We start from the raw sequence: 57671 nt of genomic DNA, 5'->3' as shown, positions 1-57671 counted from the left end.
CAATCATCACGATACTTGTAATGATCTGCGTTAAGTTTTGACTGAGCGTAGTTGCCACGTTATCGACGTCATTCGTCGTTCGGCTCATAAGTTCACCGTGAGAAGTCTTGTCAAAATAACTGATCGGCAGCTTGTGCAGGTGGCGAAACAGATCCTGTCTCATTTCCCAAACCGTCCGCTGAGATACCCCTGCCATGACATAGGATTGAATCCACGTAGCGGCTCCACTGAACAAATAACAGCCAAGCAAAAGGAGGCAGAGTCCAAGCAGTCCGCTGCGGTCCCGCGGTACGATATAGTCATCGATGGCGACGCCTATCAAATAAGGCCCGAGCAGCGCAAGACCGCTGCCGAGAACCGTAAGGATAATAACCGTGATCAGCCCGATGCGCTGCTGCTGAAGGTAACCCCACATGCGAAGTAGGGTTGCACCGATGTGCTTGGCACGCGGCTTCTGAGGCGGTGTCTGCTTTTTAGCCATGAAGGGCGGTCTCCTTTCCTTGCTGCGAGCGGTAAATGTCTTGGTAGATGGCGCTTGTCGCCAGCAGCTCTTCGTGAGTTCCCCGTGCGGCGATGCGTCCCTCATCCAGGACAAGAATTTGATCGGCGTGCAGCACCGATGTGACGCGCTGCGCGATAATGATGCGCGTGCTGCCGGCCATCAACTGCTGCAGGGATCGCTGGATGCGTTTCTCCGTGCCAAGATCGATGGCGCTGGTGCTATCATCCAGTACAAGCAGCGGTGATCGCAGGAGCAGAGCTCGGGCAATCGCTATGCGCTGTTTCTGGCCGCCGGACAGATTCACCCCGCGTTGTCCCAGCTTCGCCTCGTACCCTTCGGGTAACTGGCGAATGAAGCTATCCGCTTCCGCAGCCTTGGCGGCTTCCTCAATCTCGGCCGCAGTAGCCCCCGGCCTGCCGAAAAGAAGGTTCTCGCGAATGGTCCCGCTAAACAAGATGGACTGCTGCAGCACAATGCCGATTTGACTGCGAAGCTGTTCAACGGGCATTTCCTTAATATCAACGCCGCCTATAAGAATGCGGCCCTTCGTTGCGTCATAAAGCCGTGGAATTAAGCTGACGAGCGTAGATTTACCGGAGCCGGTCGCCCCGAGAATCCCGATCGTCTGACCTGGCAGCGCCTTGAAAGAGATGTTCTCAAGGACAGGCTGATCGGGAGCCGAATCATACACGAAGGATACCTGATCGAACTCCAACTCACAGCCGGCCACAAGTGAATTCCGCTCTGTATGTACTTCGCTGCGTTCCTGCACAGGTTCGTTCATATCCGGTTCTGTATCCAAAACTTCACGGATTCGCTCGGCGGAGACTTGAGCACGAGAAATATTCATCAGCGTATTGCTGATTGAAACCAGCGAGAAGAGCACTTGAGTGATATAAATGATAAAAGCAGCCAAATCGCCAATCGCCATAGAACCGCTCCAGGTCTGCCCGCCGCCGAACCATAGAACCGCAACAATGCTGATGTTCAAAATCAATGTCATCAGCGGTCCGCTAGTCGCCAGAGCGCGGGCGGAGCTGAGGCTTGCGTCCAGCAGGGCGGTGTTCGCTTTGCCGAAGCGGGTTCGCTCGAAGGCGGCGCGAACGAAAGCTTTGATCACCCGAATGCCTGAGGTGCTTTCCTGCATAACGGTGTTAACGCGATCGAGCCTCGCCTGCATCAGCCGAAAAAGTGGCGTAGAGCGTCTCATCAACACAAATAAAATAAGAAATTGAATCGGAACGACAGCCAGCAAAATCAAAGAAAGCCTTGGCGAAATAACAATCGCCATGATAATGCTGCCAATAAGCAGCGAAGCCTCACGTGTAAACTGGCGCAGCAGAATTTGCAGGATGTTCAGCATTTGCATCACATCTCCGGTCAAGCGAGTAATCAGCGATCCGGTTGAAAAAGTATCCAACTGCCGGAACGAAAACGATTGCACCTTTTCAAAAACGCTGAGCCTTAGGTCGGCCCCAAAGTTTTGTGCGGCTTTCACCGTGAAAAACGTACAGCCCACCCCACCGATAAGGCCGAGAAAAGCAACGCCCAACATGTGCAAGCCTGTTGACCAAACCAGCGCGAGATTACCCTCGGCTACGCCGTGGTTCACAATAGCCGCCATGAGGCGAGGTTGAGTCAGGTCCATGCAGACCTCCATCACCATGAGCAAGGGGGCAAGCAGGGTGATCAGCCAGTAAGGTTTAACAAATGATCGTAGTTTCCACATCGCAAGAAGTCCTTTCTTTGTTTGGTGGCTAACTAATTTTCTTCCTCTTTCGGACGCAGATTCGCCTGCATTTGAAGCAAAAGACGGCGAAATAGGAGGATTTCCTCAGGCAGAAAATGCGAAAAGGTCAGCTCATCCGTCGCCTTAATGGCTTCCTTGACATGGACGGTGACTTCCTTGCCTTTATCGGTTAAATAAACGCGGGTAACCCGCTGATCCGTCGGGTCTGGCCGGCGTTCGACAAGGCCTGTTTTCTCCATGCGGTCAACCATAACCGTCAATGTTGCCGGCTTATTGTGGATGCGCGCAGCAAGCTCGCGCTGACTGAGTCCGTCTTCGGCGGACAGGGCAAGGAGCAGCGGCGGTTGTCCGGGATAAACGTCATACGGATGAATGATTTGATCGATCGTACGGCGGTGCATTTTCAACAAATGAGACATCATATGTGTGAGCGAATCGGGATTCGTGTGACGCGACAACGGATATCCTCCTTTTTGTTAGGTGACTAATTAATATCTTAGATACGCTTTTCGATCCTGTCAATACATGATTCCACTTCCTCCCTACTTGTAAAATGCTCTTTGCACCGCTCCACGTATTTCAGGTATTGTATAGATAAGGCATAAAAGGAGAGTGGAAGGAAATGACCGGCGCTATTATTTTGGGCGTAATTGCCCTTGTTATCATACTTGGAGCGACGTTCTGGGTAACTCGGAAGGCGTACTCCCGTAGATGGGATGAAGAGGATCGCGATTGAGGAGAGCAGCTCGCAGGCGTAACCTCCCCCTAGTCAGGTATGCGCTTTCTTGCTATGATTGAAGGAGCAAACATAAAGGTGGCTGGCCGATGAACCGAATGGAGGCCGAATTCAGTAACCTGGTCAAGGCCTATCGCAAAAGGCATATGGGCAAAGGGCCAGAGCGCGTGACGACGACATTTTGCAAGTGCTGGGCAATCTGCGAAATGGCAGGCAACCTATCACCGGTGGAGAAGTTTATGGCGAAAACGGGCGATGGCAGACAAATGCTCCGCACGGCTCGCACGGAAATGGTCAAAGAGATGTATCGCGACCACCCCCCTGTAGAGATGGAAGAACTGCTTGGCGCGAAATTCGTCCAACTGTTCGTTGACATCGACATTGAGCAGGACTTGGGGATGTCCGTATTCGTTTTTGATCAGGATTTGGAGAAGAAGTTTGGTGGGAAGTAGGCTGTTACTTCGTGGTGCTGAACACACGGAAATGGTGAGACGTGATACAGTGGAACATGGTTGCGCCGAAATGCGGGAATTGTGGAACATTGGAACCGTGTGGGATTGAGATGCGGAAGACCGCATGCCGTGCTGATAATGAACCTTCGAGGCTCTCGCAGAATGTAACGGACTTACGGATACCTTATTGTCGACTTTTCGGCGAAATAGGAGAGGCTAACGGACTGAGGAGCCGTTATTTGCATCATTAGTGGTGGATTTAGGTCATTTCATGGTAAATAGCGTCGCTGGTGTCCGTTAGATTTTATTTTCACCTTAAAAGACGCGAATAGAGGTATCTCGGTCCGTTAGACTCGGTAGGAGCTAGAGCAACAGTAGCAGCATCAACACGCGCACCTATCACCAGCCCTGCTAAAGGGTTCTGAACCCGAAGACTACGTAAAGAAAATAATGCCAGCTAGATTACACGAGTGCGGCATATACATCATAGAAGTGCTTGGCACTTGGTAGCGAACCTGCCGGAGACTAACCACTGTAGAACATCGCTTGTAACTTTCGAAAAAGGAAGTTTGCAGGGCGTGTTTTGCGGTGGTTTTTTGCATCATACCAATTCAATCCAGCTATAAAGGAGCTGCTCATAATGGGAAAAACAAAGCACACAGGACCGATCAAGCTGCCGTCCAAACCGGATCCGAAGCTGTGGGTCAGCAAGGTGCCGTTCGGGTTAGGCAAAGTAAAGCCGCAGCATATTCGGGAAACGGCCAAGATTGCTTGGCAGAATCGGGATAATCTTCCTTATGCCTACCGAATATTGACGCAAGGGGTCTGCGATGGCTGTGCATTAGGCGTGTCGGGGCTTTACGACCAGACGCTGGCAGGGCCGCACCTCTGCACGACACGGCTGAACGTGCTTCGGCTGAATACGATGCCGGCGATCCGCGAGGAGCTGCTCCATGCGGATATCGACGAGCTGAGCCGCATGAGCAGCACGGAGCTAAGGCAGCTCGGGCGTATTCCCTATCCGCTCATACGGCGGCACGGGGAGCGGAAATTCAGCCGCGCCACATGGGATGAGGCGATGGACACGATCGCGGCGAAGGCGCGGGCGATTGACCCGAAGGGGATGGCTTTTTATCTGACGGCCAGAGGGATCACGAACGAGTCTTATTATGCGGCGGCGAAGGTGGCGAGGCTGCTGGGTACGAACAATATCGACAACGCCTCGCGCATCTGTCACTCGCCGTCAAAAACGGCCTTGAAGCGCTCCGTCGGTGTCGGCGCTTCAACATGTAATTACAAGGACTGGATCGGAACGGACGTCCTTGTGTTCTGGGGCAGTGTGGCCGCGAACAATCAGCCGGTCTCGACGAAGTATATGTATGCGGCCAAGCGCAAAGGGACGAAGATCATTGTCATTAACCCGTACTATGAGCCCTCTATGGAGCAGTACTGGATCCCTTCGATTCCCGAATCGGCATTATTCGGGACCAAGCTTGCCGACGATGTGTACCAAGTGAACATCGGCGGAGACATTGCCTTCATGAACGGTGTCATGAAGGTCTGGTTCGAGATGGAGGAGGCCGCGCCCGGCTCCGCCGTCGACCACGCGTTCGTGCAAGCGCACACGAACGGCTACGAGCAGCTGCGCGCCCACGTGGCGCAGCAGGACTGGACGACGCTCGAGCAGTCGTCCGGGCTCACCCGCGAACGCATGCGCGAGTTCGCTCAGCTGCTGGCGCGTGCCGCGTCCGCGGTTTTCGTGTGGAGCATGGGGCTCACACAGCACCGCTTCGGCACGGACAACATCTCGCAGGTGGCGAATCTCGCCCTCCTGCGCGGCTTCCTCGGCCGCGAACACTGCGGGCTGATGCCCATCCGCGGCCACAGCGGCGTGCAGGGCTCCGGCGAAATGGGCGCGGACCCCTTCTCTTTGCCCGGCGGCGACATCAGCAATGCCGCCGACCGCAGCCGCATCGAGCAGCTCTGGGGCTTCGCGCTGCCGAGCTGGCAAGGTGACATTGTTGGTGTCACCCTGGAGAACGCGCTCCTGCCTGAGGAGCAGGAGCGGAAGCTCCGGCTGTTCTACACATCCGGAGGCAACTTCCTGGAGACGATGCCTGACCCGGCATTCGTCCGCGAAGCGCTAACCGCTGTCGATGTCCGTGTTCACCAGGACATCATCCTGAATACCTCCACGCTGCTGGACGCGCGGGAGGCCGTGGTAGTGCTGCCGGCGATGACGCGCTACGAGCAGCCCGGGGGAGGCACGTCCACCTCGACGGAGCGCATGGTGTACTTCTCGCCGGAGATCGCCGGCCCGCGGATTGGCGAAGCCCGCGCGGAGTGGGCGATCTACGCCGATCTGGCCCGCCGCGTGAAGCCCGAAGCGGCCGCCCGGCATCTCGGCTGCGGCAGCGCCGCGGCCATTCGCGAGGAGATTGCGCTGGCCGCGCCAAGCTACAACGGCATTCAGCACCTGCGTGAGCGCGGTGATGTGTTTCAATACGGCGGCGCTTGGCTGTGCGAGGACGGCGTCTGTCCGACGCCGGATGGCCGCGGCGCGCTGCTGCCGATCGAGCTCCCGCAGCTGCGGAAGCCGGAAGGGCACTTTGCCGTGACGACACGGCGCGGCAAACAGTTCAACTCGATGATCTACAGCGACATCGATCCGTTCAACGAAGCGGATCGTTACGATGTGCTGATCCACCCCGGGGATGCGGCGCCTCTTGCTCTAAGCGAAGGGGAGGCGGTTGTGGTCTACAACCGGTTCGGCAGCATGCACGGCAGGGTCAAATTTGCCGAGATCAGAACCGGCAACATTGAAGTTCACTGGCCGGAAGGGAACAGCTTGATCCCGAAAGGCGTTTACGAGCCGCATGCCGGCATCCCGGAATATAATACAGCGGTTATTGTGGAGAAGGCAGAAACGTACCATGCCCACAAAGACACGCGTTACGTCGAAAAGCGGATTGAAGAGCTGGAGATCGAGGCGGGGTGAGGACGATGGAAAACGAACAAGATCAGGTTGAGCCGGGACGTTCTTCAACGACAACATGGAACATTTACCGCTACAATGGCACAGAGATTCTCCCTCAAGAGGACACGATCGCGACGGAGACGCCATTAACGATCAAGGTAGATGGCGAGGAATTTGCAACGCTGGTGCACACGCCAACGGATACGGTTGATCTGGTTACCGGCTTTCTCGCTTCTGAAGGGCTGATTCGATTCGTCGATCAGATCGAGTCTCTCACCTTGGAGGAGGAGCGCGGCTTCGCCCACGTGAAGCTGCGTCACTTGCACCAGCTAAGTAAGCAAATGGTGTCCAAACGGTTCATAGGCTCCTGCTGCGGCAAAAGCCGTCAGTTTTATTTTCACAATGACGCTCGCACGGCCAAAACCGTTTCTACGAAACTCCAGATTACGATTCAGCAGTGTTTTCACCTTATGAACCTCATGCAGGAACAGTCGGCGGATTTTCGGGCTACGGGGGGACTGCATAATGCGGCCTTGTGCACGGCGAATGAGCTGCTTTTGAGCAGGTCGGATATCGGACGGCATAATGCTTTGGATAAAATATACGGTCATGCCCTGAGGCAGCGAATATCCGTTCGTGATAAAGTGATTGCCTTCAGCGGGAGGGTGTCTTCCGAGGTGGTGCTCAAGGTTGCCAAAATCGGAGTCGGTATTTTGCTGTCGAAATCTGCCCCAACGGACTTGGCGCTTAGATTGGCGCAGGACCTAGGAATTACGGTCGTCGGCTTCATCCGTAGGGACCAATTAACGGTCTACACCCACCCGCAGCGTATAACGGAATGTCGATAAACCCCTTTTTATGTGGGAAAATTTGTATTGTCTCTCTATCACAAATATGCTAGATTCTAGTCACTGTCATATTTTGTTAAGAGAGGAAGACCGTCATGGGGAATTGGAATACCGTTGCTAAAAAAGGGGCAACAGCGCTACTGGCCGCCTTCTTGCTTGTATCCCTGCAGGGGCCGTCACCTTCTTATGCAGCCGAAATAAATGCCGAGGTTCCTAAAGTGATTGAAAAAGCCTCGCCGTCGGTTGTTGCGATTATCGGCAAGCCATCCTACGATTCAGATAAAACGCTAGAGAAAAATCGTTTTAATCTTGCGCACGGCACTGGTGTAATCGTCGAGTCCAATGGCGTCATCGTGACGAATGCACATGTAGTCAAAGATATGAAAAATATCGTCGTTGTTACATCGGACGGCACTACTTATAACGGGCATGCCACGAATATCGATGAGGAGAGCGACTTGGCTTTGGTCAAAATCGACGCCACCGGCTTAACGCCCGCGACCTTTGCTTCTTCCTCGGATATTAAAGTGGGGGAAACCGTCGCGGCAATCGGGACGCCGATTTCTTTCGCTTTGCGAAATTCCGTTACCGTAGGGATTGTCAGCGGACTTGACCGCTCGGTTAGCTCGCAATATCAGCTCATTCAAACGGATGCGGCGATCAATCCTGGCAACAGCGGGGGCGCGTTGATTAACATGAACGGTGAGGTTATCGGTATTAATACGATGAAATATGCCGATTTCGGGGTTGAAAATCTCGGCTTTGCCATTCCGGTAGACACCGTCAAGTATGTGTTGAAGCATTTTCAATTGTATGGGAAAGTGAAACGCCCTTATTTGGGGCTGGAGCTGGAAGAAAGCTGGGAGGCCGTCGTTGGTTTACCTAGCTCAACAGGACTTCGGGTTGCTTACGTCGACCCTGACTCACCGGCTGCGGCAGCTGGCATTGAGCAGGACGATCTGGTCGTTTCCATCGGGGCGAACAAGGTGAAGACGCTGGTCGACTACAATGAGGCGATTAAGAAGTATTTGCCGGATGAAAAAGTGGATATCACCATTCAGTCAGAGGGTGCGTCCGTGACGAAGTCTGTTACGCTCGGCGAAGTGCTGCATCCCGAAACGAAGTGGAAAGAAGACGCGGAGGGGTCTGACTTGGACGCGGACCGCGGTAAAACCAAGATCGGCGACAGCCATTTTGGCTGGTCAATGAAATACCCGGCAGGTTTGGTGAAAGGGCACCAATCCGAGGAGGGTGACTCGGTTAGCTTCGTGGATGCCAAAGGGGAGTTCTCCTTGTCCATCCAAGTGGATAACGAGAGCGATGAGCTGTCTCCGTCGGCGCTTTTGAACAAATTGACCGGTAGCGAAGACGATGACTATAGTGGTATCGCGGCATCCACGATTCTGGAGCGCCAGTATGTCAAGCGCGAAGGCGGTCCGTTTGCCAAAATTGTTGGCCGCTCCGGAGATGACGGCTACATTCAAACGCGTGGTTATCTTCACCAAGGGCGCCTATATAAAGTGCAATTATTTGTAACAAAAGATCACTATAATAACGATTTTAAACAAAATAGCTATAATGATTTACTTGATTCATTTAAGCTTTCCTTTAATGCGCAAGATGAATCGCTCAAAGATATTTCGGTCTATTCTAATGGCAATACGACTTACACGAATGAGTATGGTTTGTCATTTGCCCTGCCTTCCAGCTGGCAGAAAAGCAGTTATACCGGAAACTCCTCCTTCTTTAATTCTGATTATTCGCAATCCCTGCAGGTTGAGGTGACTTCGGCTTCATCCGGCGACACGTTGGCCGCGTGGGCTGATCGTGAGCGCAAACAGCTTGAAGCGCAGTATGTGCAGAAATATCGTAAGATCAGCGCCCCTGAGGAGCTTACTTTGGCCGGCGTTCCGGCTTTAAAGACAGCTCATGCCGAAACGCTCGGCAACAAATGGACCGCCGGGTACTCCCTCTTTTTCATTAAGGATAAGTATAAGTATGAAGTTGAAGTCAGCTATCCGCAGGAGGAGGAGGGGGCTGAGATCAATGATCTCTTGCACACCTTAACCACCACGATCGAAGTAGATAAAGACAACATGGACCAAGAGCTTGGTTTCATTCAAGATCTGGACGAATTAATGGATCCGAATCGTACCATTACCTACAAAAATGAGAAATATAAATACACGCTGCAAATTCCTGAAAAGTGGACAAGCAGCAAGTCCTACGACAACAAAGACCAAGCGAGCAAGTCCTTCCTTTTCACTGGAGGTTACTTGACGATCAACGCAGATGCAGTCACATCTTATGAAGATGCGGTAAAAGAAGAGGACGCTTCGCAGAAGAAGAGTCACGATAGCGATAGCGAATATGCCTATACCGACGAAGAATCGACAGTGCTTGGCGGCGTGAAGGCGAAGAAATACGAAGTTAATTATGTGAGCGCCAAAGTGCCTTACAAAGAAACGACGTACATTTTCAGCCAAAATCAAATGACCTATACCGTTACGCTGCGCATGGACGAAGCGGTTCGAACAGAGGCTAATGAAGCTCGTTTGAAAAAAGCTTTTGACTCTCTCAAATTTTTGGATGCCGTGAACAAATAGCCTGCGGAACCAGCAGGGAATTAATGACCCTCTCCTCAGTCGTGACTGAAGGGAGGGTTCTTTATTGGCAGAGCAGAGCGGGGAGCGCAAAAAGAGCAGGGGAGGGCGACCATCATGAGGAAGAGGCTTATCCGGGGGCTCGTGTGGCTGCTTTTTATCGGTTATACGGGCTGTTTGCTGTATTGGATGTTTTGGGGATTCGGGCGTGAGAGTCTGCGAAGCGGGGGGCATTTGGAGTATAACTACAACATAGTTCCTTTCAGGACCATTGGGATGTATATTCTACATGCTCATTTATTTTCGATGCGGACATGGGTGATCAATTTATTTGGTAATGTAGGCGTCTTCATGCCATATGGGTTTATCCTGCCGTATTTGTTTAGGGTGGCGAGGCGGAACTGGGTGTTTCTACTGCTTTTTGGTTGCCCGTTGGTAGGCTTGGAAGTGCTGCAAATGCTGCTCAGAGTGGGGAGTTTGGATGTGGATGATTTGATTTTGAACATATTTGGGGCGAGTCTGGCCTATTGGATTTTTGCGGCTTTCCTCCGATGGAACGCTTCAAATCAGATTGAAATGAAATACAGGGTATAAAATGTGACCAATTGTCTCAATATAGCCGATGTAATGATTTTAATTTGAGGAGGCTCATTGAAACGATGACCAAGACCGATTCAAGTCTACAGTCCCAGAATCCGATTTCTTCCGCGCAAAATTCAGCCGATAATGTCCATCAAGCGGTGAATCATGCGATGTCCCATCCAACGCCTCAAACGCTGCAGGAGGCCCGGAACGCTATCGGTAAAGCCGAGAACGCGTTGGAGCAGGCTGCGGACCAATCTGACGCGCCGGCCGTGCAGCAAGCTGCTGAATCGCTCAGCGAGGACGAAGCTAGGCTTCAATCGTTGGAATAGCATCAAAGGGGAGCTATCCTGTAAGTAGTTTATCTACTTGGGGGTAGCTCTTTTGATTTTTCTGCGGTAGTTTGTGCGTGGGAGGCTTTGGCTTTGCTGTTATTTGGTAGCGTGAGGGAACTACAGGGTGCTATTTTGGGTAAATAAGCATTTCTCAGGATTAGACGGAACTACAGGACCTTATTTGCCCCGAAGAGATTACATTTGTCGGCGTAGTGGTGAAATAGAGGCCCGTAGTTCCCCTCCGCTAGCTGATGGGGCGTATGATCACAGAATAAGGGATCGTAGTTCCCATTCGGTTGATTTTGTACAAAGTAGCACCCACCACATACTAGTTACACTCCGCCGACCCAGTCACTCCTCCTATCCAAGCCAATAAAGTAAACTAGCTACTCCATCTATCTAAGCCCCACCAGCGCTCAAGCCACTGCTACCATTCATGCCCCACCAGCTAATCCATCTACTCAAGCCCCTAAGCACTCTCGCTACTCCACCCAAGCCATTCTGACTTCCGATATCTCAGCACTTAAGCCACTCCCCACCACCCAAGCCAAAAAGGCCATCCGCCAGATCATTCCTGATCTGCTCAGATAGCCCCACCGACTGCAACATCGTATTATTTATGGTACAACGCATAGCCTGGATCTACTGGAACTTCAATCGCGATGATACGCAGACCCTGCTCGTCATCCGCCTTCAACAGCAGGAGTTCATCCGCTTGTTTGTCATTTTGGACAACGACGAAATCCTTATGGGAGATGGCCTGTGCACCTTTGCCGTCCGCGGCGGATTCGCTGCTGCCTTGTCCTCGGATAACGAGGAAAGCAACCTGCCGATTCGAATGAAGGGAGTACGTGAACGTTGCACCCGGCTCAAGGTTCCAATCAAACATATTGGCGTCTGTATCCAGCTGAATCGGAGCCTCTCCGCCAATGACGCTTTTCACCGTCACGCCATCTTGTTGGACGACCGGGAATTGCTCATGTTCGTACTGATTGTAGGTAGCGGGCTTTTTCACCGATTGACTAAGGTGAGGCTCGAACCAGATTTGCATGCCTTCAGTGCCAGCGGTGCGGAAGGCTTCCGCATGTGAGACGCCGGATCCGGCTTGAATGACTTGAGCGCCGCCGTCAGAAACAGTCTCTAAAGAACCAAGAGAATCGCGGTGCTCCACGAGGCCTTGAATCACATAAGTGACGATTTCGAACGCTTTATGCGGATGCATGCCGATCTCAGCAACATCGGTTGCGTGGCCCCAAGCCCAATAAAATAAAGGCCCTACACGATCTACAGCCGTTTTCTCACGCGGAAAGCTAATGGCACGCTGCTCGATAAATTTGCCGCCGTCAAACGCCCCGACACCTTGTTGATCAGCCGAAAATATTTGTATATGCATAAGAATCGCTCCTTTGCTTTAAAATAATTAATTACTTACTATATGTAAGTATTATAGATCCCTTTTTACGAAATGTAAAGTGAAATCCCACTCTTTTAACCGCATATCTTGACTTCGCCGCACGACTCCTACTACAATTTGTAGTGTAAGGAGTGTGTCTATCATGAAAATGCAAAATTTTAAATATGAAGGAAGCGGGCTTAACCGTTTTTTCGGTCCCTTAGAGGCCAAGATTATGGAGATTCTTTGGAACAGTATCGAGGAAATGACGATTAAAGATGTTCAACAGAAGCTCGACAACGACAGCAAAGCAAATAATTTCAACACCGTCATGACAGTGATGAACCGCTTGGTGGACAAAGGTATTTTGCAGAAAAAGGCGCTTGCCCGCTCGTACCAGTACAGCCCGGTTGTGACAAGAGAAGCCTTCATGGAAGCTCAGTCCAAAGAGCTCACGCTTGATTTGATTGAAGAGTTCGGCTCCTTAGCGGTGACGCATATGGTAGATGCGCTGGATAAAGTAGATCCCGGTCTGCTCGACCAATTGGAGCAAAAAATCAAAGAAATGAAAAAGGATCGATAACGATGATGGAAAAGCGATTGAAATGGCTGTATGCTGCTTCTTTAGCCTTGTCAGGGCTTGTCTTGGGACAAATGCTGCTTTTTGTGGGACAGTATCTCTTCAAATGGCATGCACGCTATAACATCTTTGATTTGTGCGTCATCTTATTCAAAAATCTTCATATCCCTGCACCCATTGCGCTTAATTTGGTGAATGTTGTGATCCTTTATACGCTTAGCGCGGTCCTTTTGCTAATCACACGGCAAGCCTTTCAAGCGATGAAAGCCAAGAAGCTGGTTGCCAAACACCAGGATGCTGCGCTTACCTTGCAATACCGCGGCATGTACCAGCTTGCTGAGCATCAATTGCGCATTATTTCTTCTAAAGCGCCAACCGCCATGACGATAGGCTTCCGCAAGCCGCAAATCATCCTATCGACGGGGTTGCTCGACATGCTGGACCCTACAGAGCTTCATGCCGTTATCGACCATGAGAAATGCCATATGAAGCATCGCGATCCGCTCGCTATTTTCCTGCTTTCCATCATGTCCAAAGCGCTGTGGTATATCCCGATTTTCGCATGGCTTGCTAAGAAATACCCCATTATGATTGAACTAAGGGCAGATAAGTATGCCATTGGTCAAATGAATCAACCTGCCGATTTGGGCAGCGCTCTCCTCAAACTACTCAAACTACAATCACCGGCACCGAATCTATCCTTATCTCACGCCTCTTTCGCTGAAACATCCATGAATGTTCGCATCAAACATATTCTTGACCCGCAAATGACCTTGTTACTACCGTGGCCACGGCTTCGAATAGCGGTATCCCTGCTCATCGTTATCCTGCTGATGGGGCTCATTTAGAGCCCTGATTGGCATGGCTTGACTTTCCATTTATTTAACACTACACTTTGTAGTGTAAACAAAATAGATGAGTGAGGAGAGAGATTAATGGATTATATCTTGAAAAATCTGCACTTCATAGTGACGCATGTCCCTATCGCACTTCTTATTTTCAGTTTTGTTTTTGATATCATTGCGATGATCATGAAGAAACGGGAGTGGCACTCTGCCGGCATGCTTTGCCTTGTTGTAGGTGCGCTTGGCGCGATTGCGGCTGTCATGACGGGCCCGTCTCCTTGGCGCAATCCCCTGGTTGTCCCTCATGAATTCTATGCGAAATTAACTATGCTTGCAGCGATTGTTCTTGCGGTCGTTCGTGTCGGTTTGCTCATTTGGAAAAAGAAAGACGCCGGCCGGCATCCGATGTATTTGATCGGCTCGCTCGCGGCGGTGATCCTCGTCAGTTATACAGGCCATCTTGGCGGTCAAATGGTACATAGACCCATGAATGCCCCGGCCATGGCGCCAGGAGGCGGAGCACCGGGTGGACAAGCACCTGGCGGGCAAGGTGGGGCAAATGGACAAGGACCTGGAGCTCAAGGAGCTAAGGGGCCTGTGGCGTCACCTGCGGCATCGTCGTCAGTACCTTCAAATAAGTAAATCAAAGGGAACTGGAGTCCGCTATTTAAGCCAAAACGGCTGCATTTTGACAGTGAGAGGAACGACAGGGCCTTATTTGTCCGATATTGCTTGATTCTCCACAAGAATCGGTCAAATAGAGGCCCCTAGTTCCCTTTCATCTGCCAAAGGACCACATTTGCCAAAATAACGGATCATAGTTCCCACTCCATAAACACAAGGCTATCCATCAGGCCGATTCAGACCCGTTGAGATAGCCCTGTTTTTGTCTAATCCTCATACAGGCTCGTCCAACTCTAACTCCTCCAGCGTATACCGATTATTCCACAAAAAAATCATATCGTACTTCGTCGAATCGCGCGAAACGAACCTGGCAATGAGTGCAACAACGCCTCCAATTACGACTCCGAATGCGGCAATCCATCCTAACAAGGCAAACACTTGATCGACCATGCCCATCCACTCCCCTGCGCGATATGAACTCATATGTAATGAATATGCCGCGAGAATTTGAAACATGTGTGACAATCGCACAAGGGGGAAAAGCAAGTATTCTGATCCGAAATTGCTCGGACAGATAGTTCTTTTATAGTCTTTTTCTCCGATTGACAGGGGCTTGAAAAGGGTGTTAAGATCACCTCTGTAAGCGCAGTTATACAACTTTTGGAAAATGATTAAGGACGCAAGCCGGTTTGCGGTAGAGAAGGAGGGTTTCAAGATGATTAAGTTGGTTCTGGATCCAAACGCGCATTTTGAGCACAAAGATAACGACCATACAAATTCATACGGAGTAACCCGCCTGTTAGCTGATACTGATACGCCTTAATGGTGTTTGTTCGGCTGCTGCAACCCCTTCATATACGCTAATGAAGAGAAGCGCGGGTTACGAAGAAGTTCGTAACGAGCGCTTTTCTGTTTTAAGAAGGCATATCGCTGCGTGCGGTGTGCCTTTTTGCGTGGATAAGTAAAGCAAAGGAGTGATGAAAGCAATGTTTATCGTATTGAAAAAATTAGGCTGGTTCTTCCGCATGAATTGGAAGCGATATACGCTGGCGATTGGGCTGCTCATTATCGTCGGCATTATTGATGTGATACCTCCGAAGCTGATCGGCTATGCGATTGATGGTATACACATGGGGACTTTAACAGGCAGCAAGCTGTTCCAGCTGCTCGCCTTCTGGGGGACGCTGATTGTGGCCGGCTATGGCTTGTCGTATGTTTGGCTGTATCAGCTGTTTGGAGGTGCGTTTGTTCTAGAGCGCGTGCTACGCTCCCGCTTGATGAGGCAGCTGCTGCGCATGACGCCAACTTTCTATGAACGCAACCGCACAGGCGATCTCATGGCTAGAGCTACGAACGACCTCCAAGCGGTGTCGACGACAGCGGGCTTCGGGATTTTAACCTTCGTAGACTCCACGTTGTTTATGCTGACGATTCTGAGCATGATGGGCTTCTTCATTAGCTGGAAGCTGACGCTTGCTTCAATCCTTCCGCTGCCTTTCATGGCTGCCGCGATCACCATTTATGGCGGGCGAATTCACGAGAGATTCATTCTCGCTCAGGATGCTTTCGGCCAAATGAATGACCGGGTGCTTGAAACGATCGCCGGCGTGCGCGTCATACGTGCTTTTGTACAGGAAAAGGCTAGTGAACAAAATTTTAAAACGATGACAGACGATGTTTTTCGTAAAAATATTGCGGTTGCACTTATCGATGCTCTGTTCGAACCAACGGTCAAAATCCTTGTCGGCATCTCATATTTAATTGGATTATGTTACGGCGGTTACATGGTGTTTCATAGTGAATTGACACTTGGGGAACTCGTTTCCTTCAATACGTTCCTCGGCATGTTGATATGGCCGATGTTCGCCATCGGGGAGCTCATGAACATCATGCAGCGCGGCAATGCCTCTTTGGATCGGGTGAATGAGACCCTTGGCTACAAACCGGACGTCACGGACGAACCGAATGCAACAACCATGCTGCTGCCTAATTCGATTAGCTTCCAGGCCGTCACCTTCCGCTATCCGTCATCTTCTATCGACAATCTCGTTAATATCTCTTTTGAGCTCAAGCGAGGACAGACGCTAGGCATTGTAGGGCGGACCGGAAGCGGCAAAACGACGCTGCTCAAACAACTGCTGCGCGAATATCCGCCCGGCAAAGGCACAATCGCTATTTCCGATACGCCGATAGAGCAGTTGACGATCGACACCGTACACGGATGGATCGGGTATGTGCCGCAGGAGCCGATTCTTTTCTCCAAAACGGTGAAGGAAAACATTAAGTTCGGCGCCAGCCAAGGCACGGAGGAGCAGCTTATTCAAGCGCTTGAACTGGCCGCTTTCCGTAAGGACGTGGAGTTCCTGCCGGAAGGTTTGGAAACCATGGTTGGCGAGAAAGGCGTGGCTTTATCCGGGGGTCAGAAGCAGCGCGTATCCATCGCGCGGGCGCTTTATGTGGATCCGGAAATTCTCATGCTGGATGACGCGCTTTCTGCCGTGGATGCCAAGACAGAGGCCGAAATCATCCGCGGGATTCGCTCCGAGCGCGCCGGCAAAACAACGCTAATCACAACGCACCGCCTGTCTGCGGTTCAACATGCCGATCGGATTCTCGTGCTCGATGAAGGGTACATCGTGGAAGAAGGTACGCATGAGGAACTTCTGGCGCTCGGTGGCTGGTATAAAGAACAGTATGACCGTCAGCAATTAGAAGAGCAGCAGGTTGGCTGAACGGACAAATCGATGATCTCATGAAAAGAAGGTGAAAATCCTAATGAAACAAACAAGTAAGCGATTATTTCAATATGCGGCATTGTTTAAAAAACCTCTGCTAATTGCGCTGCTATGCTTATCTGTCGCCGTTGCGACGGAGCTGGCAGGTCCCTTCATCGCCAAGAAGATGATCGACACGCACATTCTCGGTATTGAGAAGCCGTGGTTCGAGACTACGTCGGCAACGAAAACCGAGAATGCAGTTCCGATGAACGGAGGCTTCTATAAACGGAGCGATCATTTCGCGGAAGGGGAGCCGAAGGGGCATGAAATTCGGATTCTCCAGGTGGGCACCCAGTTTGTATGGGTGGATCAACCGCTTGTCTTTGACGGCGTCCGCAAGTTGACGGAAGAGGGGAAGTTGACGATTACGCAGGGCGCAGACCAAGCGGAGTATCCGGCTAGAAAGCTCAGCATGCAGGAACTTTACACGTTTTACGAGCCTGAATTTGTCAGTTTGATGAAGCTGGCCGGTGTCTACTTCGTGTTAATTCTCATTGGCGCCGGTTTTACCTACGGTCAGCGATATCTCCTGCAGTCCGCGGCGAATCGGATCATTCAGCGCATGCGGAGCGATGTGTTCGCGCAAATCCAGCGGCTGCCGATCAATTATTTTGACAATCAGCCTGCAGGTAAAATTGTTTCACGAATTACGAACGATACGGAGTCTGTCAAAGACCTGTACGTTCAGGTGTTGGCGAACTTTTTTACAGGGACGATTTATATTGTTGGTATTATTGTAGCGTTGTTCATATTAGACTATCGTTTGGCTTTATTCACGCTGCCGGTGCTTCCTCTGCTTTATGTGTGGATTATCGTTTACCGTAAATATGCCTCTCACTACAATCATGAGATTCGTGAACGGATCGGTTCCATCAACGGGATGATCAATGAGGCGATTCAAGGCATGACGATCATTCAAGCTTTCCGCAGACAAAAGGAAACGACAGAAGAATTCGAGCAATTGAACGAGGAATACACGCATTATCAAAATAAATTGCTCAGCCTGAACTCGCTGACCTCCCATAACCTGATGAACGTTGTGCGGAATTTGTTCTTTTTCGGTCTCATCTGGTACGTCGGGGGAAGCTCCTTACATTCGTTAATTACGGTTGGTGTGCTATACGCATTCGTTGATTACTTGAACCGGATGTTCCACCCCATGGTGGGGATCGTGAATCAGCTTCCCAACCTGGAACGAGCCATTGTATCGGCCGATCGAGTATTTGAACTTCTGGATGAGCAGGGCATTCCTGTGGCGACTGAGAAATCGGAGCGTTATCTGGGCAACGTGAAGTTCGAGCATGTTCGTTTTGCTTACAAAGAAGGCGAAGACGTGTTGAAGGACATCACGTTCGAGGCCAAACAAGGGCAGACCGTTGCGCTTGTCGGGCACACCGGCTCAGGCAAAAGCTCGATCTTGAATTTGCTGTTCCGCTTCTACGATGTGAACAAGGGCCGTATCACGGTTGACGGCCGCGATGTACGCGAGATGCCCAAACAGCTGCTTAGGCAGCATATGGGCATCGTCCTGCAGGATCCGTTCCTGTTCACAGGGACGATCGCATCCAACGTTTCGTTGGATGATCCGTCCATCACCCGGGAACGGGTCGAGGCGGCGCTGCGTGAGGTCGGCGCAGCGGCTATGTTTGAAAGCCTGCCGCACGGTATCGACGAGCCCGTGATCGAGAAGGGCAGCACGCTGTCGGCCGGGCAGCGGCAGCTGATCTCTTTCGCTCGGGCGCTGGCGTTCGACCCGGCGATCCTGATCCTCGATGAGGCGACGGCCTCCATCGACACGGAGACCGAGGCCGTCATTCAGGCGGCGCTCGAGGTGCTGTCGAAGGGGCGGACCACCTTCATCATCGCCCACAGGCTGTCGACGATCAAAAACGCCGACCAAATTCTGGTGCTCGACCATGGCGAAATCGTCGAGCGCGGCAACCACGAGGAGCTGATGGCGCACCTCGGGCGGTACTACCAGATGTACCAGCTGCAGCAGGGACATCCGGAGACGGCAGCCGCCGACGAGGACGAAGTGCGGAGCGGTTTGTAGGCGGCTTTTCAGGCGCAATCGAGAAAAAACCGTCAGGCCATGCTGCCTAGGCGGTTTTTTTGTGCCGCCTATGCTACAATAACAGCAATAAATCATTTCCTCACTGAAATGGAGGGGTTGTATGCGTCCAGATACACTTCGATTACTGAATTTGCTTCAGCTGCTGTCTGAAATCGCGATCGCTGTGGGTTATTTGCTAGGCTTGATCCCATTTGTTTACCTGTGGTCGTACACTTGGGTAATTCCGCTCGTGTTTGTGAACTTGGTCTTTGCGATCCTCACCCATAATGGAACGACGACCAAGACAGTCATTAACATCATTATGGCGTTTTTGAGCTTTATCCCGGTTGCGGGGTACGTGTTCCGCGTTGTCGGTATCGTGATCTCATGGCTGAATATTGCTGCTTTGGCCAAAGAAAGAAGATAACGTTATTAAAAGGCAAAAAGAGGCTCTCCCTTGGTCATTGGATGACTTTGGGAAAGCCTCTTTTCCATTAGTAGGCCAATCCTACGCGGCAGCCAACATACTCTTGCGAACACGCAACGCTGTAGGTAAAAGCCGCCGTATCGCCCACGGAGATCGACTTGCCATCCTCCGGCAGGAAATCGCGCGCGACACGGTAGGTGCCGAGCGCCTCGCCGTCTGGCAGGTAGGTTGGACAGACGACCGTCCAAGAGAGGCTGGAGGCTTGCAGCAGCTCCCAGGCCTTGCGATGCTCCTCGGCGGCTCGCGTAGAGGAGCGCCTGGTGTCCGGCGTCTCGTAGCGCAGCAGGCCGGGGTGCTCTTGACTTTGCAGGATGCCGGCTGTGCCGATGGTGACGACCCGGCTTACGCCTTGCGCCTTCATGGCTTCGATGAGAAGAGGCGTAGACTCCGTCAGTACCGTACCGCCATCGGTATTGAGGCAGCTGATGACAACGTCTACGCTCTCCAAGGAGCGACGAATGTCATAGGGATGGCAGGCGTCACCTTGCAGCAAGGTAAGCTGTTCAGAGCGCTGGTTGATCTTTTGCGGATTGCGTACCAATGCAGTTACTTTATGATTATCTGCCAAAGCTCGCTCCAAAACGCGAGTTCCGACCCTTCCTGTAGCGCCTAATAGTAGAAAATGCATAACAAGCCCCCATGTTTCAAACGTTGTGAATTCTATTATACGCTTCTTGTTTAGGTTAGAGAAATGCTCTTGGTACAAGCGTCTCAGAGTGATTCATCTATTTATTTAAAGATAGGTTAGTAGAGGAGACTAACTCACACAGGCTAGCATAAGTTGAATGCATCCCCTTACAAAGGAGAATGCACATGGCGACTTTTTATGAGGCTTTAAGGCAAAATGACAGGCTTTTCGCAACACTGCAAATGCCGGGTGTTTTGGGTACCGGTGTGGGATATGCCGACCCCGATAAACCTGGAAGCGGTGCGGCGATCATCGTGTACACGCGCAAAGGCGCGGTTACGACAGCCATCGGTAAAAACATCGCAAAGGTTGTCGGCACTAGCATCCCCGTCCGCTATATTGCCGGAGCTCCCTTCAGACCCAATTCTGTAGCGGCACCGAAAAAGATGTCACGGTCTGTGAAACCTCCGGTGAAACGTTTCAGAGCCACGCAATTCCGCGGCAAACATCGTCCCGTTCCGGGCGGCGTTAGCATTGGCCGAGAGAATCGGGGAACAGGGACTTGCGGTCTAATCGTAATCCAGAATGGCCAACTGTTGATGTTGAGCAACAACCATGTGCTTATTGAAGCGAACAGATTCGGCGCGAATATTGTTCAACCGGGGAACCTGGACGGTGGCGTCAATGTAACAGATCGTGTCGGTACGGCATTCCGGTTTGTTCCTTTTAATCTAACAGGACCGAACTTCATGGATGCTGCAACGGCCATACCTTTTAACAACAGCTTGCTCACCCCGAGATATTTGGTCAGTAATACAGGGCAATTCGTGAATCCGCAAGGTCATTTGCTCAGCTACCGTGTGGGAGACCGTTTCTTTAAATCAGGACGTACCACAGGGTTTGTTATCGGCACGGTGGAGAGTATCGGCGTACAAATTAATATCGGACCTTATCCTGAGTTGGGGGGCGCTACGCTGCAGTTCCGCAATCAGACGATCCTCACGGCTCCTACGAACATCTCTTTGCCTGGCGACTCCGGGTCTGTATGGATGAGAGGACAATTTGCAGCGGCTTTGAACTTCGCAGGTAGCGGTCCTCGTTCTATCTCGACACCGATTGCTAGCGTAATGAATACATTCAATATTCGGGTAGCCGTTCTTGCGGGAACAGGCACTTTCAAAAGCGGTGCGGCCATTAACCCTGCGCCGAAAGGCAACTATGCTTATACGCGGCCATTGACGGTGGCACAACGCAAATTGGTACGTAGCGTTCGCGCTATGCCGAAAAAATAGATCACTGGTAGATCGTTCCCGTTCACAGGATGGAGGGCGATTTTCTTTTTCTTTTTCTTTTTGCCATATGACACCTGACTTGAACGAACTTGGGGAATCCATCATAATAGGGGATATCAGAAAAATAGGATTACGGCATAGAAGGGATTTCCCAAGCATGAGAATCAATAAATTTATTAGCGAGACAGGGGTTTGCTCCAGGCGGGAAGCGGACAAGTGGGTAGAAGCGAAGCGTGTTACGATCAACGGCGAGGTTGCCGGGCTTGGAAGCGTTGTAGGTCCAGGCGATGAAGTTCGAATCGATGGCAAACCGATTGGCGAGAAGAAGGAGCATGTCTATATTGCGCTCAATAAACCAGTAGGAATCACCAGTACGACGGAAGCTCATATAAGAGGCAACATTGTTGATTTTGTTGGGCATTCGGAACGTATTTTCCCGATCGGCAGACTGGATAAGGACTCGGAAGGTCTCATTCTTTTAACGAATAACGGAGACATTGTGAACCAGATTTTGCGCGCAGAAAATAATCATGACAAAGAGTACATCGTGACGGTGAACAAGTCAATTACGCCGATGTTTCTTAAGGGGATGGCTAGCGGAGTGCGCATTCTGGGCACGGTAACGAAGCCATGTGAAATTTATCCGGTGGGCGATCGTGTTTTTCGCATCATCCTGACTCAGGGGCTTAATCGGCAAATTCGTCGTATGTGCGAAGCGTTCGGTTATCGGGTGGTGCGCCTGCAGCGCGTTCGGATTATGCATATTCATCTGGGGAGCTTAAAGGTAGGCAAATGGCGCGATTTGACGCAAGGTGAAATGAAAGATCTCATGCACACCCTTAGCCAAGAAAACGCCAAAACGAGCAAGATGCCTAACGGCAATTAAAACAGCAGCACATGTTCATGCCTCTTTGAAGGGGGCTTGGAGATGTGTTTTTTATTTTTAAACTTTTGTATGTTTAAAGCAACTTTTTCCTCCTCTTCAGCGTCAAGGATTATTATGGCAATTTTTATTTCCCAAAGGAGGAAGAGGACTTTGAAATTAGTCAAACAAGCAGGAACGTTGGTGCTAGCTTCAAGTTTGCTGCTCACGGCTGCTCCAGCCGTTTGGGCCAGTGAAGTAAGTGTAGACAGCAAGACCATTGCAGTGCCTGCCTATCCCGGCGTCATCGACAGCAAGATGTTAGATGCCAAAATTACGAAAGAACAGGCGATAGAGCGGGCCAAAGCGTATATAACGCTGCCTGAAGGCTTCACCTTCCAATCGATTAGCTTAAATGCTTACTATGGCATGAATGGCAGAAATATCCCTACGTGGAACATTAATTATGTGAAAAAAGTAAAAGATCAGACCTACGGTTATTTGAACGTATCGATTAATGGCCTGGATGGAACGCTGACGGCTTATTCAATGAATGACAGTGATCCGGATCATAAACCAGCGTATCCGCCGAAGGTTGACTTCGCTGCAGCCAAAGATGTCGCTTCCGCCTTTATTGCTAAAGTGAATCCAGACAAGCAGAAAGAGCTGCTTTACGACGATTCGGAAGAGAAAGCGTTCCGCACACCGTTGAACGGGAATTATCAGTACAACATCCGCTTCGATCGTTCGGTTGACGGTGTACCTTTTACTGCGAATGGTATCTCGGTCAGTGTGAATGGCGACGGTCAAGTAACGAATTATAATTACAATTGGTCTGATGACGTTACTTTTCAAGCGAATACCGGGCCTGTTACGAAAGAAAAAGCTGCTCAATTGTTCCGCGATAAAGCAGATCTCTCGCTGCTCTATCAGATTCCATATGGTACTAAAGGCAAGAAACTACCGATTATTTCTTACATGATGGGAGCGTTTTCGCTGAATGCGCTAACCGGAGAAGTGTGGAACCCGGTTCCGCATACGGAGGATTCCAAGCCTTTAACGGACAAACCGCTGGCTGAACGTCCATCGGCTGCTTTGAACCTGACGAAGGAGGAAGCCGTGAAGAAAGTTATTACGGTGTTCAATCTTTCCTCGGACTACAAGCTCCAAGAGGCTACCTACAATGAAGGGACGAACCCTGAAACCGGGGAAACCAACTCGAATTGGAATTTAAGCTGGAACACCGTTTCTGAGAAGGACCCGACTGGCAAGATAGCCGGAAGCGGAGTCTGGGCCAATGTAAACAGCAAAACCGGAGAAATCACCAATTTTAACAGCTATGTGCCTTACAGCCCTGATAACAATAAGGACATTGAAGGTAAGGTTTCCTTAGAGAATGCTGTAGCCAAAAGCGTAGATTTCGTGAAAACGCAGATTCCTTCCTACACGGACCAGTTGGTGCTCAGCCAGCCATCCGCCAAGGATTACTCGGAAGAGCAGCTGAAGCATATGCGGAATTGGGATATTCGCTTTAATCGCGTCATTGATGGTGTTAGCGCAGGTGGTGAGGGTGTAACAATCAGCATCGATCGCGTGACGGGCCAAATTATGAACTATCAATTTGGGCTCAGCGACATGCCTTATCCGAAGCAAAAACCGGAGATTCTGGCGCTCGATAAGGCGAAGGAGCTGTGGCTTTCCCAGTTCGACATTAAACTGAACTATGTGCTCGAATATGGCGGATCCAATGGCGTTATGCCTATCGAGAAATACAACCTGATGATCGCTGCGGGAGAAATTCCTCCAACTGCAGCAGTCACCAACGCAAATGAGAAATTAGAAGCTAAGCTTGTCTACACGCTTATTCCAAAGTTCAACCGAGAATCCTTCCTGCTTGACGCGCAAACTGGAAAATGGAGAAACAGCCAAACAGGTGAGGTTATGTCCCTGGATAAAGTGGTCGTTAGCGACATCGACAATCACTGGGCTAAGAACGAGCTTCAGCTGATGCTGGACTATCAAGCACTTGATGTGCAGGATGGCAAGGTTAATCCTGATCAATTGATTAAGCGGGGCGAGCTGGTCAAAATGCTGGTTATCGCGATGAATGGCGGGAACGGCGGCATCTATTACGGAGCGGAACGCAAAGCCTCCTTTGCGGATGTGAGCAACGCTTCCCCTTATTTTGCCTATGTCGAAAATGCGGTTGACCGCGGTTTGTTGGACGTTGGCGCTGATTTCAACCCAGAGGCTACACTAAGTCGCGAAGAGATGGCTCAATTGATCGTTAAGGCACTTGGGTACAAAAACCTGGCGAAATTCGACGGCGTGTTCAACAGCCAATTCGCGGATGCCGCTGAAGTTAAGCAAGTAGGTACCGCTGCGATTGTGGTAGGGCTTAACATTATGTCCCTTAACGATGGCAAGTTTGCGCCGCAGCAAGAAGTGTCAAAGGCCCAAGCAGCAAGCGCATTTTACCGGTTCTTGCAGAAACGGGCGGAGCTGCAGGACCAGCCACGTTACTATTACTAGGAAGCGGGCAAGAAGTCGGCGTGAGCAGTGCGAAGCCGGGGTGAAAGGCATAGTGTCACCTCAGTGTGAAGAGGGGGCGGCTGCTGCCATGTGCCGGCTAAGCACGCCTACCCAGGATTCGCGCACGTTGGGAGGGAACTACAGGGCACTATTTGAGCGGAATGTGCTGATTTCAAGGTCTGAGGGGAACTACAGGGTTTTATTTGTTCCCAAACGCTCAATTTTAACGTGATATGGGCTAAATAAAGGACCGTAGTTCCCCATGACCAGAGAAAGCAGCGTTTTGTCGAAAATAGAGGACCCCAGTTCCCCAATGGTGCGAGATTAGCGCAATCATTACCTGGTACACTGAAAAAAAGGCTATCTTACAGGTCATAGACCCGCAAGATAGCCCTTTCTTCACGTGCTTATTCATGTTCTAAAACTTTGGAAATACATAGTGAACTAAGAAATATAGAACACCGAAGATGATAATAATGTAAGCAGCATACTTGATGAAGGTGGAGGCTACTAAGCTGGAATCCGATTTTTTCTCCACATGGCGTTCTTCAATCTCAATATTACGTGGCTGTGTCGACATAGCAATCACTCCCTTATAAAGTATCTTGCTAGTTAATACCCGCCAGATTTTGGAGTGAAACATCAGCATTCATAAAATGTTCCAATAATATTTTCTTACAGGCGCTCCTCAGTATGCTACAATAATCTTTAAAATTTATTACGCATATTGGAGAGAAAGGAAGTAAGAGAAAATGGTTGTTTCCGGAAAAGTAGGTTTGGAAGAAATTATTAGGGCCAATCATGTGCTCAGCAAGGTGATCGAACCATCGCCTCTGCAACGCAATGAGCTGCTCTCTACCTTGTATGAATGTAACGTTTATTTGAAACGTGAAGATATGCAGGTCGTTCGTTCTTTTAAAATTCGCGGAGCGTACAATGTGATCCAAAGCTTGACGCCGGAAGAACGCGAAGCGGGAGTCGTGTGCGCAAGCGCCGGCAATCACGCGCAAGGCGTTGCTTACTCCTGTAAGCAGTTAGGGATTGAAGGGAAAATCTTCATGCCAACGACGACGCCACGGCAAAAGATTTCGCAGGTGAAGTTATTTGGCGGAGCTTTTGTAGAAGTGATTCTGACAGGGGATTCTTTCGATGATTCTTCTAATCAAGCCAAGGCTTACTGCGCCAAAGAAAACAAGGTGTTCATTCACCCTTTTGACGATATTCGCACGATCGCGGGACAAGGGACTGTCGGTCTGGAAATTATGAATCAGATGTCCGATACACCTGACTTTATTTTTGCGACCATCGGAGGCGGCGGTCTTGTCGCTGGTGTGGCGACTTATGTAGACAGCGTTTCTCCACGTACCAAGATTATTGGTGTTGAGCCTGAGGGCGCTGCAAGTATGCAGGAGTCGCTCAAGCAAGGCAAAGTCGTGACCTTGTCTACGATTGAGAAATTTGTAGACGGTGCAGCCGTGAAGCAGGTAGGCGAGCTAACTTTTGATATTTGTAAAGAAAAGCTGGACGATATCGTTGTTATCCCTTCAGGCAAGGAATGTACGACGATTCTGGAGCTTTACAACAATAACGCCATCGTTATTGAGCCTGCAGGGGCTCTGCCTGTTGCGGCGCTGGATGCTTACCGGGATCAAATTCGCGGAAAAAACGTAGTTTGCATCATCAGCGGTGGTAATAATGACATCGACCGGATGCAGCAAATCAAAGAAAGATCGCTTGTGTACGAGGGCTTGAAACACTATTTCATCCTCAATTTCCCTCAGCGTGCAGGCGCTTTGCGTGAATTTCTGGAGGAAGTTTTGGGGCCGACCGACGATATTACCCGATTTGAGTATACGAAAAAGAATAACCGGGATGATGCTCCAGCACTAGTCGGCATTGAGTTGAAAAATAAAGATGATTATGAGGGCCTTATTGAGCGTTTGTCCCGCAAGGACTATGACTACATTGAGATCAATAAAGATCCTAAACTTTTCAATCTGCTAATTTAACTAAAAATAGCCAGAGTAGAAAAAATTATGATATAGTTAAATAGTCCTGCTTTTTCTTTGTTTACCTGAATATTGTAAAAGGCAAACTTGCCGAAAGGTAAGGACGCAAAGCTCCGGGTCTTAGGTTGCCGCCGCAACGATGACGGCTGGGCTGCCGAGAGGAGCAGTTTACCGATACAGGTACGCCTACGGCTATTCCAAATGGAATAGCCTTTTTTGATGACCGGAATGGAGGTTCCCCCCGAATGAGAAGCCTTTTTATAAAGTGGATTCAACAGATGAAAGATCAGGAGGTGCGCTATGTGGGCATCCTTGGTTTCTTTCTGCTGACGGCTAATCTACTTGCTGCTGCTTCTTTTACATTTACCCCGAAGATGATCTTGTTCGTCCTCATTCAAGCACTCATTTGCTTCTTTTATGCCATTCGCATCCGTCACCTGCGGCTTAGCAGTATCGAACAGGAGGAGAAGAGTAAGCAGCTGGCTTACTTGGCCTACCATGATACTTTAACGGGATTGCCCAATCGACGGCTGTTCGAGGACCGCTTAAAGCGTGTGCTTCTTCATGCTCAGCGTTACGACCAGCTTGCGGCAGTTGTATTTCTCGACATGGACAGATTCAAAGAGGTTAATGATTCCTACGGCCATGCCTCTGGCGATCAGCTCATTCGTTTGGCTGCGGAGAGATTGCTAGGCTGTCTGCGTGGTTCGGACACGGTGTATCGGCAGGGCGGCGACGAGTTTATTATTTTGCTTGAATCTTTTACCAAGCCGGAAGACGTCAGAGCAGTGGCTATACGTATTCAAAATGTGCTGGATGAACCTTTTATCCTGGATGGGAAAACCGTTACGATAACCGCTAGTATGGGGATTGCGTTGTATCCGCTCGATGGGACTAAGCCCGAACAGCTTCTTCAGCGTGCGGATGAAGCGATGTACGAGGCCAAAAACCATGAGAACAGCCGCTTCCAATTTTATGCCTCAGATATTGATACGATGGTGAAGAGCAAAGCTCACATGGAGAATGAGCTGCGTTTGGCTCTGGAGCAGGAACAGTTCGAATTACGGTATCAGCCGCAATATGAAATCGCAGGCCGTAAGCTTATCGGCACAGAGGTCAGCCTCCACTGGGAGAAGGGGTCTAAGCAGCTGAGCAAGCTGATGGATTGGCGTAAGGCAGCCGATGAACTGGGATTCATGGTCCCTATTGGCAAGTGGGCGTTTCAGGCCGCATGCCGACAGATGAGGGACTGGCAGAACGCTGGGCAAGAGCCGCTCAGAATGACGTTCACCATTCAATCTTCGCAGTTCAAAGATGATCATTTTATTGCACATATAGCTGATGTGCTGCAAGAAACAGGTATCGATCCCAGGCTGGTCGAGCTGGACCTTACGGAAAGCATCACGTCTTCCAACGTGCAAGAAGCTAGCAAGAAGCTGACGATGCTGAAAAGGCTAGGCGTACGCATTGCCATGGATGACTTGTGTACGGGCCTATTTACGCGAAGCGGGATGGAAGGTATGCCGCTGGATAGTGTGAAACTGGACAGCACGCTGATCAGAGACCTAGTCGATGATGACGAGAATCAACTGCTTGCAGCTGCTATCGTTCGGATGGCGCACCGATTAGGATTGAAGTTAATCGCGAAAGGTGTCGAAACGGAAGAGCAATTCGAATACCTGAAATTTCTGCAATGTACGGAGGTGCAAGGAAAACTGTTCAGCAGTCCACTATCCTCGGGACAATTCCTCACATTGATGACCAAAAAAAATTAAAATTGGTCATCTAGATTTTATTGACCAGCGGTAGTATAATAAATAATTGGGGCTTAAAACCTATATTGTGGGGCTACACAAAAAGACCATGTCAACTTGGTTAACATCACGAATTATGATCATTTGCCGTAGGATTGCTTTTCACTGAAGTACCAAAGTGATACACTCGGTCTATGATCAGACATACATATTTTAACTGATTCTGGTCAACCTAGAATGTGGGATTTAAGGTACAATTTTAAATTTATTTTTGGGGGTAAAGATGATGAAAAAAGTATTCACAACAGCGTTAATGGCTGTCACTGTGTCCGCAGTTGCTTTGACAGGTTGCGGTGCCAAAAAAGAAGAAACCAAACCGGCCGCTTCCGCTTCACCGGCAGCAAGTAGCGCAGCATCCGCAGCGCCAAGCAACAACAGCGGTAAAGATTTCAAAATCGGCATGGTCACAGACATTGGCGGCGTAAATGATAAATCTTTTAACCAAAGCGCATGGGAAGGTTTGCAACAATTGAAAAAATCAACTGGCGCAAACGTTAAGAACCTAGAGAGTAAAAGCGATGCAGACTACACGCCGAACTTGAACCAATTCGTAAAAGACGGCTATAACCTGACTTGGGGTATTGGCTTCTTGATGGGTGACGCGCTTAAAACAGTTGCAACTCAAAACCCGAATGCTAAACTTGCGATTATTGATAACGTTGTAGAAGCTCCAAACGTAGAATCCGTAACATTCTCCGAGCAAGAAGGTTCTTACCTTGTAGGTGTGGTTGCAGGTCTTACGACAAAATCCAACAAAATCGGTTTCGTTGGCGGTATCGACATCCCGGTTATCAAACGTTTTGAGGCTGGTTTCGTAGCCGGCGTGAAAGCAGTTAACCCTAATGCGAAAATTCAAATCAACTACACAGGTGCGTTCGACAAACCTGACCTTGGTAAAGCAGCAGCAGCAACCATCTACAACGATGGCGCGGACATCATTTTCCACGCGGCTGGTTCCACAGGTAACGGAGTATTCAACGAAGCAAAAGACCGCGCGAAAAGCGGTAAAAAAGTTTGGGTTATCGGTGTAGATAAAGACCAATCCCTGGAGTTCGGCGATGAAGTGACACTGACTTCCATGTTGAAACGTGTTGACAACGCGGTTGCTCGTGTTTCCAAAGACGTTATCGACAACAAATTCCAAGGTGGCAAAAACGTTACACTCGGTCTGAAAGATGACGGTGTAGGTCTTCCAGAAACTTCCAAGAAAAACGTAACTGCGGATATTTTGAAAAAAGTTGACGAGTACAAAGCGAAAATCATCAGCGGCGAAATTAAAGTCCCAGAAAAACCATAATACGGGTATAATAGGTACAGCGGTTACGAACGACAGGTTTGCTTTTGTTCAAACAAGGCTAGTTACAATAACTAGCCTTGTTCTTAGTTTTGAGGGTTTTAAAAAAAATTGATCCTTAGGGTGATCTGATGAGTGAAGTAGTCCCAGTTGTTGAACTTAACAACATTACGAAGAGGTTTCCGGGCATCGTGGCGAATGATGCGATCAGCTTGAAGCTGATGAAGGGTGAAATCCATGCCTTGCTGGGCGAAAATGGTGCAGGTAAATCCACATTGATGAATATTTTGTTCGGACTGTATCAACCGGACGAGGGTTTTATAAAAGTGCAAGGCAAAGAGGTTTCCATTGATAGCCCGAATCGGGCGATTGAGTTGGGCATCGGGATGGTGCATCAGCATTTTAAGCTTGTACAGCCGTTTACCGTAACGGAGAATATTATTTTGGGCATGGAGCCGAAAAAAGGGCTGAATGTCGATATTAAATCAGCGCAAGAGAAAGTGCGCAAGCTGTCCGAGCAATATGGGCTTCGCGTTGATCCAAAAGCAAGAATTGAAGATATTTCCGTCGGCATGCAGCAGCGCGTAGAAATATTGAAAACGCTGTATCGCGGCGCCGATATTCTCATTTTTGACGAACCAACAGCTGTACTGACGCCGCAAGAAATTAGCGAATTGATGGTCATTATGCGCAATCTTGTGAAAGAGGGCAAATCCATCATTCTCATTACACATAAGCTGAAAGAAATTATGGAGATTGCTGATACCGTAACCATTATTCGTCGCGGGAAAGTGATCGGTTCCATTGCAAGCAAAGACGCGAATCCGCAAATTTTGGCTGAGAAAATGGTCGGGCGCGATGTCTCCTTTAAAGTGGATAAAAAAGATGTGAAGCTTGGGGAGACCGTCCTCCAAGTTAAGGACCTGGTTGTTCGAAATCAACAAGGGCTGGCTGCATTGAAAGAGCTTAGTTTCGAGGTGAAAGCCGGAGAGATTCTGGGTATCGCCGGTGTAGACGGCAATGGCCAAAGTGAATTGATCGAGGCGCTGACAGGGCTTCGGTCTATTGATAGCGGGCAGGTCCTGCTAACTGGAAGCGACATTACGAACCATACGCCGAGACAAATCTCGGAGGCAGGCTTGTCGCATATCCCGGAGGACAGGCATAAGCATGGACTCGTGCTTGATTTCTCCATGAGCGAGAACATGGTGTTGGAAACTTATTTCCATCCTGCCTATAACAAAGTGGGCTTCCTCAACTACGAGGCGATCGACCGCCATGCGGAAGCGCTGATCAAGCAGTTCGACGTAAGGACGCCAAGCATATACAATAAGGCTCGCTCTTTGTCGGGAGGAAACCAACAGAAAGCAATTATTGCCAGGGAAATACACAAGAATCCGAACCTGCTCATTGCTGCTCAGCCAACGCGCGGATTGGACGTAGGAGCGATTGAATTCGTGCATCGTCAACTGATCGAGCAGCGCAACAAGGGCAAAGCGGTTTTGTTGATTTCTTTTGAGTTGGATGAAATTATGAACGTATCGGACCGTATTGCCGTTATCTACGAAGGACAGATTGTGGGAGAAGTACTGCCGCAAGAGACGAACGATCAAGAGATCGGACTTCTGATGGCTGGCAGTAAGCGCACAGGGAAAGGAGCGGCTCATGAATAAGGTTGCTCGTATTTTTACAAGTGAATCTGCGGTGAATCCCATCGTGGCGATTGTGCTCGGGCTGTTATTCGGAGCGCTCGTCATGCTGGCAGGCGGCTATAATCCGATAGCTGCCTACGGGGCATTATTTGCCCGCATTTTCGGAAATTCGTATGACATCGGGGAATCGATTCGTGCGATTACGCCTTTGATTTTGACGGGGTTATCCGTTGCATTTGCATTCCGGACAGGCCTATTTAACATCGGAGCAGAGGGGCAGTTCGTCATGGGGATGACGGGGGCTACTTTTATCGGTGTGAAAGTGACAGGCCTTCCATGGATTATTCATGCGCCGTTGGCTGTTATCGTTGGAGCGCTTATTGGCGGACTCTGGGGAGCTATCGCGGGTTACTTGAAAGCCAAACGCGGGGTTAACGAGGTTATCACGACGATCATGCTCAATTGGATCGCGTTATTCCTGTCAAACTATATCGTGAATACGTTCCTATTGGAGCCGAAGCAGCAGCGTTCCTATATGATTCAGGACTCGGCTTCCCTTAGCATCACTTGGTTGTCGGAGCTGATGAACCATGCCAGGATTCACTGGGGTACCGTGATTGCGATCCTCGCGGCCATCGTCTTCTATATTATTCTTTGGAAAACAAGACAAGGCTACGAGCTGCGTGCCGTAGGCCATAATATTGATGCTGCGAAGTATGCGGGCATGAACGTGAATCGCAACATTGTTAAAGCGATGTTTATCTCGGGTATTTTTGCCGGTCTAGGCGGCGTATTTGAAATACTCGGTGTGTTTCATTATCAGGTCGTTGCGGCAGCTTCGCCTGGTTACGGCTTTGATGGGATCGCAGTATCCTTGCTGGGCGCTAACAATCCGCTCGGGATTGTCCTAGGGGCCGCGCTGTTCGGCGGATTATCCTACGGATCGGCGGGAATGAGCTTCGGGGCCGACGTGCCGCCGGAAATTATCCGCATCGTTATCGGCTCGGTGATTTTCTTCGTAGCCACACAAGGCATCGTCAAATGGGTGCTCATCCCGTTCTATAGCAAACGCAAGAAAGAGAGGGCGTCGTAACATGGACCTGCTCACAATGCTTAACGCGTTTTTCACGAAATTCAGTGAACTTATTAACACAACGCTCGTATACTCGACAGCGCTGATTTTCGGTGCTCTTGGCGGTATTTTCTCGGAGCGCTCCGGCGTGGTGAATATCGGGATTGAAGGGCTTATGGTTTCCGGAGCCTTCGCATCCGCGGTTGGCGCTTATTATGCGGAAGAGGCAAACATGGGGGTTTGGTCCCCGTGGATCGGCTTGCTGACGGCCATGCTGTTTGCGCTTATCTTCGCGCTCATTCATGCAGTAGCGACTATTACTTTTAAAGCGAATCAAGTTATCAGCGGCGTCGTGATTAACTTCTTGGCTGCCGGCGTCACGCTGTTCCTGGTTAAAGTGTTATTCAATGGCGCTGGTCAAACGGAAACGTTAAATGATGTATTTTCAAAATGGGAGTTTCCGCTTTTGTCGAAAATTCCTTATATCGGATATGCTTTCTTTACTGCTTATCCGACAACCTATATTGCTCTAATTCTCGTTGCTGTTACGTATTATGTGCTGTTCAAAACACCATTCGGTCTGCGCCTTCGCTCCGTCGGTGAGCACCCAAGTGCCGCAGATACCGTTGGGATTAAGGTTAAGCGCGTGCGTTACATCGCTGTTTTGATCAGCGGTCTGCTTGGTGGACTTGGCGGCGCAACCATTACATTGACGACAACAAGTACTTTCTCGCATAGTACGATTTCCGGCCAAGGCTTTATTGCGATGGCTGCGATGATCTTCGGCAAGTGGCATCCGTTTGGCGCACTTGGCGCTGCCGTGTTCTTCGGTATGGCGCAGGCGCTCAACAACTTCATGCGGTTGTTCGATTTCTCCAAGAACATCCCACAGGAGTTCCTCTACATGCTGCCTTATGTGTTAACGATCTTGGTTCTGGCAGGCGCAGTAGGCAGGGCGAAAGCGCCATCGGCTCTTGGTGAGCCTTACGATCCGGGTAAACGATAAACGTTAGAAGTTAGCAAATAGCGATGCACCACTTCGGGAGTTATAGCTCCTGAGGTGGTGTTTTTATTTTGGTCTGGGGGAAGTGGCGCATGTCTGGTATCCAAGGCATATCCTGCTGTGATTCTTGTCATATTGTGTCGAAATAAAGAGGTTTTTTGTCGTGGTATGACGAAATTTCGGAGCGAATGCCATTTTCGGATGAAGAAAATCAGGCTTGAAGGAGAGGGGCTTAATAGATGTCAATTTTACGCAATTTACTGGGAGCTAAGTCGGTTAAGGTGAAAATGCTGCTGCTGTTACTCACCGTCTCGCTGATTCCCTTGTTGGTCTCTTCGTTCATTCTTACAAGACAGTCCGCTTCCTTCATGGAAACGGAGACAAAAGATAAGCAAATTCGTCTCGCGGAGCTAAGTTCGAACGAAATGAACGGTTGGCTGAATGGGAAAATTACGGCCATCCAATCCGTTGTCAAAGCGCATCCGGAGTTCATGAATGCCAAAACGAGCACGATCCTGCCAGTACTCCAGATCATGGCGGAGAGTGATCCTGAGATTTATAAATTGGCGTATGTTGACCCGCAAGGGTTCTCGACAGACACAAGTGGCGGTAAGGCAGACGTGACGAATTTCGACAATTACAAGAAAGCGGCCGCGAATAAAAAGCTGGCGGTCTCCGATATCAGAACTGAGGCAAGCAGTGGGAAAAATATTATAATTATCGATCTCCCGCTCGTCGATGCTAAAGGTGAATTCCGCGGTATCGTGCAGGTGTTTCTCGTTCCTGAACAAATCATGTCCTTTATAAACCATACCAAATTCGGTGAGACAGGTTACGGTTATTTGCTCTCTCCGAGCGGCATGTATCTCGTTCATCCGAATAAAACCGGACAAAGGCTTGAGGAGTCATCGACCCCTGAGAAGCTGGAGCTTTACAAGAACACCGTATTTAAGGATAAAAGCGGATATATTTTATACAAAGAACCGGACGGGACTTTGAAGTCGGCCGCTTATCAAACGATTGAGGCAACGGGTTGGAAGCTAATGCTGACCGCTGAGCAGTCCGAAGTGTATCAGAAGGTTAATCTGCTTCAGAAAAATGCGGTCACTATGCTGGTCATTGCTGCTGTTCTCGTGATTCTGCTGGCTATTGTCGTTTCTAGAGCGATCGTCCGGCCTATCACGGCGATCTCGACGCTGATGCAGCAAGTCGGCATGGGGGACTTATCCGGAAGGTTGCCCGACCGCGGCGAAGACGAGATTGCCTCTATGCGGAAAAACATAAATGGCATGCTCTCTTCCTTCTCGGAGATCATTGGCAACATATCGGAAGCCGTCTCCCATACAGCCGCATCCTCTGAAGAACTGACAGCGATCGCTTACGAGTCGACGAAATCGTCTGAACATATCACACTTGCCGTGAAGCAAGTGGTCGGCGGCTCAGAGGCAAATTATCAAGCCTCTGAACAAATTTCGACAGCTATGAATGAGATGTCGACCGGCGTGCAAAAAATTGCCGAATCGTCAACAGACGTATCGGAAACCGTGCAGAGTGTTGTCGAGCAAGCAGGCAGAGGGAATGTCGAAATCGTGCAGGCGGTTGCTCAAATGAACGAGGTCTGCCACGTCGTAGAGCATACGGCGGGCCTGGTACTCGGCTTAGAGGAGAAATCGGAGCAAATTCGCCAAATTGCCGGATTTATTTCGGGCATTGCCTCGCAAACGAACCTCTTGGCCCTGAATGCGTCGATCGAAGCCGCAAGAGCTGGCGAGCATGGCCGAGGTTTTGCCGTCGTTGCGAGCGAGGTGAAAAAGCTTGCGGAGCAGACCAGCAGAGCAACTGTGGATATAACCGCGATTATCAGCGAAACGATTGCGGCAACCAAAGAGGCATCCGGTTCCATGCGCGGTGGACTGTCGGAAGTGGAGAAAGGTTCGGTGCTTGTTCAGGCAGCCGGCGAAGTTTTCCAATCCATTTTAGCTTCCGTTCAAAGTGTAAATGATCAAATTCAGGAGGTTTCGGCGGCCTCCGAGGAGATATCGGCAGGGACGGAGGAAGTGGCGGCTTCTGCGCAAGAGACGGCTGGCGTGGTGAAACAAGCGTTGCTGGAACTTCAAGACATTGCCAAGCTTTCGAGCGGGCAATTGCAGGCGATGGAGGAGATTTCCGCTTCCTCGGAATCACTTAGCGTCATGGCTGTCAACCTGCAGGAACAGATCAGCCGATTTAAGCTCAAATAAGAAGAAGGGTTGCACAGGATCACTCATGGTCCTGATGCAGCCCTTTTTTATAATAATTTGATTTGATTCCGGTACTCACTCGGAGAAACGCCGTATAAGCGGCGGAATTGTTTGGAAAAATATAACGGGTCATAAAAGCCGACAGAAGCGGCGATCTGCTCAATCGTCAGTTCCAGCCGCTCGCGCAGCAGTTGACGTGCTTTATCCACACGAAGCTTGAGCAGAAATGTCACGGGCGTGACCTTGGTGTGGCGCTTGAAGAGGCGAGACAAATAGGCGCGGTTATAGCCCAGGCTCTCTGCCATCATTTCAATCGTAATCGGCTCGGCATATTGGGTGGACAAGTAGTGAATAGCCTGCTGCACGATCCGGTCGCTCTCTGCGTCAGAGATGACGCCGGCTGTTGTGGATGTAGATAGAGCTTCGCGATACTCGCCTAGTAGAAGGAGCAAATAGCCGATGGATTTCAGCTGGGCACTCACTTTCTTTGCTCGCAAAGCTTGCTGAATATGACGAAACAAGACGGGGATATGCCGGTTGCGTTTGTTGTGCAGAATAGGCTGCAAGGGATTGATGCCTGTTGAAGCTACCAAAGATGGAGCTTGTTCGCCTGTAAAGGCAATCCAGCAGTAATGCCACGGATCGTTGTCATCCGAAACATAGCTGATAAGCTGCTCCGGTTCGATGACGAAGCTGTCTCCCGCGCCTAGCGCATACTCTTCCCCCTGTGTGGAAAATACGCCTCTCCCTGAAATGACATAGTGAATTAAGTAGTAATCATACACTTTAGGGCCTAACCGATGCACGGGCTTAGTCTGGCTTTCTCCAGCAAAGAGCACGGTCAAAGCGCTCTCTGAGGATGGCAGTGGGTTCGAAACGACATAATAGCTTTCCTGCTTGGGCATGGCTTTCTTCAGCTCCGTTGATATGTCCTTATGCTCCTTTTAATTTACCATACTTAGCAGTCAAGTAGAAATAGTGAAATCACATTTTTCCATGTGAAAATAACATGCTTCCATAGCCAACACTGGATTCTTCTCTTATACTGAAGTTACAAACTTGCTCCTACATCCTACTCATAAAAAACTAAAGGCGGTGCCAGAATGGCAGATTTGCAAGCTTTAAAAGACACGTTTATTGAAATTTACGGGGAATCCGCAGCACCAATTTCAGCGTTCCATGCTCCAGGCCGGGTTAACCTGATCGGTGAGCACACGGATTATAATGGCGGTTATGTATTCCCTGCTGCATTAACGTTCGGAACGACACTGCTGATCCGTCCAAGACAAGACCGTGTCATCGGATTTGCATCGACCAATCTGGCCCTTCGCAAACAAATTTCCATAGATGACTTGACCTACCAAGAGGAAGATAACTGGATCAACTATCCGAAAGGGATCTTTGCTCACTTAGCCAAAGAAGGTATGCCGGTTACGAAAGGTTACGATCTTTTGTTCCATGGTGAAATTCCGAACGGCGCTGGACTTTCCTCTTCGGCTTCCATCGAGGTAGTGACGGCTTACGCTCTGGAGACGCTTGAGAAGTATCCGATTGATACGGTGAAAATCGCCCTTCTGGCGCAAAAAACAGAAAATCAATTCGTTGGCGTGAACTGTGGAATCATGGACCAATTTGCAGTAGCCAATGGGAAAAAGGACCACGCGATCCTGCTCATGTGCGATACGCTGGAGTACCGCCATGTGCCGTTCCAAAGCGGCAGCTACAAGCTGGTGATCGGAAACACGAACAAACGCAGAGGTCTCGTCGACTCCGCTTACAACGAAAGAAGAAGCCAATGTGAGCAGGCGGTCACTTACTTGCAAAAGCAATTCCCATCCCTCACATTGCTTGGCCAGTTAAACCTGGATCAGTTCAACGAATTCAAACACTTGATCCCGGAAGAAACTGTTCGCCGCAGAGCGCAGCACGTTGTAGAAGAAATTGATCGTGTGCTCAAGTCGATCGAGGTTCTGGAACAGAATGATCTTGAAGCTTTTGGCCAGCTGATGATTGGTTCCCATAACTCACTGCGTGATCTCTATGAAGTAACAGGCGTTGAGCTGGATGCGATGGTTGAGGCAGCGCTGAAGGTTCCGGGTGTGCTAGGTGCTCGTATGACTGGCGCAGGCTTTGGCGGATGTACAGTTTCCTTGGTTCACGAAGACAGCGTACAAACATTTATCGATCAAGTTGGCAAAGAATATACGGAAAAAACAGGATTGACACCAAGTTTCTATGTATGTGACATCGGGAATGGCGTCGAACAAATCGGGGAGGTATTGTAAATGGCGATTCTAGTAACGGGTGGAGCTGGGTATATCGGTTCGCATGCAGTGGCTGAGCTGCTGGAAAAAGGGGAAGAGGTTGTAATTGTCGATAACTTGCAGCAAGGGCATAGAGATGCCGTGCTTGGTGGCAAGCTGTATGTCGGTGATCTGCGTGACAGCGCGTTTCTGGACACTGTTTTTACGGAAAACAGCATTGACGCGATCATCCATTTCGCAGCTAATTCGCTAGTTGGCGAGAGCATGACGAATCCTGCCAAATACTATCACAATAACGTGTACGGAACGCTTTGCCTGCTTGAAAAAATGAATCAATACGGCGTGAAAAATATCGTGTTCTCATCGACAGCAGCGACGTACGGCGAACCTGAGAACATTCCGATCCTGGAAAGCGATCGTACTCTGCCGACGAATACCTACGGCGAAACGAAGCTGGCAATGGAAAAAATGATGAAATGGTTCGACACGGCCCATGGCATCAAATATGTATCTCTTCGGTATTTTAATGCAGCGGGCGCACACGCCGGCGGCAAAATCGGCGAGGATCACAGCCCGGAGACGCACCTGATTCCAATTATTTTGCAAGTAGCACTTGGTCAGAGAGCGCATATCTCCATCTATGGCGATGACTATGCCACGGAAGACGGCACTTGCGTGCGCGACTATATCCACGTTAGCGATTTGGCGAGCGCCCACGTGCTTGCGGTAGAGAAGCTGCGCGGCGGAGCAGAAAGCAATATTTATAACCTGGGCAACGGCACAGGCTTCTCGGTTAAGCAAGTGATCGATATCGCCCGCAAAGTAACGGGGCATGCGATACCTGCAGTAATCGAGCCGCGCAGAGCAGGTGACCCTGCTACCTTAATCGCCTCCTCTGAGCGTGCAAGAACGGAACTAGGATGGAAGCCTAGCCGCGATTCTTTGGAATCCATCATTGAGAGCGCATGGAATTGGCACCAAAATAACCCGAGCGGTTACGCGGAGTAAGCTTGTTTAGAAAGGAATGAAGCACATGGAACGGACAGTTGAAGCATCGCAGTTAACGGCATTGACCATAGAGAGGCTCCTACAGTTTGCGAAACAAAATGGACTTATCGAGCAGTTGGATGTCTATACTTCACGAAATGCATTGCTTGATCTATTCGGGCTTGCTGAACCTTATGCAGGAGAAGTGCCGGATGAGAAGTTAAGCAGCCCTGTATCCCTGTTGGAAGATCTGCTGGATGCAGCTTTCGAGGCAGGCCTTCTGGAAGAGAACACAGCCACGTACCGGGATCTGTTGGACGCACGGATTATGGGGGTGCTCATGCCCCGTCCTTCCGAAGTTGTGAATCAATTCTGGAACACGGCGAAGACCAGTGGGGTAGAGGCGGCAACGAATTATTTTTATAAACAATCGATTGATTCCAATTATATTCGAATGGATCGTATTCAGAAAAATGAATACTGGCTGGCGGGGACCGCTTACGGTGATCTTGAAATTACGATCAATCTCTCCAAGCCGGAGAAGGATCCGAAGGAAATTGCCCTGCTCAAAACGCTGCCGCAAAGCAGCTATCCAGCCTGTCTGCTCTGCGCAGACAACTTAGGGTATGCCGGACGTGTGAATCACCCGGCAAGGCAAAATCTACGGTTCATTCCCTTAGAGCTGGATAACGAGAAATGGTACTTCCAATATTCGCCTTACGTGTATTACAACGAGCACAGCATTATTTTCCATGAGAAACATATTCCGATGAAAACAACGCCGAACACGTTCTATCGTTTGCTCGATTTCATCGATCAATTCCCGCATTACTTCATCGGTTCCAACGCGGATCTTCCGATCGTGGGCGGTTCAATTCTGAACCATGACCACTTCCAAGGCGGACGCCATCAGTTCCCGATGGAGAAAGCTCCGAGCGAGCAAACATTCGCGAACGCTGAGTTCGCTGGCGTGAAAGCGGCCATCGTGAAATGGCCGATGTCGGTCATTCGCTTGAGCGGCCATAACAAGCAGCAGCTCTACAAGCTGGCGAGCAAGCTGCTCGAAGACTGGCGCGCCTACAGCGATGCGGAAGCGGACGTCCTCGCCTTCAGCGAGAAGGACGGACAGCGGATCCCGCATAACACGATCACCCCAATCGCCCGCAACAACGCACGGGGCGAATACGAGCTTGATCTGGTGCTGCGGAACAACCGCACCAGCGCCGAGCATCCGGATGGCATCTTCCATCCGCATCAGCACTTGCACCACATCAAGAAGGAGAACATCGGCTTGATTGAGGTCATGGGGCTGGCGGTACTGCCAGGCCGCTTGCAGGAGGAGCTGGCGGATATCGCCAAGATCCTCACGGGCGAAGTCGACTTCGGCAGCGCAATCCGCGATGAGGCAGCCCATCCGCTGCATAAGCATGCGGCTTGGATCGAGGCGATGATTGCGAAGCACGGCGCTGCGCTGACGGCAGACGGCGCGAAAGCGGTGCTGCAGGAGGAAGTCGGCAGCAAGTTCATGGACGTGCTGCTCGACGCCGGCGTGTTCAAGCGTGATGAAGCCGGGCAAGCGGCTTTTGAACGGTTTTTGATAGCTGCTGGCTTTGCGCAGCAGCAGTAATGAGAGGAACTCCCTGGTCACGTCGGCCGGGGAGTTTTTTGCGATTTGTGGTGTTTGTGGTGGGAGAGAAGGAGCACTCCCACTCCGCGTGCCATTAGATGAACTACAGGGCGCTATTTCAATGGGATCAGCGCATGGAGCCGGCGAGAGGGAACTACAGTCGACTATTTTAACAATTTTGGTGGAACTAAGCTGAATGGAGCGTGAATAAAGCCCTGTAGTTCCACCTGAACCCACAGATAGGCCGATTCCCGAGGAATAAGGTCCCGTAGTTCCCCGCGAGCAACCGCCGCCTTGGAATTTTCATCGAAGCGTCGAAACCTTTGAATACTGAACACGATTTTAGTAAACTAAATGGGTAGTAGATGGAAAATTCACTTGAATGAATCCAATGAGGACCGAGGAGGCTAAACCAGCATGGATAGCTTTAAGGCGTTAGTGGTGGAGAGGACGGAAGAGCATTTTTCCACCCAAGTGAAAGAGCTACGAATAGAAGATTTACCCCCGGGTGAAGTTACGATCCGCGTGCGCTACTCGGGTATTAATTATAAAGATGCGTTGGCTTGCACGCCGAACGGTCGCGTTGTGCGCAAGTACCCCATCGTGCCAGGGATCGATCTGGCAGGTACAGTTGCCGCTTCGTCAGACCCGCGCTTTCGCGAGGGCGACGAGGTGCTTGTGACCAGCTATGAGCTGGGAACGGGACATTACGGCGGGTTCAGCGCCTACGCGCGCGTCCCGGCCGACTGGGTTGTGCCGCTGCCGAAGGGACTGTCCCATCGCGAGGCGATGATACTGGGAACGGCGGGCTTCACAGCAGCGCTTTCGATTCAGCGCATGGAAGAGAACGGGCTGAGCAAGGAGAGGGGGCCTGTCCTCGTTCGAGGTGCCACCGGCGGAGTAGGCAGTAACAGTGTATCGATGCTGGCCGCGCTCGGTTATGAGGTGGAAGCCAGTACGGGCAAGTCCGCCGATCATGCGTATTTGCTCGAATTGGGCGCGGAGCGAGTAGTGCCTCGGGACGAGTTATCTCCATCGGTCAGGAAACCGCTGGACAAGGAATATTGGGCGGGTTGCGTCGATCCGGTAGGAGGCGAATCGCTGGCCTATGTCCTGAGCCGGATGAAATACGGAGGGTCCGTAGCGCTGAGCGGAGTGACAGGTGGTGGTGAATTTGCCGCGACAGTGTTTCCTTTTATACTGCGGGGCGTGAACCTGTTGGGTATTGATTCGGTGTATTGCCCATCCGAGATTCGGAAGTCCCTGTGGGAGCGGATGGCTGGGGAATTGAAACCGCAGCTGCTTGAGCGCATGATGTACAAAGAAGTGGCATTGGACGGGGTTGTCCAGGCGACGCAAGAGGTTTTGGACGGGAAAGTGAGAGGACGAGTGCTTGTTAGCTTGTAACTCTGGCCTATCGAAATGTTGACAAGTTGGGAGAGATGATGTTGAAAATGCGAGTTTCGGCGGTGCAGTACCATCTGCACACGATACACAATTTTGAAGAGTTCGCGGCGCAGGTGGAGCATTATGTGAAGGTGGCTCAGGAATTTGAAGCGGATTTTGTACTGTTTCCTGAACTGTTCACAACGCAGTTGATGTCCATAGGCGATGAGCATGGCAAAGCGCTGCCGATTGAGGCATTGCCGTCGTTTACTGAGTCTTATCGGACGCTTTTCCAAGGACTGGCGAAACAAACGGGCATGCATATCATTGGCGGCACGCACATTACCTCCGAGGAGGAGAAGCTGTATAACACGGCCTTCTTATTTTATCCGGACGGGCGTGTCGGCGAGCAGAAAAAGCTGCATATCACCCCGACTGAAGTGAAGGAATGGAATATGGGGGCTGGGGATTCCCTACAGGTTTTTGACACGGACAAAGGCCGCATCGCGATACTCGTCTGCTATGACGTAGAATTCCCGGAAATCGTCCGAATGGCTAGAGCCCGCGGCGCTGATGTGCTGTTTGCTCCTTCCTGTACGGATGACCGGCACGGGTTCCACCGAGTGCGTTACACTTGCCATGCACGAACAATTGAGAATCAAATCTACGTCGTTACGACGGGGACGGTCGGCGCTCTGCCAACAGTTGATTTCATGAGGGCGAATTTCGGGCAAGCCGCGGTGCTTACTCCGAATGATGTGCCTTTCCCTCCAAAAGGGATTATGGTCGAAGGTGAAATCAACGGTGATATGGTGGTCACAGCCGATTTGGATCTGGATTTGTTAACCCTTGTCCGCGAAAAAGGCTCTGTCACCACATGGCGTGACCGCAGGACGGATCTGTACACCGATTGGTCCTAATCAGGGCGAGGGGGTATGCCTAGCATGGCGGATACGAATGCGAACACATTTTACGCGAAAAAGTTGTACGTCTTCGACGGCGACAAGCCCATTGAGGCAGTCATCCGCAATTATGAAAAAGCGGATATGGACGCGCTGATTCGCGTTCAGCAGGAAAGCTTTCCACCGCCTTTTCCGTCGGAGTTATGGTGGAATGAGGAGCAGCTAACGGAGCACATTACCAGATTCCCCCAAGGCGCACTCTGTGTAGAGGTGGAGGGGAGGATTGTTGGCTCCATCACGGGATTACTTGTCGATTATGACGAAAAGCATGCTGCTGATCACAGCTGGTCGACGCTAACCGACGATGGCTACATCCGCACGCACCGGCCAGACGGCGATACCCTGTATATTGTGGATATCTGCGTAATGCCCGCATATCGCAAGTTCGGTCTTGGCAAATGGATGATGCAGTCCATGTATGAGGTCGTTGTGCATTTGGGGCTGCGCAGATTGCTTGGCGGCGGGCGCATGCCGGGGTACCATAAGCAGGCTGAATCGATGACTGTGGAGGAGTATGTGAAAGCGGTCATGGCAGGAGTTTGCAAGGACCCGGTGATAACGTTCCTGCTGCGCTGCGGGAGAACGCCGGTGCAGGTTGTGCCGGATTATTTGCAGGACGAGGAGTCACTGAACTATGCGCTTTTGATGGAGTGGCGGAATCCATTTCGAAATAGGACGTAAAGGAGCTTGAGGAACTAATGGAATACATACGGATAACGAGTATAGACAACCCTTTGTTTCGTGCGATGCATGATCTGATGAAGGAGGTATTTCCACCGGAAGAGGTGCTGGAATATACGCTGTGGAAAGAACCGTTGGAGGACCCGGGTATTCGGGTGTTCGTCGCTGTGCATGAAGGGAAAGTCGTTGGTACGACAGAGTATCGCTATTATGACGATTTTCAAGTGGCGATGACGGACTTCACGATTATTGGTCAAGCGGGACTTGGCATTGGCCGTTTTCTGGCGCGTAAACGTTGGAATGACCTGGTGGCTCTGGCGGCCGAGTCGGGCAAGCCGATGCTGGGCATGTTCGCTGAAATCTACGATCCATATCGGATCGAAGGGCATCCGTTCGGCGGCGTGAAGCCGATGGACCCTTACGTACGGCGAGAAGTCTTGTCGCATCTCGGTTACAAGCGGATTGATTTCCCGTACGTGCATCCTTCATGGGAAAACAACGGGGAAGCGGTGGAAGAGCTGGATCTTTGCTTCCTTCCGACGGATGAGGATGCGGAGGAGATCAGCGCGAAGCTGGTTGCGACGTTCCTGCGGCGTTACTATGCCGTTCTTGCGAATAAACCGCAAGCTTGGCATGCCATGGTTGAGGGGCTTGAGGGGAAAACATCGCTCGCACTTCTACCTTTGTAAATGGAGAAAAGACTATCTCAAGGCGTGTTGACTCTTTGAGATAGCCGCTTTTTTACCAACCGAAGTCTAATGTTTTGCCAGTCTCCGCTAGTGTCTTGATATTGCTTAAAATCATCCACCAGCTTGCTTTCGTTCTCTCTAAGCTCGGGTGGTTCGGTGTCCATTCATCATTAATGAGCGTCATTTTGGTACAGCTGCCGACCGTTTCCAACGTAAACGTCATCCGCGACTGAAAATCCGCATGATTCGGATTATAAGAGGGACCTGCATGTTCGATGCAGGAGAGAAGTTTCTCCGGTTCATAGGCGAGAATCGTACCATAGACATGAACCGTTTCTTCACCGTCATTGCCTGGCCCAATGTATCTGAACTCAGAGCCAATCTCGAACGTGGTCTCCAGTACGCTGCCGAAGAAAATTTTACGCGTCCCCTCTGGTGTCACCAGAATATCCCACACTTCTTTGCAAGTTGCACCAATATAAAATTCGTATTTTAATTCCAACTTAAGCTCACTCCCTCGACATGTGTTAAGTGTATGATAGAAGTTTGTACGCTCCAAGTATTGTAAAAACGCGACAAGGAGTGATCGGCGTCATGTCTGACCTTATCAAGCCCAGTCTAGGTATTATGAATTTGCAGCAAACTGCACGGAAATTTCAGCTTTCCAGGGTGGCTCCCTCGGAGGATCTGGCTTTTTTCATTCGCCATTATTGGATTATTCGGTGGGATTTAAGAGGCCAAGAGCCTTATACGCAGCACGTCATTCCGAATCCCTGCGTCAACTTGGTCGTTGAGCCTGACCGGACGGCCATTTACGGACCTGGAAAAGAGAAATACGGCCACTACTTGGAGGGGCACGGATGTGTATTTGGCGTGAAATTCAAGCCCGGCGGTTTCTACCCGTTCTTCAAGCGGCCGGTTTCCGCCATGCAGGAGGGCCCGTTGGGTGTTCAGAGCGTCTTTGATACCGATCCGCGAAGGTTGGAGACCGACATGTTTGCGCAGACAGATGAATCGCAAATGGTCGCGCTGATTGAACGGATGATCCGGCCTAAGCTGCCGGAACAAGATGCGCAGGTAGCCTTTATCAATGAAATCATTGATTATATTAACGAGCAGCCGGATATTACGAAGGTAGACAGTCTCTGCGAGCACTTCCATGTGAACAAAAGGACGCTGCAGCGGCTTTTCGACCACTACGTTGGCGTTACGCCCAAGTGGGTCATTAAGCTGGCCCGCATTCAGAATGCGGCGGAAATGACGGATGTGAGCGTCAGGCCGAACTGGTCCAAGCTGTCGATGGATCTGGGGTATCACGACCAGTCGCATTTTATTAAGGACTTTAAGTCCATTATCGGCCAGACACCGGATGAATATGCCCGGCAGGCACAGTAATAGTGGAAAGAGCCGGCCCCTAGGGGGCTGGCTCTTCTGTTAAATGCTACCTGGACTACAGTTAGCCTAATCTCAATTCCCCTTGCCCGAGAAGGTGCGGTGAATCTTGCGCACCGCAAACAAGTACACGATGAGCGGCGTCGGTGCCTGAAGGATGCCCCAAATCCCCCAAAACCAAGGATATCGAGCACTCCTCTTGCGCGCATCAACGAATAGCCATGTGCTTTGCACGAGCAGAATAAGGGCAATGCCAATCCAAGCCCATATAGGTAGTGCATCCCAATTTTCATGTTTCATGTGAATCCACCTGCTTTCTGAAGAGTAGCCAAGCTAGCGGCGCAATGATCGCTAAAGCTTGGAAGGTAATGAAGGTAACCGGCTGTGCAGCTGCGACCATGAAGAGGAGATAGAACAGCAGCAGGGCGGTGCCCCACAGCTTGAGAAGATCACCAAGCAGCCGCGAACGCTGCTTTCTCTGTACGGCTGCGATTTGTTGATCGAACCAAGCGCTGCTTGGACGCGACGCGGGGAATAAGCCGTCTAACGCGTCTAGCCCTTGCTGCAGCCTAACAACGTCAGCCTCATTTGCAGAAGCGTCGGTCTGATCCTCTGAAGATCCGCTTTGCTGAGGCTTTTTATGATTAGCGTCCTGAAAGTCGTCCATCTACACGAGCTCCTTTCGCAAATGTTTCAAAGCGTTATGCACTCTCGATTTGGCAGTCCCTTCCGCGATGGCAAGGATTTGACCAATTTCTTCATAGGTGTAGCCGTAGTAATGCTTGAGAATAACCGGAATGCGGCTTTCCTCGGGCATTTCTGCCAAGGTGTTCAGCACATCGGGCCAAGCCTCGTTCCGGCTTTCGGCGTGCCACTGCATCTGACGCACGGCCTGCACCTGCTGTTCCTCCTGCCACTTCTTTTCGCGTTTGCGCCGCCGCGCCTGATCAATCATCAAACGGGTGGCTATCGTGATCAGCCAAGAGGAGAACTTGGATTTTGCGTTGTACAAGTTTATTTTCTCGATGCATCGAATCATGGTATCTTGCGTCAGGTCCTCCGCCATGGACGGATTCAGCGTTATTTTCAACAAATATTTGTAAACAAAATCATAATGCTGCTGTAACAGTTGGGACAGAGCGGTGCGATCTCCCCGCGTTGCCCGATCAAGCCAATCTTGCTCTTCCAAGTCAAGGGTCACCCTCTCTGCCTGAATTCTTAGATAGTACGAACAACAGGGATCAATCGTTCACAGTGCACGAAACTTTATGTAAAATCATTTATTAGCTTACCACGCCGAAGAACAGACATGTATAATGACAGTAGGCAAGTAACTAAGCAGGTATGGAGGACAAGCTATTGAAACAAGGCATATTTGCAAGGGCGGGACTGTCCCCACAGGAGCTGAAGGAAGTTAGGGATCTATGGGAGACATGTAACCGCCATGACCATATCGAGATTAAACTAAACTGGGGGACATTATCGGATCGTCCGCCCGGTGTGACGAATGACTTTTTATTTTACCGGGATGACCGGATTGTCGGATTTCTGGCGATATATTCTTTTCTGTCTACGGAAGTCGAAATTAGCGGAATGGTGCACCCGGAGGTGCGAAACCAAGGTATCTTTGGGCAGTTGGTTCAGACGGCGCTGGAAACGTGCCGAAGCCGAGGGGTGCCGAAGGCTATTTTCATCAATGAACGGGGATCGGCGAGCGGGAAGGGTTTTTTGACGAAGCTAGGTGCGGACTATCGGTTCTCGGAATACGTGATGGAGCTTCAAGAAGAGGCGGAAGTAGTGCCACAAAACGGTGAAGAACGGCTGACGCTGCGCTCCGCCAATGTAGAGGATACCGAGCTGCTCGTTCAACTGAATATGTCTGGCTTTAATATGCCCGAAGCGGATACAAGAGAATACGTGAACCAAACGATTACCGGCGACAAGGAAAAAACCTGGATCGCAGAGCTTGGGCATGGGGAACAGAAAGAGCCGATTGGTAAAATAGGAGCCATGATTGAGACGGATGCCAGCGGATTCATCTATGGCTTTTGCGTTCTGCCGGAGCGTCGGGGTCAGGGTTATGGACGTGTGATCTTGAGTCAGACTATCGGGGAGCTGAAGATGAAGCATCAGGCGGGGTTGATCAAACTCGAAGTTTCGGTCGAAAATGAGAAAGCACTGGGTTTGTACGAATCTTGCGGCTTTAGAACGAAGAATGCGAATGATTACTATGTGTTGATGCTGGACCAAAGCGAGTAAAATAAAAAAAGATAGAGCGGCAGTTGCTGGATACTGTGCTCTATCTTTTTTTTTTCGTCTCGTCGTGCTTGGTGAGCGGAACTACAGGGCGTTATTTCGTCGAAAATAGGCGGTTGAGCTAGTGGGAGGGAACTGTGATCCGCTATTTCGTCATTTTAGCTGAAAAATAGCGGAGTAGGCTGAAAAAAGAGCCTGTAGTTCCCTCGCTCATGTGAATCATCGCTTTTCGCCTAAATAGAGCCCTCAGGTTCCTCTAAGAAGGGTCGATTGCCTTGACGTAAGATACGCCGGACCTACTAGCCCTGCTGATAAATAAGCTCCGAGGAGCCGCTGATGATTGTACCTGTATTTTGCCCTGCGCATATTTCTTTCATGGAGCCGGGTTTGTCGAAATTGAACACATGGATGGGAATGTGATAATCCCGCGCCAGAATAAAGGCAGACTGGTCCATGACCTTCAGATTATGGTGAATGACGTCGTTGTAGTGGAGAGATTTGTATTGTAGGGCCTCTTTGTGATGTTTAGGGTCTTTGTCAAAAACGCCGTCAACGCCTTGCTTCGCAACGAGGATCGCTTCGCAGTTTACTTCGATAGCTCTCTGGACCGAGGGGTAGTCTGTCGTGACGAAAGGCTGTCCATTGCCCCCTGCGAAAATAACGATGTACCCTTTTTCCAAGTGATGAATGGCTCTTAGCCGGATAAAAGGCTCCGCCACGGAGGCGATCGGAATGGCTGTCATGACGCGCACTTCCGCGTCGGTTTTCGCCTTCAGCACACCGCGCAGCATCAAGCTGTTGATTACGGTAGCGAGAGTTCCGATATTGTCAGCCTCCGCTTTCTCAATGCCCCAGCTCTCGCCCATATTGCCGCGGAAGATATTGCCTCCGCCAATCACAAGACACACTTCGACACCTAACTGAACAACCGTCATAATTTCATTGGCAATATGATCCAGTTGTTTCGGATCGAAACCGAACTCGCTTTCCCCCGCAACAGCCCCGCCGCTTAGCTTAATGAGGACTCGTTTGTACCGCATATGGATCTCTCCTCCCATCAGACAAATGGTTTCTCTTCCCTATCTTTGTACTGTTTCAAAATCAACGCTGCCCGATAGATTAGGACAGCTTCAGAGCGAAAAAAAACACTAAAGCAACGAATGCTTTAGTGTTTAATAGAAATGAGAAATAGGAAACGATGCTGTTTCTGCACGATCACAGGACCCTTCATATTCCTCACTCCTTTCCGCTTATGATTAAAAGCTATTGTACACGAACTATGTGGAAGAATGCAATTTCTGCGGGACCCGCATATGCACGATGAGTCCGATCACGACTAGCACCAGAAGAGAACCAAGCGCGACGCGGCTGGCGAAGTTCCCTGTGGAGGCCAGAACCAAGGTAATGGATCCGTACAGAGCAGGCCCAACAATCGAGGATACCTTGCCGGAGAAAGCGAAAAGGCCGAAAAACTGGCCGCGTTTCTCCACAGGCGTCAATTGCACGATCAGGGTCCGGGATGTTACCCACATGGCGCCCATTGATACACCATAGAGACTGCCGGCAGCCCAGAACAAGCTTTGGCTGGTCGCTAAGGCCGCGATGGCGATCGCGACGATAAGTACGAAGGCAACAATCGTGACGGCTCTTTTAGGCCCGACACTGCGGGTGACATAACCGAAGAGAAAAGAGCCTATGATGCTGGATACAGTGGAGACCAAGTAGAGGAGAATAAACTGCCCCGTTGTGAAGCCCATCACCGTATTCGCATAAATCGCCATGACAGCGATGGCTGTAGCAATGGCGTCATTAAAGAAAAAGTAAGCGATCATGAACAAGAAAGCGGCTTGATATTTTCGCGCCTCCTTGAATGTTGCCCAGATCTCGCGGTAGCCGCTCAGAAGCGACTTTTTCTCGCTTACCGGCTTGGAAGGCTTCTCTTTGTAGAGAAACATAATCGGCAGGGAGAATAGCAGGAACATAAGCGCGCTAGGAATAAATGTGTTTTCATAATGGTTGCCGTTAATTAAAGGGAAAACGACAAGCCCGACTAGTGTCCCTACATAGCCAACGGCTACCCCTACACCCGAAATGATGGGGATCTCACGCTCGCTGCCCAGATCTGAAATCATGGAGTCGTAGAAGATTAAGCTGGAATTATAAAAGAATTTGGCGATCATGAAAAAGAAAATCACGCCTAGAATCGAGGTGTTAAGCCCCATCCACTGCTGATCGGTGTGCCAGATGGCCGAAGCGCCCATGAGCAGAGTCGCCACGATGGCAACGAGCGTAAAGGGGACGAGGTAGGCCTTCTTTTTGCCCGTGCGATCGATCCACACCCCGAATAAAGGCGAAAGCAGGACGAGAAAAAAGCTGGATAAAGCATTGGAATACGTGATGAAGGTACTGGCTATCTGATTCAACTCTTCGCTTTTTCCTAACGTTTCTTTTAAATAAAAAGGGTAAAAGACCGTCACGATATTGGAGGAGAAGATGGTGTTGGCGAAATCGTACATGGCCCAAGCGAATATCGGTAAGGAGAAGAACAGTGTCCAAGCGCTGCGTGTCTGCATGGGATTGGAAGCGGGTTCAAGCTTTGCCACCGGGGTCACCCTTCCTGCGTAATTGAATTCGTTTTTCTCTAGTATATTGGCTGCCGGGCAGAGAAATCCCTGTTGCTTTACAATAAAAAAATCTCCCCACCCTCAACAAGGAGGAGGAGAGATGGCAGGCTAGCTAGAGGGCTTTTTGATTTCGACCTCAATCATATCCATATTTTCCTTCATCTCAACCACGTCGATGCCGTTGCGCTGCAAAGTAGTAGAGAGAGAATCTTTGTCTTGAGCCGGAAAAACGTAAGCATTGCTTTTCTTATTATCGAGCAAATTTTTCGCTACCTGGACTAGACGCTCCATGGAGAAAGGTTTTTTGAGATATTTCTGAATTTCTTTCTCATGGAAATCATGCGGTTGATCCAGTGCGGTAGAGACAATAACCGGAGTCTGGTAGTACAACGGGTGTCTGGATAAGTCAGCGATGAAATCCCATCCGTTTTTTACACCTTCGAGATGGATATCCACGATGAACAGAATCGGTTCACCTTTGCAACGGTTCAAAGCGATAATTCCCTCTTCGGCAGAGCGCAATTGGATGGAAGGAAGATCCAACTTATTCAGTGCAATTTGGATCAGCTTGGCGAGGTCATCATCATCTTCGAAAATAACGATTTTCCCCTCCATGGAAGATAGCTCATACTGATCGAATTCAATCCGGAAGGTAGTCCCGGCACCCATCTGAGACTTGTAAGAAATTTGTCCGCTGTGCCCTTCAACGATCTCTTTCACAATGGCTAGCCCTAAGCCGGTTCCGCCAATTTGACGACGGTCGGAGTTATCGACACGGAAGAACTTGGAGAACATCTGGTCATGCGCTTCTTCAGGGATGCCGAGCCCGTAATCCTGCACGGAAGCAACAACTTTGCCGTTTGCTGCGGATAAATAAATGTCGATCCGTTCTGCGCCCGGAGAATACTTAATTGCGTTGCTGATCAGGTTGTGGAAAACTTGCCGGATCCGATCCGCATCTGCCCGCACCCATAGTTCCGATTCCTGTCGATGGATGACGATGTTGTGGTTTTGCTTATCCTGCCACTGATCAACGATGTCCTGGACGGTCGGCAGCAAGTTGATCGGGGAGAAGTGGTATAACTGCCGCCCGGACTCCATGCGCTGCAAATCAAGGAAATCATTGATTAAATTCGAGAGACGATGAGCTTCTTTATAAATAGTCTCCATATATTTCTTCTGTTTATCTTGCGGCAGCTCACGATGGAGCAGAATCTCTATGAAGCCAAGCACGCTCGCCAGAGGAGTCCGCAGCTCATGGGAGACGATGGAAATGAACTCATTTTTCATTTCATCGACGCGCTCTTCTTCTGTTCGGTCACGGAAAACGAAGAGATAACCCTGCTGCTCCGTATCTTCACTGACGACAGTTGCATACAGCTCAGCATGCTGAGGCTGATCATCCAATACAAAACCGAACCGCTGTGTCAGATGCGTATGCGTTCCGTTAATCAGCGCTTCGATTGAAGAAGCTGCACCGAAGAAGCTCGGCGTTTCAGCTGCGATCTCTTGGCAGCTAGTCACCAAATTCTCGCCGATGCGTGCATTGAGGCCGAAATAGCGGCTCATCCGATGGTTGGCGAAAAGGATGGTTCCCTCGGAGTCGCACATCATCATGCCTTCGTGCGCTGATTCCAAAATGTTTTGAATCAAGTCGCGCTGCCCTTCAATTAAGAGCTTCTCGGCAATGAGCTGGTCGTTCAATTCCGCCAAATGGGCAGCTTGCTTCACTCTCTCGTCGTTCATCACTTGGGCGAAAAACGCCAAGCCGAACTGACGGACCAAGCCCTTCGTCAAGCGCTGGTTGTTTTCTTGGAACACGGAGCTTTGGTAGCTCGTTAGGAGCAAGAAGCCGATGACCGTCTGTTTGTCGTCAAGCAGAGGAACGTAATGATCGACCGCATGCATCATCCCGCCATGGACGCCCTTTTCATGCCCGGTTACATCCCGCGTGTGCACAAGGTTCGTGCCTTCTTCAAAAACACGCCTTGCCGGTCCAAATAACTCGTCCTGATGAACCCGAATATGCTCCTTGGGGTATCCGATAGAATGGATGACTTCGTAGGTGGGATTGCCAGTACCGCCAGTATCGCCATTGCCAGGCTCGGGGTCACGTTTCATAACAACGAGAGCCGCATCCTGCAAGAGCGAATTCAGCAGAGCAGGCAGCGTGTGCTTCAAGAAATCCTTGAGCTCCACGTAACCGGTCAGTTTCTCTTGGTAAGAAGAAATCAGCTCAAGATCCCGTTCTCTTTCGGACAGCTTGGCCAAAGTGACCTGCTGCTCTTCCTGTTGTGCAATGATTTCCTCGTTCTGGGTTTCGAGACTTTCGGCCATATACCGGTAGGTCTCTTCGCTTTTACGAAGCTCCTCTTCGGCATGAATAGCCCGGAAGGAGATGAAGATAGACAGCACACCTGCAATGAGTGCAATAATGCCACTAACCATGGTAATCGTACGAGAGGTTTGGCCAGCTTTGAGAGAGGAGTTGTAGGCATCTTCTGTGATTTGTACAATCGTCTTCTCAATACTGGAATGGATGACACGGTAACGATCCATCATCGTTTTGCCTGAGTTAATCCGGGTTCGAGCCTCATCCGTTTTACCTGCGCGAATGAGTTCCAACTGACTATCAAAAAAGCGCTGCAGATTGGTGATGGCCGGTATGGCCTGCGTATCCATAATGAGTTGGAGAGTCGGATATTTTTTATCATAAATACGGATGTTGTTCAGATCATCTTCCAACTGTTTTTTGCCTGCGGTATAGGGTTCCAAATATTGCTCATTGCCCGTTAGTTCAAAACCCCGAATGCTGGTTTCCTGATTAATCAGGTCGGTCAGCAGGCTGTTCGTGGTCTTGGAGATCGGAATGGCATCATTCACGATCGCATTGTTTTCACTTTCCATGTTACGGGAAGCAATATAGTTCGATACACTGACAAAAGCAAGTAATACCACGATTAAAATAACGTATAACATGGAGATTCGCGATCTCGTGAATGTTTTCATTGCCACTTAGGTCACCTGAATTCTACATAGAATAAAATGAATGGGAATTGTTTGAAATTCGACAAGGCTCAACAATATTCCTCTAAAAATCAATCATGTTATGTTTTCTTCCATGAATTCATTGCAAGAAGCGACAATGTCGTTTACAATACTATACATTACATAGTTTATGTGACATTTAACTACATGAAGGTTTCACAGGAGGAGGGCGCACACCGTGCAGGTTAAAGACAGCAGGATTCCGCTGAGACATGAAGTACGTCCGTTCTTCCAGCCTATACTCTCGCTTCAGACGCAGGAAATCATCGGCTATGAGACGTTGGGAAGGCGAATTAGGGAGGATATTGTCGAAAGCTTGGGGCCTTTTTTCAAAAATCCTGACATTCCGGAAGATGTGCAGCTTCTCATTGATCGACACTTAAGAGAGCGGGCTATTGAACAGCTTGCCTCTACGCATGATGAAAGTTTATTATTCATTAACTTAAAACCCTCATGGATCTATCGGACTTATAAGCGCACAGGCGTGCTGCCGACGATTGAACTATTGCGGAAATATGACATTAATCCTGCGCGTATCGTGATTGAAGTAACCGAAGAAGAATTTACAGGAAAGCTGCAAGAGCTTACTCAAATTGTAGAGTTATATCGGCAATTCGGCTGTATTATTGCGATAGACGATGTAGGCAGCGGGTTTAGCAATTTCGATCGCATCGCCAGTTTGCAGCCAAAAATATTGAAAATCGATCTTAATATACTGAAAAAAAGCGCGATTCATGCGGGTTACAAGGCATTGATGCAATCTTTTTCCATCTTGGCGGCTCAAATGGGCGCCTCCCTGCTGGTCGAGGGCATTGAAACGAAGCAAGAGCTGCACAGCGCACTGCAAGTTGGTGCGAGATATGTGCAGGGTTATCTCTTTTCGAAGGCAGAGCCGTATTTACAGCATAAAGATGGGTTTAAACCCATGCTGAAAGAGGAGATGGGCCTCTTTAGCCAAGGGGAATTTCAGCGGAACCGCCATCTCTCTGCCATTCATCAAAGCTTGGAAGCAGTCACCCAATCGGCTATTCGCATTATATCGGCAGAAGACGCTGATGTGCTTATTGAATATACGATCACCACCGTGACTGAAAACTGCATACGGATCTACATCTGCATGGAGGATGGCTATCAAATTTCTTCCAACTACATTCGCAAAGACGATGCCTGGAACAAAGACGACAGTTATCGCGGGGCGAACTGGACGTGGCGCCCGTATTTCATCTCCAACATCCTCATGATGAACCTGCAAAAGCAGGGGATTTTATCACAAGTATACACAGATCTGGATACCTCGCATCAGATTCAGACCTATTCCTGTGCGCTGGGTGATGGGTACTATTTGTTTTTGGATTTACTGATCTAGGTTAGATAGAAAAGACCGTCTGGCACTTTGGCCTAGACGGTCTTTTTGTGTGGATAGGGGACCTCCACAGTACAGGGGAACTACAGGGCTCTATTTTACCTAAAATAGCCATCTGAGCAATGTAGAGGAACTACGTTCCTCTATTTGCTCCATTTCGGTTAGAAACGCGCCGATTTCACTGAAATAAGGCCCCGTAGTTCCCCTGGAACTGTGAAAATTCAATTTTAGCCTAAATAGAGGCCTACGGTTCCCTTATATTGCGACAATCAATGCACGCCCCTCTGGAGAACGAGTATCGCCTTCTAAGCCTCGACCCACTCGCGCCGCAGCGAGAACAAGTCGCGCAGCTCGTCAGTCGACAGCTCGGTGATCCAGTTCTCACCCGTGCCGACGATCTGCTGGCTCAGGCCGAGCTTGCGCTCGATCATCTCGTCGATGCGCTCTTCGAGCGTGCCGAGCGTGACGAACTTGTGCACCTGCACATGGCGCGTCTGCCCGATGCGGAAGGCGCGGTCCGTCGCTTGATTCTCGACGGCGGGATTCCACCAGCGATCATAGTGGAACACATGATTCGCCGCCGTTAGATTGAGCCCGATGCCACCGGCCTTCAGCGAAAGAATAAACACATTTCGCTGTTCCTCTGCCGGCCGCTCAGCATTGTCCTGGAAGTTCGCGATCATCTCATCGCGACCCGCTTTGGTTGTTCCGCCATGCAGGAACAACACGGTCTCCCCCAGCTCCTGCTGCAGCACATGCTGAAGCAGGTTGCCGGTCTCGACAAACTGCGTGAAAATCAAGCATTTGTCGCCTTCCTGGCGCAGCTCTTGCACCATCTCAAGCAGGCGCTCGAGCTTGTTGGAACGTCCGCTCCATGGCGCGGACGGCCCTTCCTTGAGCAGCAAGGCGGGGTGGTTGCACACCTGCTTGAGCTTTGTCAGCGCGGCGAGAATGAGTCCGCGCCGCTCCATGGCGGAGAGCGTATCCAACCGGTCGAACATGTCCTGGATGTAGTTTTCGTATAACGAGCCTTGCTCGGCGGTCAATGAGATAAACGTTTTGGACTCGTTTTTTTCCGGCAGATCGAGCTGAATCGCCGGATCTTTCTTCTCGCGGCGCAGCAGGAAGGGACGGATCAATTTTTGAACCTTGTTGATAATCTCAACATCGCGCGTTTTCTCGATCGCATTCACATAACGATGCGTAAACTCTCGCACCGTGCCCAGATAGCCGGGGTTCGCGAAGTCGAAGATCGACCATAATTCCGTGAGCCGATTCTCAATCGGCGTACCGGTCAAGGCAATGCGATGGAAAGCGTTCAAACGGCGAATCGCCGAGGCTTGCTTGGTATAAGCATTTTTTATATTTTGCGCTTCGTCCAGACAGATGGAGTTCCAAGTGATTTCACCCAGCTCCGCCTCATCCAGATGGGACAGCGTATAAGAAGTTAGTACTAAATCAACTTTGCCGACAGCTTCCGTGAACGCGGCTCCTTTGAACCGTTGAGGCCCGTAATGCAGATGTACCTTGAGCGAAGGGGCGAAGCGCTTCAGCTCCATCTGCCAGTTGCCAAGAACAGAGGTAGGACAGATCAGCAGAGAAGGTGCCGCAGGCTGCTCAGTTTCTTTGACGGTGAGCAGGTAAGTGATCCACTGGATCGTTTTACCGAGACCCATATCATCGGCCAAACAGCCGCCAAGGCCGAAACGGCGCAAGAACAACAGCCAAGAGATGCCGTCCACTTGATAGTGGCGCAGCGAGCCTTGGAAGCTTGGCGGCGGTTCCACGGTAGGAATCGCCGCCGTTTGAGTCAGCTGATCGACCATGTGGCGCAGCTGCTCGTTCAGCTCGACTTCCATCTCGATGTAGCGCATCGCATCGGGATCATCTTCCGCAGGCAGCAGCCCGGCGGCATCGCCTGCGAAGTGCAGCTCCAGCACGTCGCGGAAGGAGAGGCCTTGCTTCTTCTGTACTTGCTTCATAATCTGTTCGACCTGCGCCATGAACTTCGGATCGAGTTGAATCCAATTGCCGCGAATCTGGATCAGCTTGCGCTTTTCTTCCAGCAGCTGGCGGAACTCTTCCTCGGTCAGCTCCAGATCACCCACAGCCAGCTTCCAGTCGAACTGCATCAGCTGGGTGAGCCCGAACATCGTCTCCCGTCCCGAACCGACGGAAGACTTGATCTTCGCTCGCAGCTTCGGCTTCATCTTGCGGATGCGATCCCACCAGGCCGGGAGGAATACACTGGTCCCGGCCTCCACAAGCCGCACGCTTCCCTCTGCGAGGAAGCGCCAAGCCTCTTCCTCCGTCAACGTCTGACGGAGGGAGCTTTCGCCCGCATCCAGCCAAGGCAGGATGCGCAGCCATTTGGCCGCGTCACGTTCGACGCGGCTCAGCTCCGGCTGCCACGCCTCTGGCAGCGGCAGTTCGCCCGCCACCGGCTCGCC

48 protein-coding genes and 1 riboswitch (1 of these 49 running past the window's edge) are annotated in these 57671 nt (G+C 50.3%); of the genes, 32 read left to right on the top strand and 16 right to left on the bottom strand.

Annotated elements, in window-relative coordinates; all coding sequences use genetic code 11:
• The 3 genes in view from PCH02S_RS24970 to PCH02S_RS24960 are tightly spaced (at most 32 nt apart) and all read right to left on the bottom strand, a layout consistent with a single transcriptional unit that may run on beyond the window.
• Positions 1-481 carry the 5' end (the start) of an ABC transporter ATP-binding protein gene (locus tag PCH02S_RS24970; protein ID WP_127456820.1) on the bottom strand. 1301 nt of this gene lie to the left of the window's left edge, so 481 of the gene's 1782 nt are visible here — the first part of the coding sequence; it begins with the start codon at positions 479-481; its stop codon lies beyond the left edge, outside the window.
• Positions 474-2231 (bottom strand): ABC transporter ATP-binding protein, encoded by a 1758-nt coding sequence (locus tag PCH02S_RS24965; RefSeq protein WP_127456819.1) that lies wholly within the window; start codon positions 2229-2231, stop codon positions 474-476. The genes PCH02S_RS24970 and PCH02S_RS24965 overlap by 8 nt, the downstream gene beginning before the upstream one ends.
• Before the next feature lie 32 nt (positions 2232-2263).
• Positions 2264-2710, bottom strand: coding sequence for a MarR family winged helix-turn-helix transcriptional regulator (locus PCH02S_RS24960; protein ID WP_307719951.1), 447 nt, complete (start codon positions 2708-2710; stop codon positions 2264-2266).
• A gap of 367 nt (positions 2711-3077) precedes the next feature.
• On the opposite strand from PCH02S_RS24960, the gene PCH02S_RS24955 reads away from it, so the two are divergent.
• From PCH02S_RS24955 to PCH02S_RS24930, 6 genes are all read left to right on the top strand, one after another.
• Positions 3078-3440, top strand: a complete 363-nt coding sequence (locus tag PCH02S_RS24955; RefSeq protein WP_127456818.1) for a DUF2294 domain-containing protein — start codon at positions 3078-3080, stop codon at positions 3438-3440.
• A 640-nt stretch (positions 3441-4080) separates the two neighbouring features.
• On the top strand, positions 4081-6438 hold the full coding sequence (locus tag PCH02S_RS24950; protein ID WP_127456817.1) for an FdhF/YdeP family oxidoreductase: 2358 nt from the start codon (positions 4081-4083) through the stop codon (positions 6436-6438).
• A 5-nt stretch (positions 6439-6443) separates the two neighbouring features.
• Positions 6444-7265, top strand: coding sequence for a formate dehydrogenase accessory sulfurtransferase FdhD (gene fdhD / locus PCH02S_RS24945; RefSeq protein WP_127456816.1), 822 nt, complete (start codon positions 6444-6446; stop codon positions 7263-7265).
• A gap of 95 nt (positions 7266-7360) precedes the next feature.
• Entirely contained in the window at positions 7361-9871 is a 2511-nt protein-coding gene (locus PCH02S_RS24940) for a S1C family serine protease (RefSeq protein ID WP_127456815.1), read from the top strand.
• A 114-nt stretch (positions 9872-9985) separates the two neighbouring features.
• Positions 9986-10462: a VanZ family protein gene (locus PCH02S_RS24935; RefSeq protein ID WP_127456814.1), complete on the top strand. Its 477-nt coding sequence runs from the start codon at positions 9986-9988 to the stop codon at positions 10460-10462.
• Between the two features lie 65 nt (positions 10463-10527).
• On the top strand, positions 10528-10782 hold the full coding sequence (locus tag PCH02S_RS24930; RefSeq protein WP_127456813.1) for a hypothetical protein: 255 nt from the start codon (positions 10528-10530) through the stop codon (positions 10780-10782).
• A 616-nt stretch (positions 10783-11398) separates the two neighbouring features.
• Here PCH02S_RS24930 and PCH02S_RS24925 read toward each other — a convergent pair.
• Positions 11399-12178 (bottom strand): pirin family protein, encoded by a 780-nt coding sequence (locus PCH02S_RS24925; RefSeq protein ID WP_127456812.1) that lies wholly within the window; start codon positions 12176-12178, stop codon positions 11399-11401.
• Between the two features lie 163 nt (positions 12179-12341).
• Here PCH02S_RS24925 and PCH02S_RS24920 point away from each other — a divergent pair, with 163 nt between their 5' ends.
• The 3 genes from PCH02S_RS24920 to PCH02S_RS24910 all read left to right on the top strand — a co-directional run bounded on the left by PCH02S_RS24920 (position 12342) and on the right by PCH02S_RS24910 (position 14245).
• The gene (locus PCH02S_RS24920) at positions 12342-12761 is read left to right on the top strand and encodes a BlaI/MecI/CopY family transcriptional regulator (RefSeq protein WP_127456811.1); all 420 of its coding nucleotides are present in this window, start codon (positions 12342-12344) and stop codon (positions 12759-12761) included.
• A gap of 2 nt (positions 12762-12763) precedes the next feature.
• Complete coding sequence (locus PCH02S_RS24915; protein WP_127456810.1) at positions 12764-13606, top strand: M56 family metallopeptidase; 843 nt, start codon at positions 12764-12766, stop codon at positions 13604-13606.
• Between the two features lie 87 nt (positions 13607-13693).
• Entirely contained in the window at positions 13694-14245 is a 552-nt protein-coding gene (locus PCH02S_RS24910; RefSeq protein WP_127456809.1) for a DUF2231 domain-containing protein, read from the top strand.
• Between the two features lie 255 nt (positions 14246-14500).
• On the opposite strand, the gene PCH02S_RS35885 is transcribed toward PCH02S_RS24910, so the two are convergent.
• The gene (locus PCH02S_RS35885) at positions 14501-14677 is read right to left on the bottom strand and encodes a hypothetical protein (RefSeq protein ID WP_164819727.1); all 177 of its coding nucleotides are present in this window, start codon (positions 14675-14677) and stop codon (positions 14501-14503) included.
• A gap of 536 nt (positions 14678-15213) precedes the next feature.
• On the opposite strand from PCH02S_RS35885, the gene PCH02S_RS24905 reads away from it, so the two are divergent.
• The 3 genes from PCH02S_RS24905 to PCH02S_RS24895 all read left to right on the top strand — a co-directional run bounded on the left by PCH02S_RS24905 (position 15214) and on the right by PCH02S_RS24895 (position 19484).
• Positions 15214-16959 carry an ABC transporter ATP-binding protein gene (locus tag PCH02S_RS24905; RefSeq protein ID WP_127456808.1) on the top strand — a complete coding sequence of 582 codons (1746 nt, stop codon included), beginning with the start codon at positions 15214-15216 and terminating at the stop codon, positions 16957-16959.
• Positions 16960-17002: 43 nt separating this feature from the next.
• The gene (locus PCH02S_RS24900; protein WP_127456807.1) at positions 17003-19057 is read left to right on the top strand and encodes an ABC transporter ATP-binding protein; all 2055 of its coding nucleotides are present in this window, start codon (positions 17003-17005) and stop codon (positions 19055-19057) included.
• A 121-nt stretch (positions 19058-19178) separates the two neighbouring features.
• Positions 19179-19484, top strand: a complete 306-nt coding sequence (locus PCH02S_RS24895) for a hypothetical protein (protein WP_127456806.1) — start codon at positions 19179-19181, stop codon at positions 19482-19484.
• A gap of 67 nt (positions 19485-19551) precedes the next feature.
• On the opposite strand, the gene PCH02S_RS24890 is transcribed toward PCH02S_RS24895, so the two are convergent.
• Positions 19552-20172, bottom strand: a complete 621-nt coding sequence (locus tag PCH02S_RS24890; RefSeq protein ID WP_127456805.1) for an NAD(P)-dependent oxidoreductase — start codon at positions 20170-20172, stop codon at positions 19552-19554.
• 185 nt (positions 20173-20357) lie between these two features.
• Between PCH02S_RS24890 and PCH02S_RS24885 the strand changes: the two genes are divergently transcribed.
• The 3 genes from PCH02S_RS24885 to PCH02S_RS24875 all read left to right on the top strand — a co-directional run bounded on the left by PCH02S_RS24885 (position 20358) and on the right by PCH02S_RS24875 (position 24858).
• Positions 20358-21464, top strand: a complete 1107-nt coding sequence (locus PCH02S_RS24885; RefSeq protein ID WP_127456804.1) for a chymotrypsin family serine protease — start codon at positions 20358-20360, stop codon at positions 21462-21464.
• Positions 21465-21621: 157 nt separating this feature from the next.
• Positions 21622-22350, top strand: coding sequence for a 23S rRNA pseudouridine(2604) synthase RluF (gene rluF / locus PCH02S_RS24880; protein WP_127456803.1), 729 nt, complete (start codon positions 21622-21624; stop codon positions 22348-22350).
• A 150-nt stretch (positions 22351-22500) separates the two neighbouring features.
• Positions 22501-24858 carry an S-layer homology domain-containing protein gene (locus PCH02S_RS24875; protein ID WP_164819726.1) on the top strand — a complete coding sequence of 786 codons (2358 nt, stop codon included), beginning with the start codon at positions 22501-22503 and terminating at the stop codon, positions 24856-24858.
• Between the two features lie 418 nt (positions 24859-25276).
• On the opposite strand, the gene PCH02S_RS35880 is transcribed toward PCH02S_RS24875, so the two are convergent.
• On the bottom strand, positions 25277-25438 hold the full coding sequence (locus PCH02S_RS35880) for a hypothetical protein (RefSeq protein WP_164819725.1): 162 nt from the start codon (positions 25436-25438) through the stop codon (positions 25277-25279).
• 172 nt (positions 25439-25610) lie between these two features.
• Between PCH02S_RS35880 and ilvA the strand changes: the two genes are divergently transcribed.
• The 7 genes from ilvA (at position 25611) to PCH02S_RS24840 (ending at position 35942) form a co-directional block, all read left to right on the top strand.
• Complete coding sequence (gene ilvA / locus PCH02S_RS24870) at positions 25611-26867, top strand: threonine ammonia-lyase IlvA (protein ID WP_127456801.1); 1257 nt, start codon at positions 25611-25613, stop codon at positions 26865-26867.
• Positions 26868-26937: 70 nt separating this feature from the next.
• Positions 26938-27026, top strand: a riboswitch (cyclic di-GMP riboswitch).
• A gap of 86 nt (positions 27027-27112) precedes the next feature.
• The gene (locus PCH02S_RS24865) at positions 27113-28642 is read left to right on the top strand and encodes a putative bifunctional diguanylate cyclase/phosphodiesterase (protein WP_127456800.1); all 1530 of its coding nucleotides are present in this window, start codon (positions 27113-27115) and stop codon (positions 28640-28642) included.
• Positions 28643-28907: 265 nt separating this feature from the next.
• Positions 28908-29978, top strand: coding sequence for a BMP family lipoprotein (locus PCH02S_RS24860; protein ID WP_127456840.1), 1071 nt, complete (start codon positions 28908-28910; stop codon positions 29976-29978).
• A 128-nt stretch (positions 29979-30106) separates the two neighbouring features.
• Positions 30107-31648 carry an ABC transporter ATP-binding protein gene (locus tag PCH02S_RS24855; RefSeq protein WP_127456799.1) on the top strand — a complete coding sequence of 514 codons (1542 nt, stop codon included), beginning with the start codon at positions 30107-30109 and terminating at the stop codon, positions 31646-31648.
• Positions 31641-32720, top strand: coding sequence for an ABC transporter permease (locus PCH02S_RS24850; protein ID WP_127456798.1), 1080 nt, complete (start codon positions 31641-31643; stop codon positions 32718-32720). Before PCH02S_RS24855 ends, PCH02S_RS24850 begins: the two co-directional genes overlap by 8 nt.
• A 1-nt stretch (position 32721) precedes the next feature.
• Entirely contained in the window at positions 32722-33705 is a 984-nt protein-coding gene (locus PCH02S_RS24845; RefSeq protein ID WP_127456797.1) for an ABC transporter permease, read from the top strand.
• 236 nt (positions 33706-33941) lie between these two features.
• Entirely contained in the window at positions 33942-35942 is a 2001-nt protein-coding gene (locus PCH02S_RS24840; protein WP_127456796.1) for a methyl-accepting chemotaxis protein, read from the top strand.
• Between the two features lie 47 nt (positions 35943-35989).
• Here PCH02S_RS24840 and PCH02S_RS24835 read toward each other — a convergent pair whose 3' ends face one another.
• Complete coding sequence (locus tag PCH02S_RS24835) at positions 35990-36847, bottom strand: AraC family transcriptional regulator (RefSeq protein ID WP_127456795.1); 858 nt, start codon at positions 36845-36847, stop codon at positions 35990-35992.
• A 198-nt stretch (positions 36848-37045) separates the two neighbouring features.
• Between PCH02S_RS24835 and PCH02S_RS24830 the strand changes: the two genes are divergently transcribed.
• From PCH02S_RS24830 to PCH02S_RS24800, 7 genes are all read left to right on the top strand, one after another.
• The gene (locus PCH02S_RS24830; RefSeq protein ID WP_127456794.1) at positions 37046-38227 is read left to right on the top strand and encodes a galactokinase; all 1182 of its coding nucleotides are present in this window, start codon (positions 37046-37048) and stop codon (positions 38225-38227) included.
• On the top strand, positions 38228-39214 hold the full coding sequence (gene galE / locus PCH02S_RS24825) for a UDP-glucose 4-epimerase GalE (protein WP_127456793.1): 987 nt from the start codon (positions 38228-38230) through the stop codon (positions 39212-39214).
• Positions 39215-39239: 25 nt separating this feature from the next.
• Entirely contained in the window at positions 39240-40820 is a 1581-nt protein-coding gene (locus PCH02S_RS24820; RefSeq protein ID WP_174806822.1) for a UDP-glucose--hexose-1-phosphate uridylyltransferase, read from the top strand.
• Positions 40821-41237: 417 nt separating this feature from the next.
• A complete protein-coding gene (locus tag PCH02S_RS24815; protein WP_127456791.1) occupies positions 41238-42227 on the top strand; it encodes an acrylyl-CoA reductase family protein in 990 nt (329 codons plus the stop codon).
• 41 nt (positions 42228-42268) lie between these two features.
• Positions 42269-43126, top strand: coding sequence for a carbon-nitrogen hydrolase family protein (locus PCH02S_RS24810; RefSeq protein ID WP_127456790.1), 858 nt, complete (start codon positions 42269-42271; stop codon positions 43124-43126).
• Between the two features lie 24 nt (positions 43127-43150).
• Entirely contained in the window at positions 43151-43849 is a 699-nt protein-coding gene (locus PCH02S_RS24805; RefSeq protein WP_127456789.1) for a GNAT family N-acetyltransferase, read from the top strand.
• 17 nt (positions 43850-43866) lie between these two features.
• The gene (locus tag PCH02S_RS24800; protein WP_127456788.1) at positions 43867-44538 is read left to right on the top strand and encodes a GNAT family N-acetyltransferase; all 672 of its coding nucleotides are present in this window, start codon (positions 43867-43869) and stop codon (positions 44536-44538) included.
• A gap of 52 nt (positions 44539-44590) precedes the next feature.
• Here PCH02S_RS24800 and PCH02S_RS24795 read toward each other — a convergent pair whose 3' ends face one another.
• Positions 44591-45040 (bottom strand): SRPBCC domain-containing protein, encoded by a 450-nt coding sequence (locus tag PCH02S_RS24795; RefSeq protein WP_127456787.1) that lies wholly within the window; start codon positions 45038-45040, stop codon positions 44591-44593.
• 92 nt (positions 45041-45132) lie between these two features.
• Here PCH02S_RS24795 and PCH02S_RS24790 point away from each other — a divergent pair, with 92 nt between their 5' ends.
• Positions 45133-45933 (top strand): helix-turn-helix domain-containing protein, encoded by an 801-nt coding sequence (locus PCH02S_RS24790; protein ID WP_127456786.1) that lies wholly within the window; start codon positions 45133-45135, stop codon positions 45931-45933.
• A 72-nt stretch (positions 45934-46005) separates the two neighbouring features.
• Here PCH02S_RS24790 and PCH02S_RS24785 read toward each other — a convergent pair whose 3' ends face one another.
• From PCH02S_RS24785 to sigY, 3 genes are read right to left on the bottom strand one after another with little or no spacing between them, the layout of a single operon-like run.
• Positions 46006-46230: a sigmaY antisigma factor component gene (locus tag PCH02S_RS24785; protein ID WP_127456785.1), complete on the bottom strand. Its 225-nt coding sequence runs from the start codon at positions 46228-46230 to the stop codon at positions 46006-46008.
• Positions 46220-46597, bottom strand: a complete 378-nt coding sequence (locus PCH02S_RS24780; protein ID WP_127456784.1) for a DUF5345 family protein — start codon at positions 46595-46597, stop codon at positions 46220-46222. The genes PCH02S_RS24785 and PCH02S_RS24780 overlap by 11 nt, the downstream gene beginning before the upstream one ends.
• On the bottom strand, positions 46598-47119 hold the full coding sequence (gene sigY, locus PCH02S_RS24775; RefSeq protein WP_127456783.1) for an RNA polymerase sigma factor SigY: 522 nt from the start codon (positions 47117-47119) through the stop codon (positions 46598-46600). It abuts the gene before it with no gap.
• A gap of 170 nt (positions 47120-47289) precedes the next feature.
• Between sigY and PCH02S_RS24770 the strand changes: the two genes are divergently transcribed.
• Complete coding sequence (locus tag PCH02S_RS24770; protein ID WP_164819724.1) at positions 47290-48189, top strand: GNAT family N-acetyltransferase; 900 nt, start codon at positions 47290-47292, stop codon at positions 48187-48189.
• Between the two features lie 296 nt (positions 48190-48485).
• Here PCH02S_RS24770 and pyrH read toward each other — a convergent pair whose 3' ends face one another.
• The 3 genes from pyrH to PCH02S_RS24755 form a co-directional block, all read right to left on the bottom strand.
• Entirely contained in the window at positions 48486-49226 is a 741-nt protein-coding gene (pyrH, locus tag PCH02S_RS24765) for a UMP kinase (protein WP_127456781.1), read from the bottom strand.
• Positions 49227-49463: 237 nt separating this feature from the next.
• Complete coding sequence (locus PCH02S_RS24760; RefSeq protein WP_127456839.1) at positions 49464-50759, bottom strand: MFS transporter; 1296 nt, start codon at positions 50757-50759, stop codon at positions 49464-49466.
• Positions 50760-50918: 159 nt separating this feature from the next.
• Complete coding sequence (locus tag PCH02S_RS24755; RefSeq protein ID WP_127456780.1) at positions 50919-53819, bottom strand: ATP-binding protein; 2901 nt, start codon at positions 53817-53819, stop codon at positions 50919-50921.
• A gap of 217 nt (positions 53820-54036) precedes the next feature.
• Between PCH02S_RS24755 and PCH02S_RS24750 the strand changes: the two genes are divergently transcribed.
• Positions 54037-55224 (top strand): EAL domain-containing protein, encoded by a 1188-nt coding sequence (locus PCH02S_RS24750; RefSeq protein ID WP_127456779.1) that lies wholly within the window; start codon positions 54037-54039, stop codon positions 55222-55224.
• A gap of 302 nt (positions 55225-55526) precedes the next feature.
• Here the strand turns inward: PCH02S_RS24750 and PCH02S_RS24745 are convergent.
• Positions 55527-57671 (bottom strand): DEAD/DEAH box helicase (locus PCH02S_RS24745; RefSeq protein ID WP_164819723.1); only part of this gene is annotated, 2145 nt, incomplete at its 5' end.

Source organism: Paenibacillus chondroitinus NBRC 15376 (assembly GCF_004000765.1).
Taxonomy (GTDB): domain Bacteria; phylum Bacillota; class Bacilli; order Paenibacillales; family NBRC-103111; genus Paenibacillus_E; species Paenibacillus_E chondroitinus.
The sequence above is the reverse complement of the archived record's forward strand: the minus strand, read 5'-3'. Positions and strand labels throughout refer to the sequence as shown.

Bases quoted from the DNA above. Each gene is read 5' to 3' on its own strand.
- PCH02S_RS35885 (WP_164819727.1), bottom strand. From the start codon at position 14,677: ATGGTCGATCAAGTGTTTGCCTTGTTAGGATGGATTGCCGCATTCGGA.
- galE (WP_127456793.1), top strand. From the start codon at position 38,228: ATGGCGATTCTAGTAACGGGTGGAGCTGGGTATATCGGTTCGCATGCA.
- PCH02S_RS24905 (WP_127456808.1), top strand. From the start codon at position 15,214: ATGTTTATCGTATTGAAAAAATTAGGCTGGTTCTTCCGCATGAATTGG.
- PCH02S_RS24955 (WP_127456818.1), top strand. From the start codon at position 3,078: ATGAACCGAATGGAGGCCGAATTCAGTAACCTGGTCAAGGCCTATCGC.
- fdhD (WP_127456816.1), top strand. From the start codon at position 6,444: ATGGAAAACGAACAAGATCAGGTTGAGCCGGGACGTTCTTCAACGACA.
- PCH02S_RS24840 (WP_127456796.1), top strand. From the start codon at position 33,942: ATGTCAATTTTACGCAATTTACTGGGAGCTAAGTCGGTTAAGGTGAAA.
- PCH02S_RS24850 (WP_127456798.1), top strand. From the start codon at position 31,641: ATGAATAAGGTTGCTCGTATTTTTACAAGTGAATCTGCGGTGAATCCC.
- PCH02S_RS24930 (WP_127456813.1), top strand. From the start codon at position 10,528: ATGACCAAGACCGATTCAAGTCTACAGTCCCAGAATCCGATTTCTTCC.
- PCH02S_RS24920 (WP_127456811.1), top strand. From the start codon at position 12,342: ATGAAAATGCAAAATTTTAAATATGAAGGAAGCGGGCTTAACCGTTTT.
- ilvA (WP_127456801.1), top strand. From the start codon at position 25,611: ATGGTTGTTTCCGGAAAAGTAGGTTTGGAAGAAATTATTAGGGCCAAT.
- PCH02S_RS24940 (WP_127456815.1), top strand. From the start codon at position 7,361: ATGGGGAATTGGAATACCGTTGCTAAAAAAGGGGCAACAGCGCTACTG.
- PCH02S_RS35880 (WP_164819725.1), bottom strand. From the start codon at position 25,438: ATGTCGACACAGCCACGTAATATTGAGATTGAAGAACGCCATGTGGAG.
- PCH02S_RS24800 (WP_127456788.1), top strand. From the start codon at position 43,867: ATGGAATACATACGGATAACGAGTATAGACAACCCTTTGTTTCGTGCG.
- PCH02S_RS24895 (WP_127456806.1), top strand. From the start codon at position 19,179: ATGCGTCCAGATACACTTCGATTACTGAATTTGCTTCAGCTGCTGTCT.
- PCH02S_RS24915 (WP_127456810.1), top strand. From the start codon at position 12,764: ATGATGGAAAAGCGATTGAAATGGCTGTATGCTGCTTCTTTAGCCTTG.
- PCH02S_RS24965 (WP_127456819.1), bottom strand. From the start codon at position 2,231: ATGTGGAAACTACGATCATTTGTTAAACCTTACTGGCTGATCACCCTG.
- PCH02S_RS24780 (WP_127456784.1), bottom strand. From the start codon at position 46,597: ATGGACGACTTTCAGGACGCTAATCATAAAAAGCCTCAGCAAAGCGGA.
- PCH02S_RS24760 (WP_127456839.1), bottom strand. From the start codon at position 50,759: ATGCAGACACGCAGCGCTTGGACACTGTTCTTCTCCTTACCGATATTC.
- PCH02S_RS24860 (WP_127456840.1), top strand. From the start codon at position 28,908: ATGAAAAAAGTATTCACAACAGCGTTAATGGCTGTCACTGTGTCCGCA.
- PCH02S_RS24950 (WP_127456817.1), top strand. From the start codon at position 4,081: ATGGGAAAAACAAAGCACACAGGACCGATCAAGCTGCCGTCCAAACCG.
- rluF (WP_127456803.1), top strand. From the start codon at position 21,622: ATGAGAATCAATAAATTTATTAGCGAGACAGGGGTTTGCTCCAGGCGG.
- PCH02S_RS24835 (WP_127456795.1), bottom strand. From the start codon at position 36,847: ATGCCCAAGCAGGAAAGCTATTATGTCGTTTCGAACCCACTGCCATCC.
- PCH02S_RS24755 (WP_127456780.1), bottom strand. From the start codon at position 53,819: ATGAAAACATTCACGAGATCGCGAATCTCCATGTTATACGTTATTTTA.
- PCH02S_RS24890 (WP_127456805.1), bottom strand. From the start codon at position 20,172: ATGCATTTTCTACTATTAGGCGCTACAGGAAGGGTCGGAACTCGCGTT.
- PCH02S_RS24900 (WP_127456807.1), top strand. From the start codon at position 17,003: ATGAAACAAACAAGTAAGCGATTATTTCAATATGCGGCATTGTTTAAA.
- PCH02S_RS24845 (WP_127456797.1), top strand. From the start codon at position 32,722: ATGGACCTGCTCACAATGCTTAACGCGTTTTTCACGAAATTCAGTGAA.
- PCH02S_RS24815 (WP_127456791.1), top strand. From the start codon at position 41,238: ATGGATAGCTTTAAGGCGTTAGTGGTGGAGAGGACGGAAGAGCATTTT.
- PCH02S_RS24885 (WP_127456804.1), top strand. From the start codon at position 20,358: ATGGCGACTTTTTATGAGGCTTTAAGGCAAAATGACAGGCTTTTCGCA.
- PCH02S_RS24785 (WP_127456785.1), bottom strand. From the start codon at position 46,230: ATGAAACATGAAAATTGGGATGCACTACCTATATGGGCTTGGATTGGC.
- PCH02S_RS24830 (WP_127456794.1), top strand. From the start codon at position 37,046: ATGGCAGATTTGCAAGCTTTAAAAGACACGTTTATTGAAATTTACGGG.
- PCH02S_RS24790 (WP_127456786.1), top strand. From the start codon at position 45,133: ATGTCTGACCTTATCAAGCCCAGTCTAGGTATTATGAATTTGCAGCAA.
- PCH02S_RS24865 (WP_127456800.1), top strand. From the start codon at position 27,113: ATGAGAAGCCTTTTTATAAAGTGGATTCAACAGATGAAAGATCAGGAG.
- PCH02S_RS24820 (WP_174806822.1), top strand. From the start codon at position 39,240: ATGGAACGGACAGTTGAAGCATCGCAGTTAACGGCATTGACCATAGAG.
- PCH02S_RS24910 (WP_127456809.1), top strand. From the start codon at position 13,694: ATGGATTATATCTTGAAAAATCTGCACTTCATAGTGACGCATGTCCCT.
- PCH02S_RS24935 (WP_127456814.1), top strand. From the start codon at position 9,986: ATGAGGAAGAGGCTTATCCGGGGGCTCGTGTGGCTGCTTTTTATCGGT.
- PCH02S_RS24925 (WP_127456812.1), bottom strand. From the start codon at position 12,178: ATGCATATACAAATATTTTCGGCTGATCAACAAGGTGTCGGGGCGTTT.
- PCH02S_RS24855 (WP_127456799.1), top strand. From the start codon at position 30,107: ATGAGTGAAGTAGTCCCAGTTGTTGAACTTAACAACATTACGAAGAGG.
- pyrH (WP_127456781.1), bottom strand. From the start codon at position 49,226: ATGCGGTACAAACGAGTCCTCATTAAGCTAAGCGGCGGGGCTGTTGCG.
- PCH02S_RS24805 (WP_127456789.1), top strand. From the start codon at position 43,151: ATGGCGGATACGAATGCGAACACATTTTACGCGAAAAAGTTGTACGTC.